The following is a 56,038-nucleotide window of genomic DNA, read 5'->3' on the forward strand; positions in this document are numbered from 1 at the left end:
TCATGACCAGGTAGCCGTCGGGCCCTGAATGTGAGGCATGACCAGGTATCTGCCGGGGCCGTTGTGATCCTTCCCGGCCTGCCGGGGCTGTCTCGTCGACCGATCGGTCGGCGGGGCAGCCCGTGCCACCGCCCTCGCGTGCCGGGCTGGCACCGCTGCCCCGGTCGGGCCATTCACATGCTGCCGCGTGAACGCGACGTACAGGAGGAATTGTCATGGATCATGACGTTCCAATCGTCACGGTTGCCGTTCCCAATGTGACCGTTGTCGTCCCCACGTACAACGAGCGGGACAACCTGGTAACAACCGTCGCCGCGCTGCGCGCGCTGCCGCTGCCGAACCTGCGCGTGCTCGTGGTCGACGACGACTCGCCGGACGGCACCGGTGAGCTGGCCGGCGAACTCGCCCGGCAGTCACCGCGGACCGTCGCCGTCCTGCATCGCACCACAAAGGACGGTCTCGGTCGGGCTTACGTCGCCGGCATCACCCGGGCCCTGGACGAGGGCGCCGACATCGTGATCCAGATGGACGCCGACCAGTCCCACCCCGCTGACGCGATCCCCGGAATGGTGGCGGTTCTCGCCGACACCGACGCGGCGGTCGTACTCGGCTCCCGGTACGTACGCGGCGGGTCCGTCGCGGGCGACTGGGGCTGGCGCCGCAAGGCCCTGTCCGTGTGGGCCAACGGGTACGTCAACGCGATCCTTCGACTGGGGGTCAGGGACGCCACCGCCGGATTCAAGGCCTGGCGCGCGGACGTGCTACGCGCGATCGACGTGTCGTCGATGCGCAGCAACGGCTACGCCTTCCAGGTCGAGATGAACTACCGGACGATCCGGCACGGCATGCGGATCGTCGAGGTCCCGATCCGATTCCGGAAACGGGCCGAAGGCGCCTCGAAGATGAGCCTGGCCGTCCAGTTCGAATCGGCGCTCATGCCGTGGAAGCTCCGGTTCGGCCGCAATCCCGTTCGGCCCCGTCACCGTATCGGGACGAAACGTCCGGAGAGGACACCCGCGTTGCCGAGGTGACCGGGCAGCCGGCCGACCATCCACAACGGAGTCAAAGGCCCGGCCGAGTCTCCTCACCCGAACGAGGCAAAGGCTTCGTCTGTCGCTGAAGTCGCACAGAAAGGCAGACGCATGGCCGTGGCGTCCAGACTGATGGCTTCCCGGGCCCAGGAACGGCCGGCGGAGCCGGCGTTCATCGTCGGTGCCGACGGTCGGTCGATGTCGTGGCGCGGGCTGGCCACGTACGCCGAGCGGCTGCGGACGCTGGCCGCCGGGCGCCGGCTGCCGCGCCGGGCCCGGCTCGGTCTGGTGATCGGCGACCCGCTCGCCTTCACGGCCGGGTACCTCGGGGCGTTGGCCGCCGGGTTCACCGTGGTGCCCGTCGATCCCCGGCTCTCGGCGTCCGAGCGCGACGCCGCCCTCGACCGGTTACGGGTGGACGTGGTCGTCACCGACGCGCCAGCGGAGCGCGGGGCGGCCGGCGTGGAGACCTGGCTGGCGGGGCGCGGCGGCCCGGTGCTCGCGTACCCGGCGACGACCGCCGCCTGGCCGAGCGCGAGTGCGGCGATGCGCCCGGCCGTGCTGCTGACCAGTTCGGGCACCACGGGGACGCCGAAGGGGATTCCGTTGTCGGAGTGGCAGTTGCTGCACGCGGCTCGCCGGGTGGCCGGGCACCACGGCTTCGGGCCGGGCCAGCGCGGTTACAGCCCGCTGCCGCTGTTCCACGTGAACGCGCAGGTGATGGGGCTGCTCGCGACTCTGGTCAGCGGCGGGTCGCTGGTGCTGGACCGGCGCTTCGAACCCGACGTGTACTGGTCGCGGGTGGCCGAGTGGTCGCCGACCTGGTTGAACACCGTCCCGGCGGTGCTGGCCGCCCTGGTGACACAGGCACCGCCGCCGGAGGCGCTGGCCGCCCGGCTGCGGTTCGCCCGGTCCGCGTCGGCGCCGCTGCCCGATGCGACGCGGCGCGCCTTCACCGCGCACACGGGCATCGGGGTGCTGGAGACGTACGGCATGACGGAGGCGGCCGGGCAGATCACCGCCAATCCCCTCGACGTGACGGCCCGCCGTGCCGGGTCCGTCGGGCTGCCGGTCGGCATCGGACTGACCGTCGTCGGTCCGGACGGACACCCGGCCCGGCCCGGATCACGCGGGATGATCATGCTGCGCGGGCGGCAGGTGATCGGCCGGTACCTGGAGCTGGCCGGGCACGGAGCCGAACGCAGCCGCGCGGCCCGCGACGCCGGCGGCTGGCTGCCCACCGGAGACCTGGGGTTCCGCGACGAGGACGGCTTCGTCTACCTGGTCGGCCGCGCCGACGACGTGATCAACCGGGGAGGGGAGAAGGTCTACCCGCAGGAGGTCGAGAACGTCCTGCTCGGGCACCCCGCGGTCGGCGCGGCCGCCGTGGTCGCCGCACCGCACGACCGTCTCGGCCAGGTACCGGTAGCGTTCGTCACGGTCCGCGCGCACCTCGCCGCCCCGGGCCTGGTCGAGGAGCTGTACCGGCGGTGCGACGACAGGTTGCCCCGGTACAAGCGGCCCGTCCGCATCGCGATCGCCGCCGCGCTACCGACCGGCCCCACCGGAAAGGTGCTGCGCCGTACGCTCCGCGACGACCTGCTCGCCCTGGACGGCAGTCGGTGAGCGCCCCGACGGGGTCGGACGTGGTCACCGAGCCGGCGTCGCGACCGGACGGCCGACCGCCGTCGCCGCGGTGCGCGCCCGCGCCGCCCGCCGCACGCCCGGCGGCGCCCGCCCACCTCGCCCCGGTGGACGTGGTGCGGGTGCTGACCGTCGCTCTGGTCATCGCCGTGCACACGGTCGCGCAGCAGCCCGGCGGCGTGCGGCTGGCGGGCGGCGCGCTGCTGACCGTGATGCACGTCAGCCGTGAGGTGTTCTTTCTGCTGACCGCGTTCGTGCTCGGCTACAGCCACCGGGACCGGGCGCCGTCGCGCTGGTGGAAGTTCTGGCGCCGGAGGTACCTGCTGGTGGGCGTGCCGTACCTCGTGTGGAGCGCGGTGTACTTCCTCGCCGACGGTGAGCCGCTGCGGCCGGCCGGTCGCGCGCTGGCCGGGTTCGCACACGATCTGCTCACCGGGGCGGCCCGCTACCACCTGTACTTCCTGCTCGTGTCCATGCAGATGTACCTGGTGTTCCCGGTGCTGCGCCGGGTGCTGGCGGCCACGCGGCGCCAGCATGGCTGGCTGCTGGCCGGCGCGGCGGTCTACCAGTTCGGCGTGTACGCCGCCGTGCAGCAGGCGTCGGCGCTCGGCCCGCTGCCGGGGTGGCTGCGCGATCCGGGCCCGTACCTGCCCAGCTACCTGGGGTTCGTGGTCGCCGGCGGGGTGGCGGCCTGGCACGCGGAGGAGTTTCTGCGCGTGACCGGCGACCGGACGCCGTGGATTCTTGCCGGCTGCGGCGCCGTCGTGGCGGCCGGCGTCGCCGTCTTCTTCGTGCGGGCCTGCTGGCTCGGACAGGCTCCGGTGGCGGCCAGCGCCGTGTTCCAGCCCGTCGTCGTGGCGGAGAGCGTGGGCATCGCCTGGGCGTTGCTGGCGCTCGGCCTTGCCTGGCAACGGCGGCGCGCCTTCGGCCGGCGGCTGGTGCGGTCGGCGTCGGACGCCTCGTTCGGGGTCTACCTGGCCCACCCCTTGCTGCTGCAGGGGCTGCTCGCGGCGAGCGCGGCCACCGGCCTGGCCACCGCGGCGGGGCGGCTACCCGACCCGGTGGTCACGGCGGTAGCGGTGACCGTCGTCGTTCCGTTGACCTACCTCATCTGTTGGTTGGGGGTCGCAGCGGGGCGGCGCACCCCGCTGAGCCTGGCGCTGACCGGCCGCCCCAGGCGCGGTGTGCCGTGAGTCCGGGCGGAGCGCGGTACCTGCCAGACCATGCGGTCCGACCCGGACCGTCCACAGTCCCCGCATCCGGCGAAGGAGAATGCGATGCGAACGTCAACCGGTACGACGATGGTGATCGACAGCGGCCTGCCCACCGGCGCGTTCACCGACCTCATCACCAGCCACGGCCAGTACATCGACCTGGTCAAGTTCGGCTGGGGCACCGCCCTGGTGACGCGTGACCTCGACCGCAAGGTCGCCGTCCTGCGTGATGCCGCGATCGGGTTCTACTTCGGCGGCACGCTGTTCGAGCACCACCTGTGGACCGGTCAGCTCGACGAGTACCTGCGCCTGGTCGACCGTACCGGCGCCACCCACATCGAGGTGTCCAACGGCACGATCCCCCTGGACCAGAGCAGCAAGGCCGAGTACGTGCGCAGGATGTCGCAGTACCGCCCGGTCCTGTCCGAGGTGGGTTACAAGGACGCCGAGCGCTCGGCGCTGCTCACCCCGGCGGACTGGGTGGAGGCGCTGCGCGAGGACCTCGAGGCCGGTGCCTACCTGGTCATCACCGAGGCGCGGGAGAGCGGGCGCAGCGGCATCGCCCGGGCCGACGGGCAGTTGCGCCGCGACGTCCTGGACGCGGTGCTCGACGGCGTCGACACCGACCGGGTGATGTTCGAGGCGCCGACCAAGGACCTGCAGGTGGGGCTGATCAACGCGGTGGGCCCCGACGTGAACCTCGGCAACGTCGCCGCGGCCGATGTCGTCGGGGTGGAGACGCTCCGCCGTGGGCTGCGCGGCGACACCCTGCTGCACCTCACCACCGGCGTGAACGCCACCGAACGCGCACACCCGCGCTTCCCGTCCGTCGCCTGACCCGTACCTGTTCGAGGAGTGACCATGCGATCCACCCACGACGCGTTCCACGTCGCCGTGCCCACCCACAACCTCGACGAGGCGGTACGGTTCTACGTCTTCGGGCTCGGCGCCAAGCTCGCCCGCCGCTACGACGACCGGGTCACCTTCGACTTCTTCGGCGATCAGCTCGTCTGCCACCTCGACGAGAGCGCGGTACCCGACGGCGAGCCGGCGGCCTACCCGCGTCACTTCGGGGTCACGTTCGCGCGCGCCGAGGACTTCGACCGGCTGCTCCGGCTGGTCGAACACCGCAAGCTGTCGGTGCTGTCCGGCCCGGACACCCGGTTCGAGGGCACCGCGGAGCAGCACCGCACCATCTTCCTCGCCGACCCGTCCAACAACGTGCTGGAGTTCAAGCACTACGAGGACCCCCGGCTCCAGTACTGACCACGAGCGGCCGCGAGATGACCGGCAACGTCCACGGGAGACAGCCGTTGCCGACCGCCGGGCGGGGGAACCGGCACCGCCGGCGGTACGGCCGCCGTACCGCCGGTATCCTCGCGCTCGTCTCCGCCGTCCTCCTGGCCCTGTCCGCCTCCGCGCGCGCCCCGGTCATCCGGGCTCCGGCGGTCGCGCCGCCGAACGCCGTCCCGCTGCCGGCCGGCTGGACCCAGACCACCGTCCCGGTCACGGCCGGCGACATGGCCCGCAGCTACCTCATGATCCGCCCGCGACGCACCGGCACGACCCGCCTCCCGGTACTGGTCGAGCTGCACGGCTGCTGCGTGACGCCGCAGTTCGAGGCGCGGCGAAGCCGCTTCATGGACGTGACGGGGCCGGCGATCCTGGTCTATCCCGCCGGGGTGGCGCAGTCCTGGAACGCCGGCTACTGCTGCCGGCAGGCGCAGGCGAACGACGTCGACGACGTCGCCTTCCTCACCGCCGTCGTCGCCCATGTGCTGGCCACCCAGCCCGACGCCGCCGCCGCGGAGGTGTACCTCGCCGGCTACAGCAACGGCGGGAAGATGGCGCTACGCATGGCGTGCGCGGCGCCACGGCTGTTCACGGCACTCGCGTCATACGGCGCCGTGAACGCCATGCCCTGCCAGGATCCCGCGCCCGTGTCGCTGCTGGAGGCCGCCTCCACCGGCGACCCCGAGCTGACCATCGGGCCGACCGGGACGGCGCACACCGTCAACGGGTACACCGAGCCGACCGTCACCGCGCAGGTCGACGAGTACCTGATGGCCGACGAGTGCCCGGACGACGCGGACGTCCGTACCGTGGGCAGGCTCACCGTCAGCACGTGGACCGGGTGCGGCTCGGGCCGGAGCGTGCAGCTGGCCGTCTACGAGGGCGGTAGTCACGTCTGGCCGCAGGGCGACGACGCCACGCCGTCGGCCGCGCAGGTGATCTGGAGCTTCTTCCGCGCCGTCCACGGCGCCGCCGCGAGAGGCACGAAATGAGCGCGAAGGGCGCGAAATGAGTACCCCACCGCGGCTCGTCGTGGTCAGACACGGGCGCACCGGGTGGAACGCCGAAGGGCGGTTCCAGGGCCAGGCCGACCCGCCGCTGGACCGGGTCGGGCACCGCCAGGCCGAGGCGGTCGCCGACGCGGTCGCCGCCCTGCGCCCGGGCCTCATCCTGGCCTCCGATCTGCGCCGCGCCCGGCAGACCGCGCAGCCGCTCGGCGCCCGGTGCGGGCTGCCCGTCATACCCGACGCGCGGCTGCGGGAGGTGGACCTCGGCGGCTGGGCCGGCCTGGACCGGGCCGAGGCCGCGCGCCGCTACCCCGACGAGTACGACCGGTGGAGCCGGGGCATCGATGTCCGCCGGGGCGGCGGCGAGACCCTCGCGGAAGCGGGTACCCGTGCGGCCGCGGCGCTGCTGGCCGCGCTCACCGGGACCGCGCCGGGATCCACCGTGGTCGCCGTTTCGCACGGCCTGGTGCTCCGGGCCGCGATCTCCCGCCTCGCCGGCCTCGGCATCGTCCGGCTGGCGGTCGACGCGCCGCACCTGGCCAACGGGGAGTGGAACTGCGTACCGCTCGTCTCGACGGACGTCACGCCGACCGCAACAGGACGACGCCGTCGATGACGCGCTCGACCCGGTACCGGTCGGCGAGGATCCGCCGCACCTCGCCGGTACGGTCCACCGTGTCCGGTTCCCGGTACAGCAGCACCAGCGTCGGCCGGCCAGGTCCGTCCAGGATGGATCGTAGGCGGGGCAGCGCGCCCGGGATCTTCTCGATCGGCCTTCCCCACAGGTACGGATACCTGGTCGTCCGCCGGGAGAGGAAGTAGATGTCCGCCTCGGAGACGAGTACGTAGATCTGATTGCCGGGCGCCGTCTCGGCGCGCACCGTCGCGGCGATGCGCTCGTCCCGCCGGGCCGCGGCGTAGTACGGAATCGCCCGCTGTCGCTGCGCGGGCGTGGCCGGCACCAGCACGGCGAACCAGATCAGCTGCGGTAGGAGGGTGCCCGCGACGGCGACGGCCCGCCACCCGGTTCGGTGGACCGCGGCTATCGCGACTCCGGCCAGCACCGCCAGCGGCGGGAGCAGTTGGACGTAGTAGTGCGGCCAGTACGAGCCGCCAAGGTTGATCCCGGCCGCGGCGCTCGCCAGCCAGGCCAGCAGGGTCCGCCGCGTGGGCCGCGACCCGCGCAGCAGCCACAGCCCGGCACCTGCCGCGACCGCGATCGCCGGCAGATCCAGCCCGACCGGTGCCAGGCCGCCGGTGAAGGAGTGCCAGCGCGCACCGATCCCGGAACCGGGCCGGCCGATCGCCGCCAACTGGTAGCCCGCGATCGCCGTCCAGTACGTGTGCCAGCCGAGCCGCCAGCCGTGGAGCGCGCACGCCGCGAGCGGCGCCGCGACGGCCGCGAGGAAGACCGTCGGCGCCACGACGGGCGCGCGGAAGACCGTCGGCGCCGCGACGGGCGCGCGGAAGATCGCGGTACGGGACCGGCCGGGCCGCCGGGGCACCGCGCCTGTGACGACCGCGAGGCCGGCGACGATGCCGTCCACGCCGGACGGCTTCATCGTCATGGCGCCGCCCGCCGCCAGCCCGGCCACCACCAGCCAGCCCGCCGATCCCGACCGGCGCCACAGCAGGGCGGCGGTCACCGCGGCCGTCGCGGGCCCGCTGGCCAGCAACTCACCGTTGAGAGTGAACCCTTCGAGGTGCGGCGCGACACCGACCACGGCGTAGCCGGCCGCTGCGGCGACGCCCGCTCGATGCCCCACGAGCAGCCAGCCGATCAGCCCGACGAGCACCGTGATCGCGGCTCCGGCGCACACCGCGGCGAGCCGGATCGTCCGGCCGCCGTCGCCCAGCCAGAGCAGGAACCGGTAGGTGAGCAGCAGACCCTGTGGCCGGTCCAGCCAGACCCCGCGGTAGGGCCGGTGGCCCTGCGACCACCGCCACGCGGCGTACGCGTACCCGCCCTCGTCCATGCCGATTCCCGTCCAGATGAACGGCGCCCGTAGCGCGGCGGCGACCAGCGCACAGCTCGTGATCGCCCATGCCGTGCGGCGGTCGGCCGCGGTGCGCAGCCGTGGGAGTCGGGTCGACCCGTCGTCCGGACTCATCCGCGCCCCGATCTGTACGGCCCGCCGGTGACCCGGCAGCGTGCCGGCAGTCCTGATGGTCGCCGGTGATCCGACGGGAGAGCCGTGGGCCGGGACGCCGGGAGCGGGGCGGTCAAGGAGTGATGAAGGCGCTGTCAACCAACCGTGGGGATACCCGGGCACCGTTTCCTCATGCGCCCGTGACGACCTGAGCCCGTCACGTCTCGCGATCTTGGACACCTGTGCCGGCTATGGGTGGCCCACGTGTCCAGGATCTGCGGGGTTCGGAGGGCGCCGCGTGTACCCCTGACAGGAGCGGGGAAAATCAGGAACATGGTCGACACGGCAACCGGCAGCTACGCGAACCCGGCCGGCGCGTACACCCGGGACTCGAACTACATCACCACCCGTATCACCGCCGACGGGCACGACGGTTACCCGGTGGAGCCCGGACGGTACCGCCTGGTGGTCAGCCGGGCCTGCCCGTGGGCGAACCGGGCCATCATCGTCCGCCGTCTCCTGGGCCTGGAGGAGGCGCTGTCGCTCGGGGTGTGCGGACCCACCCACGACAAGCGCAGCTGGACGTTCGACCTCGACCCCGGTGGCGTCGACCCCGTACTGGGCATCGAGCGGATCCAGGACGCCTACTTCGCCCGGTTCCCCGGCTACGACCGGGGCATCACCGTCCCGGCGATCGTCGACGTCCCCACCGGCCAGGTCGTCACCAACGACTACGCGCAGATCACCCTCGACCTGTCCACCGAGTGGCGGGCCTACCACCGCCCCGGCGCACCCGACCTGTACCCCGAACCGCTGCGCGCCGAGATCGACGCGGTCAACGAGGTCGTGTACGCCGACGTCAACAACGGCGTGTACAGGTGTGGCTTCGCCGGTACGCAGCAGGCGTACGAGGAGGCCTACCACCGGCTGTTCGACCGGCTCGACTGGTTGTCGGCGCGCCTGGCGGGCCAGCGGTACCTCGTCGGCGACACCATCACCGAAGCCGACGTCAGACTGTTCACCACGCTCGTGCGCTTCGACGCCGTCTACCACGGCCACTTCAAGTGCAACCGCCAGAAGCTCACCGAGATGCCGGTGCTGTGGGCGTACGCCCGCGACCTGTTCCAGACCCCCGGCTTCGGCGACACCGTGGATTTCGACCACATCAAGCGCCACTACTACCAGGTACACCGGGACATCAACCCGACCGGCGTCGTCCCCGTCGGCCCCGACCTCGCCGGGTGGCTGACCCCCCACGGCCGGGAAACGCTCGGTGGACGTCCCTTCGGCGACGGAACGCCGCCGCCTCCGCCGAGGCCGGACGAGACCGTACCCGCGGAGCACACCCCGCTCGGCCGGGTACCGAGGTAGGACGCGCTCTCCCTCTCCAGGTCATTCGCCCAACAGCCGCCTGCCCCAGAAGTCGTCGCGGGTGCGGACCCCGGGCGGGCACGCGAACAGCCCACTCGACACGTGGCGGACGTACTCGTTGAGCGCGTCGTTGCGGGCCAGCCGGGCCTGGATCGGCACGAACTGTCTGCGTGGGTCGCGCTGGTAGGCCATGAAGAACAGGCCGGCGTCCAGCCTGCCCAGGCCGTCGGAGCCGTCGACGAAGTTGTACCCGCGCCGCAGCAGCCTGGCTCCGCCGTTGGTGTCGGGGTGCGCGAGCCGGACATGCGCGTCCTCGGGCATGACCGGTTCCCCCTCGGCGCCGGTCGCGGCGAGGTCGACCGGGTCGAACTCGCCACGGCGACCGAGCGGCGCGCCGCTTCCCTTGGCGCGCCCGATGACCGCCTCCTGCTCGGCGAGCGACGTGCGGTCCCACGTCTCGATCGTCATGCGGATCTTGCGGGTCACCAGGTAGGTGCCGCCGGTCATCCAGTCCGGCCCGTCGCCGGGCTGTACCCACAGGTGCGCGCGCAGCGCGGCCCCGTCCTCCGCCTTGAGGTTGGCGGTGCCGTCCTTGAACCCGAACAGGTTGCGTGGCGTGGCCTGACTTCGGGACGTCGACGACGTGCGGCCGAACCCGAGCTGCGACCACCGCAGCGACACCGCGCCGAAGCCGAGCCGCGCCAGGTTGCGAATCGCGTGCACCGCCACCTGCGGGTCGTGCGCACACGCCTGTACGCACAGGTCGCCGCCGGAGATGGCGGGGTCCAGGGCGTCGCGGGGGAAGGGCGGCAGGTCGGCGAGCGCGGCGGGTCTGCGCTCGGCGATGCCGAACCGGTCCCGACCGGACGCGTCGCGAAAAAGCGACGGGCCGAAACCGACGGTGAGGGTCAGCCCGGACGGCGGCAGGTCGAGCGCCTCGCCGGTGTCGTCGGGTGGCGCCTCGGGCGGGCCGGCGACCGCGCCGACCGGTCCGGCGTCCCGGCCGGCGGTCAGTCGGGCCGCGGCGCGCGTCCACTCCCGCAGCAGGTCGACCAGGTCGGCCCGCCTCTCGGTCGTGACATCGAACGCGACGAAGTGCAGCCGGTCCTGGGCCGGGGTGGTGATGCCCGCCTGGTGCTGGCCGAAGAACGCGACGGCGCCGCGGGTGTCGGGCGCGGCCGACCGGTCGTCGATCGCTCCGCGCCCCCACGCACCGGCCACGCCGGCGGCGGTCGCGCCGGCAACCCCGGCCCCGCCGATGGCCAGCATCCGCCGCCGCGAGATCCCGCTCGTCATCGCCGCTCCTCTACCCGGTCGCCGTCTCGGTCCGGCTTGCTAGCTGGGTGCTACTTCTGGGCCGCCACAGCCGCGCCGACCTTGCTGATCGGCTCGGCCAGGCCGTTGATCAGGTCGGACAGCTCCTTGACCTCGGCCGTGGACAGTTCCGGGTACGACTTCCAACCGTTGCCGACCCGGTGCCGGTCAAGGGCGGACTGCACCGCCGCGAACCGGGTGTCCAGCTCGGCCACCAGCGCGCCGTTCCGGGCGGCGAGGCCGGCGCGCAGCGCGTCGACCGCCACCATCGCCCCCTCCAGGTTGGCGGCGAAGTCCCACAGGTCGGTGTGCGAGTACCGGTCCTCCTCGCCGGTGATCTTTCCGGTGGCGACCTCGTCGAGCAGTTCCTTCGCGCCGTTGGCCAGCTGCACCGGTGACAGGCTCACCGACTTGGCCCGGGCCGCCAGCTCCGTGACGTCGGCGACGAGCTTGTCCGCGACCGGTCCGTCGGCGCTGACGTCGCCGGTCGTCCAGAGGTCCTTTTCGATCCGGTGGTAGCCGGTCCACTCCTGGCCGGCCTCCAGGTCGTTCTCGCGGGCGTCGATGGCCGGATCCAGGTCGCCGAACGACTCCGCCACCGGTTCGATGCGCTCCCAATGGGTGCGGGCCACCGGGTACAGCGCCTTGGCCTTCGCCACGTCGCGCGCCTTGACGGCGGCGGCGAACTCGGTCGTCCTGGCCAGCAGGTCGTCGGCTTCACGGGAGACGTATGTCCGGTACGTGTCCACGGCGGCCTTCAGCTTCGGGTCGGTGGTGAGGGCCCGCGAGGTCCCGGTCACGGTCAGCTTGACCCGGATGCCGTCGCCCTTCTGGCCAGGCTTGCAGGCGCCCTGGTACTCGCCGGCAGCCAGCTCCACGGGCAGCTTCCGGGTGACGCCGGGCGCGATGTTCTCCACCTCGCCCTTGATGGCGCCGTCCTTGTCGTACACATAGAACTCGGTGATCTTGTCACCCTTGTTGGTCACCGCGAAGGTGTGCGTGCCGGCCGGCAGTTCGGTCCGGGCCACCTGACAGCCGGTTTCGGTGGCGGTGACGCCGATCGTGGTGCCGTGCGCGGTGCCGCGACCGTCGCAGGCGGACAGACCCGTGAGGGTGAGGACGCCGAGCGTGATCGAGGTGGCGTGACGGGGGATGGGCATGGTGGACCGGACTCCTCGCGGACGGGTGGGTGGGACGACGGGGGAGGTCGCGGTGCTAGCTCGCGGGGGCGCCCTCGGCCGGCGCCGCCGGCTTCGTGCGTGCCGTGCGGGCGCCGCGCAGGAACAGCAGCAGCACCGGTACCGCGTAGCCGACCCAGGCGCACACCTCGAACCAGCTCATGGTCGGCGTCAGGTTGAACATGCCGCTGAGCAGGGCCGAGTACCAGGCGCCCGGGTCGATCACGCCGGAGACGTCGAACGCGAGGTTGTCTCCGCCGGGCAGGACGCCGGCTTCGTGGAAGTCGTGTACGGCGTACTTGAGGATGCCCGCGGCGACCAGGACCAGCAGCAGTCCGGTCCACGTGAAGAACGTGCCCAGATTGATGCGTACCGCGCTGGCGTACAGGGCCCAGCCGAGCGCCACGGCGGTGGCCAGCCCCAATGCGATGCCGACGAGTGGACCGGCCGACGTGGTCGCCCCCTGCGCCGCGGCGTAGAACAGCATCGCGGTCTCCAGCCCTTCCCGGACGACGGCCAGGAAAGCCATGCCGACGACGGCCCAGGCGCCCATCGCGAGCGCGTCGGACAGCTTCGTGCGCAGCTCCCCGGACAGTCGGCGGGAGGTGCGCCGCATCCAGAAGACCATCCAGGTCACGAACACCACCGCGGCGACCGACGTGACGGCGTCGAACAGTTCCCGCTTGTCACCGGGCAGCAGATCCTGTGCCACGAACGTGAGCAGCGCGCCGAAGGCCACCGACAGCCCGATCGCCGCGGCCACCCCGCTCCAGACGTGGGGGAGGCGCTCCGTGCGGCCGGACTTGACCAGAGACGCGATCAGGATGGTCACGACGAGGGTCGCCTCGAGCCCCTCACGCAGGCCGATGAGGTAGTTACCGAGGACGGCGTTGGACACCCGGGCTCCTGACGCTCGGCACCGGCGTCGCCGGTGGTGGGGATTGGACGGTCTCCGTTCTAGTTAGGTAAGGCTTACCTACATAAGCGGGAGTGTCAAGGCAGGGCGATCTTCACCACGCCTGCGCCCGGACGCTCACCAACGGCCACTGCATGGTGCGGGCCGTCGCCACCGCCCGGTTGCTCCGTCGCCGACCTCCCCGTTGCCGCTGTGGCACCCGCGCGGGTTGACGGCGCACCGCACCCGCCCGTAGCGTCGGCAGCAACCGTTGTGACGGCGCGGGAAGCCGGTGAGAATCCGGCGCGGTCGCGCCACTGTGGTCGGTCCGCCCCCTGAGGGGGACCGGGAGCCAGACCCCACGCCGTCACTGACCCACTGAGCGGGACGCGTGATCCCGAGGAGGTCCATCACATGGCTGACGCCGCGCTGTCTACCCCTACCGCGACACCGACTCCGGCGCCGATCCCGCTGCGCCACCTACTGCCCTGGGCGGTCTTCGGGCTGTTGCTGGCTGCCCTGGCGATCTACTTCGTCGGTGCCGAACAGGGCGCCACTTCCCTGATCGGCGGCCACTGGGTGCACGAGTTCACCCACGACGGCCGGCACCTGCTCGGCTTCCCCTGCCACTGACGGCCGGCGATCGCAACCATGAGCGCACGTACATTGCTGGTGCGCGGCATGCTCGTCGGCGTGGCCGCCGGCCTGCTCGCGTACCTGTTCGCCACCGCCTTCGGCGAGTCCCCGGTCAACTCCGCGATCGCCTTCGAGGCCGCGCACACCCCACCCGGCGACCACGACCCCGAACTGGTCAGCCGCACCGTCCAGTCCACCCTAGGCCTGGCCGCCGCGGTCGTGGTCTACGGCGCCGCGCTCGGCGGCATCGTCGCCCTCGTCTTCGCGGTCGTCTACGGCCGGCTCGGCCGGCTGGCCGCCCGCCCCACCGCGCTGCTGGTCGCCGCGGCCGGGTTCGTCGCCGTCGAGCTGGTGCCGTTCCTGATCTACCCGGCCAACCCGCCCGCCGTCGGAAGCTCGGAGACCATCGGCCGGCGCACCGCCCTGTACTTCACGATGATCGGCATCACCGTCGCCGCCGGCATCGGTGCGACGCTGCTCGGCCGTAACCTGACCGCCAGGCTGGGCACCTGGAACGCGGCCCTCATCGCGGCCGCGACGTTCGTGGCCGTCGTCGCGGCCGGCGCGGCGTTGCTGCCGGCGGTGGACGAGGTGCCCGCCGACTTCCCCGCCACCGTGCTGTGGCGCTTCCGGCTCGCCTCGGTCGGCACCCAACTGGTGCTGTGGACGACGATCGGGTTGCTGTTCGGCGCGCTCACCGAACGCGGCGAACGTCGTCGTACCGGCGCGCTGCGTTCCGCTCCGCCCGGATGAGCGCACTCCTTCCTTCAGCGGACCTTGAGCCCGTGGCCGCCGCGGACATCGTCGCGGCGGTGCGCCGCGCCGGGCACGACAACCCGCTGCTCGGTATCGACGCCGCCCGCCAGCCGCCAGCCGGCACCCCTGCCGCCGAGCTGTGCGCCAACGCGGGCGATGCGGCGGCGGGGCTGGTCGACGCGGTAGGGGCCTGGCTCGGCATCAGGGAGCGGCGGGTGGCCGCCTCGCTGGTGGTGCTCGGCTACGCCGCCCGCCTTGTCGGCCCTGCCGTCGCGGTCCTGCTGCGCGACGGCATCCTGCTCGACGTGCGTCCAGCGCAGGTCAGATACACCTTCGTCCCGGGCGGCGGCTTCCGCCTCAGCCTGCCGCAGCCCGCCGGCTGGCGAGGCTCCGCACCCGTCCTCCACCGCCGCTGGCAGGAGCATGTCATCGACGAGCACCTGAGGCCCCTCATCGCCTCCGTTCGCGGCGTCGTCCCGGTCGCCGCCGGACTCCTGTGGGGAAACGTCGCCTCCGGCCTCACCGGCGCCCTGCGCGCTCTCGCCGGCACCGTCCCGGCCGACCTGTGCCACCGCACCGGACTGACCCTGCTCCGGCATCCCGCCCTCGCTGGCAGCGGCCGGCTCGCCCTTGACGCCGGCCAGCTCGCCTTCACCCGGCGCAGTTGCTGCCTGTACTACCGGATCGACGGCGGTGGCACCTGCGGCGACTGCCCGCTCAGCTCGCCGCGCCGCTCGACGACCGCCTGACAGCGACCCGGACGGCAAAGCCCCACGGACAGCAAACGCGTCGTCGCCGGGCTGTCGCCATATCGGCAGGTACCGGGGGCAGCCAGCCTTGAGTTCATCAACGCTGATGCGCCCTGCATCACTCCGGCTCTGGTCGCCGGTTGTACCGCTCCAGCGTGGCTCGATCAGTGGAGCCCTCCTGGAAGATCAGCTCCCAGGGGCCGGTGTTCACGTCCATCTCCTTGCCGAAACCCACCCACTTGCCAGCCATACGTCGCCCCGTGGGCTCGGCGAGCAGCTGCCAGTCGGTCCGCCCAAACCGGCAGTGCGTCACAGAGCCGTTGTCGGCCGGCCCGGCCAACCCGGAGGCGCTTCACGCAGACGTTGACCGGGCACCCTACCCTGACGCTGTGTTATCGAATGACAGCACAGCGTCCGCCGAGTACGGGCAGCAGAAGGTCATTCAACGATCGCGACTGTTCGTCGTGCTTCCCGCGGCGGCGCTTGTCGTGCTCGCGGTCGGCCTGGTCTGGGAAATCGTGCGGACCAATATGGACGGTTCCGTGGTTCACCGGTGGCCATGGGGCTTCTCGTTGTTGCCGATCGACACCGCCGCCACGCTGGTGACGGCGGTAGGCGGACTGATGCTCGCACGTGCGCAGTACGCGCGGACCCAACGGCCATCGCTCGGCTTCAGCGTAGATGCCAAAGGAGCGAATCCTGAGGACGCTGTCGGGGCCGAGTGGTGGCAGCTCCACATATTCAACGGCGGCCCGGGCCTGGGGGTGGTCAGCCTGGTCGAGTACCGTGCGCAGTTCCGTGACGGCGGTCGCGGTCACGAGGGGCGCGGTTCTTGGTGCTCGCTGAGCGACGTCAGGACTGTTCTGCGCGATCACGGCCTCGAAGACCAGCGCGACTACTACCTGGTGTGGCTCGGGAAAGGCGCTCCTCTCACCCCTGTCCAGCGGGCACGAGACGGATGTCTGCTCGCAACGTTCAACAGGCGCGCCCTCGGTGCGCTGGCGGTGTTCGACATCAGGCTGCGGGTGCGGGACAGCGTCGGGGACGAGCACGAAAGGGTCCTGCAACTGGTTCACCATCTGCCGAATGCCGTCGCGGAAGCTCTCGGCAAGCAGCGGCAACGTACGGGGGACGACGGCTCGCGCCGGTCGTGATGCGTGGGTCGTCCAGTGGGTGATACTGGCATCGTGATCGACGAGGACGAGACCTTCGACCGGCTGGTAGCGGCCGCGCGCGCCCAGCTGGCCGCGGGAGTTTCCCTCGAGGAGATCATGGCATTCCTGCGCCGCGAGGGCCTGTGGCAGCTCCAGTCCATCAAAGTCTTGAGGTGGGCCACAGGCGTGGGTCTGGCGGAGGCGAAGCACCTCATCCACACGAGCGCTACGTGGGCCGATCAACGACGGGCCGCCGACGAGTTGCACGAGGTGTTGACCCAGGCGATCACGGACCTGGTGGATTCCATCGACGCCGACGGCTGCGTCGACTTGACCGATTACCAGACAGGCCCCGACCTGGTGGGCAGCTAGGCGGCGCCGGCCTTGCCCGCGCGGGTGAGCGCGTCGAGAACACCGGTCACCGTCAGTGCCCGGAGCACGTAACCGCGCGGCCGGGTGAGGACGAACTCCAGGCCGTGCTGACGTGCCGCGTGGGACGCGACGACCAGCGCGCCGATGCCCACCGAGTCGATGAACGCCAGGCCGCCGACGTCGACGACGATGCGGGCGGGACGTCCCGCGACGGCACCGGTCAGCGCCGCGCGGAGCTGATCGACCGTGGTCAAGTCAGCGTCACCGACAAGGGTGATCACGAACTCGTCGCCGTTCGAGCGCGTGGCGCAGGTCAGTTTCACGGGGCCTATCGTTCCTTACCGTCGGCCTGCTGTGGGCCCGGCTCCCCGCCCTTGAACCGGAAAGAGGGTTCCATGAACGGTCACGCCGGAGGGTGGGCCAGGTACGTGAGTACCGCGCCGACCCGCCGGTGCATCGTTGGTTCGTCGGTCAGTCCGAGCTTGCTGAAGATCGAGTTCACGTTCTTCTCGACGGCCGAGACGCTCAGATGAAGGTGTGCGGCGATCGCGGCGTTGGTGCGCCCTGCCGCCATGCCCTCGAGCACGTCCCGTTCCCGGTCGGTGAGCCGGCTGAGCGGCGAGGTTTCCTGACGCGCGCGGCGGTGCACGAGTCCTTCGACGACAACGGGGTCGATCACGCTGTCTCCGGCTGCGACGGCCCGGACCGCGGCCAGTAGCTGGCTGCGGTCGCCGACGCGGTCCTTGAGCAGGTACGCGAAGCCGGTCATGCCGTCCTTGAACAGTTCGAGCGCGTAGTCGGGGTCGGCGTGGTTGGACAGCACCACGATGCCGAGGTCGGAACGCTTCTCCCGCAGTCGGTGCGCTGCCGCGACGCCCTCGAGCGTGTGCGTCGGCGGCATCCGGATGTCGGTGATGACGACGTCGGGGTGGTGTTCGTCCACCGCCGTCATGAGCTGCTCGGCATCCTCGACCGAGGCGACGACGAGGACCTGCCCGTCGAGTTCCAGTAGTTGCCGGGTGCCCTCGCGGACGAGGTAGTGGTCGTCTGCGAGGACCACCCGGAGCGGCGTATCAGGCATTTGCGACATTGGCCATCTCCGAGATCGGGAATCGTGCCACGACAGTAGTGCCGACGCCGACGGTGGAGCTGATCTCGAGCCGCCCTCCGATCGCTTCCACGCGGTCACGCAGCCCTGCCAGGCCCGATCCGGTGGCGGTCACCGCGAAACCGCTGCCGTCGTCGGTGACCGCCACCTGGAGCCCGTCGGCGGCGAGCGGTCGGACGACGACCCGGGCGCGCCCGGCGCCGGAATGCTTGATCACGTTGGTGGTGGCTTCGCAGACGACGTAGTACGCGGCGGTTTCGACCGCCGGCGGGAATCGCGCGTCCGTCAACCGGGGATCCACGTCGACCGAGACGGGGATCGGCAACTGGTCGGCCTGCGCTTCGATCGCTGCGACGAGACCGCGGTCGCTGAGCAGCGGGGGGTGGATGCCCCGGACGAGGTTGCGCAGGTCGGCGAGCGACCGCTGCGCCTGTGCGTGCGACTGCGCCGCGATCTGTCCCTCGGTCGTCTCGGCATCGAGCGTCGAACGGAGCAGTTCCAGCCGGGCGAGCAGGACGACGAGCTGTTGCTGAATCCCGTCGTGCAGGTCGCGCTCGAGCTGCCGACGCGCGCGGTCCTCGGCCCGTACCAACCTTTCGCGGGAGGCTGCCAGCTCGTCGACCCGACGCGCGAGAGCGCTGGCCAGATCGGCGCCTCGCAGGGCGAGCGCGGCATGCCGGGCGAGGACCGTCAGCAGGCGGATGTCCTCGTCCGACCACCCTCCCCGCCGTGGTCCGCACTCGATCGCGCCGATCTCTTCCCCGGCTGCCGTGAGCGGCACGACGAGCCGCGCGTCGCCGGTGCGGGCTGACCCCGCGTGCACCTGAAGGTCGGGCTGGCACCTGATGTCGATCCAGGCGACATCCATGCCGGTCGCGATCGTGTCGGCGGTACGCGTGGCCAGGGCGCGCGGGTCGCTGCCCTCCAGCGACTCGGCGAGATGGCGCACGAGGGCGTGGCCACGAATCCGGCCCCCGCTCACGAAACGGTCGACGCGGGCCTCCAGCCAGACGCGCAGCGGGTGACCGGTCACCGCCGCGGCGGCTGCGACCAGTACGGCCGGCAGGGCGCCGTGGTGGCCGGCGGCTGCCGCGGCCGCGGTGTAGATGGTCAGGACGAGAGCCAGGACGACCCCGTAGGCGAGGGTGCGGGCGGCGTACAGCTCGACCTGCAGCAACCGGTACCGGCGTACACCGGCGAGCAGGGCGATCGGCAGCACGCCGACGACCGGTACGAACACCACCGCCCACCCACGGCCGAGCGCGTGGGTGCCGACGGGCGTCGCGACGAGCATCAGCGCGAGCACCGCCGCGATCGTGAGCGGCCAGAGCAGCTGTTGACGGCGCTCGCCGGTCGCGCCCCGCACGCGTACCACGAGGATCGCGAGCCCGACGAGTACGAGCAACGGCAGCACACCGGACACGTCCACCGGTCCCGAACCCCAGGGGAGCGGGGCCGGCGCCGGCAGCGCGGTCCGGTGGAAGTGGAGCGCGAGGTCGGTCTGGCGTGAGGTGACCGCCGCGACGACCGGGACGACGACCACGGCGAGGACACCCACCGTCACCATGCCCCACGAGGTACGGCCCCGTACCCGTTCGTCGGGGAACACGGCGAGGAGGATCGCGAGAGCGGCGAAGCCCGACCAATAGATCACATTTGCCGCCACGGCGGCTGCCCAGGGCAGCCATGCTGCGCTGTCCCCGCTGGTCACGCCGAGGACGCTCGCGATCGCGAACGCGGCGAGGTGGCACGTGCCGACGGCGGTGAGAAGACGCGCGCTCGCGTGCTCCGGACGCGCTCGCAGCGCGACGAGTCCGGCCAGCCACCACACCACCGCCAACGCGACGGGGAGCAGAACCTGCGGGACCGACGCGGTGAGCGCCGCCCCGACGCATACCGCGGCGCCGACGGCGCCCGTCGCCGCCAGCACCCCGGCCACCACCCGACTCGTCATCAGCCCATTCTGGGGCCTCGATCCGGTGGTGACACGGTGGCTGGCCACCGACCCCTCCTGTGGTGGACCTCCGCTCACCGCTGCGGCACGCCTGCCGGAACACGGTGGTCGGCAGGGCGGCACGCGACGGGTGGGCGCTCGTAGCGTCCTCGGCATTCATCAGCCACGTCTGTGAGGAGCTGAAATGGCCGTACGTAAGAGCAAGGCCTGGATCGCGTTCGTCGTCATCAACGCCCTTGTGACATTCTTCGGGCTCAGCTACATCTTCTTCCCGGGCAGGGACGTCGTGAAGGCCGGCTACAAGACCGAAGGCGTGCTCGCGCTGCCGGCGGTGGTGTGGGGAACCTACGTTGTGCTGTCCGCGCTGGCCATGCTCGTGGTCGCGACCACCGGACTCCGTCGGGGGGAGCGGTGGGCACGACGCGCCGCCCTCTACGAGTTCGCGTTTCTGGCAGCAGTCGTCGTGATCGAGCCGGACCCGGTCGTACCCACGATCTTCGCCGCCATTCTCGCGGTAGCGCTCTGGCGGTCCGCCCGCACGTCGAAGCGTGGGACGGCGCCCGGTGAACTCGCCGCTCCGGCCAAGCCGGCCTGACGGCGGGTGACCCTGCTGGTTCATCGACGCCGGTCGGCTGATTACGGGCCAAGACGGGAGGTTCTTCCGTCGGCCAGCGCCAATCCGATGCCGCGCATAGCATCGGTGCGCGGCCGTAGCGCCGTGAAGAATCCATACCGCTCCGTGCGAAATCCATGCGCTGTGGAAGGCCGGTCCATGCCCCGATTGCAGAGACACCGATACGCGCCGTGCACCGCGCGAAGCGCGCGACTGCGGTACCGTGGCCTCGCGCCGCTGGTGGCCCTTCTGACGCTGGCCGCGTGCACTCCACTGCGGATCACCCCTCCGCCGTCGGCGTCTCCTTCCGCGTCACCGAGCGGGCCACCGGCGCTCACCGGCTGGGTCTACCAGCTCCAGAGCTACCCGGACGGCAAGCTCGACGCGCTGGCGAAGGCGCCACAGCACCTCGCCGTCATCGATCTGGCCCGGGACGGCGGGAGCGAGTACTTCACCGCCACGGAGGTGGCCGCGCTGCGCGCGTCGGGCAAGAAGGTGCTGGCGTACTTCCAGATCGGAGCGGTCGAGGACTCCCGGCCCGAGTACGCGCTCCTGCGCCAGGACGCCAACGACGTGGTGCTCAACCACGTGACCGACTGGCCCGAGGACTACTACGTACGCTACTGGGACGAGCGCTGGTGGAAGCGGGTCATCGCGCCCCGGGTCGACCAGGCGCTCAAGGCCGGCTTCGACGGCGTGTATCTGGACACCCCGACCGCGTACGAGGCGATCGACCTGTCGGGCGTGCGGGAACAGACCCGCGAGGGGCTGGGCCGGGCGATGGTGGAGCTGGTCCGGCGGATCAGCGAGTACGCCAAGCGCCAGCGCGCCGGCTTCTGGGTCGTGCCGCAGAACTCTCCCGAGCTGCAGAGCTACCCCGGCTACACCGCCGCGATCGATGGCATCGGCGTGCAGGAGCTGTTCTTCCTCGACACCGACAAGCCGTGCGACCAGGGCTGGTGCGGTGGCAACCTCCAGCAGGTGCGCGCGCTGCAGAAAGCCGGAAAGGTCGTGCTCGCCGTCGACTACGCCACCCGCGCCGAAAACGTCAGGGCGGCCTGCGACCACTACCGGCGCGAGCGCTTCGCCGGCTACGTCACCGGACGGGACCTGGACCGGGCCAGCCCGCCGTGCCCGTGACCGGCGGGGGAGGCGCGGCGGTCCCGGCCACGACCGGGGCCGCCGCGGCGACCGTCAGCGACGCTTCAGCGCGAAGACGCCCCAGCCGAGGTACGGCCGCTGGTACCGGACGTACGTCAGTGGGGCGCTGTCGAGCTCGGCCCGGAACCGGCCGGCCAGCTCATCGTCGGGGTTGGCGTCCAGCCAGGTCCGAATGTTGATCCATTGTGCGGCCACGTACCGGTCCCAACTGTCCTCGTCGGCGAGGACCATCTCGACCAGGTCCCAGCCGAGCTTCCCGAACAGGGCGACCAGCCCGGGCAGGTCGTGGTAGTCCGCCTTGGCGGAGGCGTGGCAGCCTTCGACGGTCGCCTGGTCGGGCGGGTCCATTCGCCAGAAGGGCTCGCCGACGAGCAGCAGCCCGCCCGGTCGCAGGCTGCGTTCGAGCAGGTCGAGGCTGCCCGCGACGCCGTTTCCGATCCAGGTGGCGCCGATTCTCGTCGGTGAACGGGTTGTGAATGTGGTGACCGCTCTCACGGATGGTGAAGGTACGTGGAAGATCCACTTCTGGGGTTCCTACCGTCAGGAGGACCGCGCGACAAGAAGGTCGAACGTGACTGACGCGACGAACACCCGCATACCACCACCCCCAAGAATTGAAGATCGGCAACCTAGCATTCCGCCCGGTCGCCGTCGATCGCGTTTTGCCGTCACCGTCGGATGGCGGCTGTCCGATCCGGGACAGCCTTCGGGTACGCGGCCCGCCCGTCCGCTTGCCGAGTTACCTCACGCGGCGCCGCACCGTTCCAGCCAGGCTGGGGCCGCGGCCCTTCCGACGGCAGAGAAGTACCGCAACACCAGCGACTGACGCGCACCGGGCGGGTGCGCATCGGGAGCGGGTGTGCACGGTCGAGGAGAGCGTCAGCCGAACCGGGCGAACCGAGGGCACCACCGACGGCGTCCGGACCGAGTCCGGCCGTTCCGCTGCAGCTCAGGGCGCACATCCATCAGTGGATGTGCCATTTTGCCCGTGTCTGGGTAACCAGGTCCTGAATGCCTGGAGTGTGGCCGACGCGGACGCCTCTCGGCCGCACAGCCAGAACGTACAAGGGGAACCATGGCCTTCAAGACACCCGACCAGATCGCGACGGCGGCGGTTAACGCCGGCGTCGCCAAGGCAAACCTCACTCCCGACCGCATGGTCGCCGGCGCGATCCTCGCCGGCGGCTACATCGCCTTCGCCGGGATGCTCAGCGTCGTCGTCACGGCCGGGCTGAAGGCCGACACCTGGGGCAACCTGCCGACGCTCATCTTCGGTGCGGTCTTCGCCGCCGGCCTCATCATGGTCGTCATCGCCGGCTCCGAGCTGGTCACCGGCAACATGGCGCTCCTGCCGCTGGCGCTCACCTCGCGCCGGGCGACTCCCGGGCGGGTCGCGATGAGCCTTGTGCTCGTCACCTTCGGCAATCTGATTGGGGCGCTGCTGGTCGCGTACTTTTTCGCGGTGAAGACCGGCGTCATCGGATCCGCGCACTCCGCGGCCGGCTCCGCGGGCGCGCTCACCTTCGCCAAGCTGGCCGCGGTCGCCAAGGGCAAGGCGGTGACCGAGACCGGCCTGCAGATCTTCCTGCGCGCGGTCGGCTGCAACTGGCTGGTCTGTCTCGCCGTCTGGATGGCGTACGCCGCCGAGGACGTCGCGGGCAAGATCCTGGCGATCTTCTTTCCGATCATGGCGTTCGTCGCGCTCGGGTTCGACCACGTCGTCGCCAACATGTTCTTCCTTCCGGCGGCGATGTTCGCCCACGTGCCGGGTATCGGCATCGGTGACGTCGTGCACAACCTGGTCTTCGCCTTCGTGGGCAACGCGGTGGGCGGCGGACTGTTCGTCGCCGGCTTCTACTGGTTCCTGTACCTGCGCGGCCGGCCGCAGCTAACCACGCCCGAGGGCATCGAGGTCACGCCGGCGTCGGACGTGCGCAGCAAGGCCGGGGCGCACGCCGCCGGCCCGCGCTGACCCGCCGGCCGGCAGGGCTGATCAACAGGTCACGTCGACGGTGATTTTCGCGCCGGGAGCGTCGGACAGGGGGTGGCTCGTACCCTCGATGTGCGCGCTCTTCCCGCCCGGGGCCACGGTCATCGCGGCGTCGCCGAGGTTGTAGTAGTGCCTGCCGCTCAACACCGCCTGGACGGTGCCCTTGCCCGCGGTGTCGGTGTTGTTGACGACGATGCTGTCGACGGGCGGCCCGGTGTAGGTGCCGTGTGCCCCGGTCGAGTCGATGACGACGCCGGCCGCCGCGCTCCACACGTCGCCGACCGACTGGCACGCACCGCCGTGGAAGTCCTTGGTGACCTCGCCGGCCCGGACGTGGATCGTCGCGGAGCCGTCGCAGGTGATCCGGACGACTCCGGGCGCGTTGGCGGCCAGCCCGCCCGTGCAGTCCTGTCTGGCCGGGTCGGCGGCGGTCGTGGAGGAGCCCGGGTGCGCCGACGACGGTCCGCCCGATCGGGCGGGCTGCGCGGCGGACTGCGGGGAGGCACCGGAGTTGGAGCAGCCGGTCAGTGCGAACGCGCAGGCCAGCGCCGCGGTCGCCGCGAGTCGTGACGGGTTCATGCGCGTGAATGTAGAGCGCCTGCGCAAGGCGTATCAGGGGGACGGTCGCTCGGCAGCAGCACGCCGTACACCTCGCCGCGAGCTGTCCAGCCGTTGACGAAGCCGTTGTCGCCGGCGATGCGTACCCGTTCCGGCTCCTCGTCGACGACGCGGTGCAGCCAGAAGCGGCCGGTCACCCGGGTCAGCACGATCTGGCCGAGCAGTCGCTCGCCGCGACCTACCGGCCGCAGGTCGACCCGCTGCACGACCTTGATGGCAGGCGACATCGAGGTGCCGAGCGCGGTGAACCAGTCATCGTGGCCGTCGGCGAGTCGGGCGGCCACCCGTGCCATCACCCGTTGGTTCGCCAGTCGCAGTCGGAGCACGTGCGCATTCTGCCGCGCGTCTCGGGGGATCGTCAGCCGAACCCCAGGTGGAGGGTCAACCAGGCGAGGAAGACGAGCAGGATGGAGCGCAGGACCCAGGTCAGCGCAGTGGGCCGGGAGTCCTTCACCCGAAACCAGGCCCAGATGTGTTCGGAGAGGGTGGCTCCGGGCTGTCTGCTGACCAGTGCCTTGCCTTCGATCAGTGCGAAGGCGGCGATCCAGGCGAGCCACGCGATCGTGTACCACATGCCGCATCCCTCCCAGCGGCTGCGCGGTCAGCGAATGGAGTACGTCTATCCCAAGTTGAGCAGTTCCATGGCGATTCGGATACAGACAGTGCGGAAGATGCGCTCAACCTGCGCTAACGGGCATCACCGGGGGTGCGCACAGCGCTGACGGCGTCCCGGCGGCCGAGGTGGCGCACTACGACAGGATCTGATGAAGTAGCTGTTGGTAACGAGATCAACGTTTGGGAGAGCTTTATGAGCTTGGACCGACCGGTCGCACCCGACCCGTATCAGCTTCTGCCGGCCGTCGGGTCGTTCACGGTGACGAGCACGGACGTGACCGACGGCCAGCAGATGGGGCAGATGTTCGCGCATCCCGGCGTGGGCGGCCGTAACGTCTCGCCGCAGCTGTCCTGGTCCGGGTTCCCGGCCGAGACTCGCAGCTTCACGGTGACCTGCTTCGACCCCGACGCGCCGACGCCGTCGGGCTTCTGGCACTGGATCCTGGCCAACCTGCCGGTCTCGGTCACCGAACTCGCGCAGGGCGCGGGCGGGCAGGACCCGGCCGGTGGCGCGTTCTCGCTGCGCAACGACTACAGCGAGACCGGCTACGGCGGCCCGTACCCGCCCGAGGGCGACCGCCCGCACCGGTACTTCTTCGTGGTGCACGCGGTGGACGTCGACGCGCTGGAGCTGACCCCCGAGTCGTCGGCCGCGTACGCGAGCTTCAACCTCGCGTTCCACACGCTTGCGCGGGCCATCATCACCCCGACGTACAAGGTCTGAACCCCGTGCGGAGCTGACGCGGCGGCCGGGTGAACCCGGCCGCCGCTGTCGGAGCGGCTAATCGGCGACCGGCGCGGAGAGGTCCTTCGCCATGACGGGGATCTCTGCGTACGCCGTCGAGCGTCAGTGTGGAGTCGTGCTCGGGCCCGTGCTGGCCGGGTGCAGGGTGAGCCGCAGGATCCGATCGTCGTCGGGGGTGACGTGGTTGCGGCCGTCCCGGTTCGAGGTCGTGATCCAGACGCTGCCGTCGGGCGCTCTGATGGCCGCTCGGAGCCGCCCGTACCGGCCGGTCAGCGCTTCGATGGGGCGGCTTGCGACGCCGGCGCCGGGCCGCCAGCGGATGCTCGCCGTCCCGATGCCCACGCCCTCGACCTGCCGGCTGCTGAGACCCGTGGTGACCATCTGGTTCAGGCTCACGAGGTAGATGCGCTGGCCGCGCAGGCAGGTGACGACCGCGACCCGGCCGACGATCACGACGCCGTCCGAGACGCCCACCTCCGGCCGCCACGTCACGATCGGGTCGACGTACCCCGGCTCGAGGCCGATCCCTTCCACCTCCGGCCAGCCGTAGTTGCGGCCCGGCAGGATGACGTTCAGCTCGTCCCACACCGCTTCACCGATCTCGGCGGCGTACATGTGCCCTTCGCCGTCCCAGGCCAGCCCCTCCGGGTTGCGGTGGCCGTACGACCAGACCAGCGAGTGCGGGAACGGGTTGCCGGGCGGCGGCTTGCCGTCGGTGGTCATCCGCAGAATTTTTCCGCCGAGGTCGTTGAGGTCCTGGGAAAATCCGGCCCGCGACGCGTCGCCGGTGGTCGCGTAGAGGTACCCGTCCGGGCCGAACATGAGCCGGCCACCATTGTGGACACCGGCGTGGGGGATGCCGGTGAGGATCGGCACGGGCCGCCCGCCCAGCCGGAGCCGGGCGATCCGGTTGTCGTCCCGCGTGGTGTAGAAGATGAAGACCGTGTTGTCGCGGGCGAATTGCGGCGAGGCGGCGATCCCGAGCAGGCCGCCCTCGTTGTTGGAGTACGCCTCGGTGATCGTGGCCACCGTGCTGACGGTGAGCTCACCGTTCGGTCTCCGCTGGGGTCCGACCTTGAGAATCCGCAGGTTCTGGCGTTCGGTCACGAGCGCGCCGCCGTCGGGTACGAAGGTCACACCCCAAGGGACGTCGAGGTGTCGCACCAGGGTCGTGGCCGACACCAGACTGTCGCCGGGGGAGGACCGGTCGGCCGGGCCCAGCGAGAAGTCGGTGGGGTTGGCGCTTTCCGGCAGCCGCGAGCGCGAACTGCGGGAGGACGACGTCAGGACAGCCAGCAGGCACAACACCAGCACCAGGACGAATGCGCCAGCCGCCGATCGGGCCAGCGGCCGCGCCCGCTCAGCGCGCACGCACCGAACGCTAGCGTCCCGACCCGGCGGGCGCACCTCGTGCCGGTGTCCACACCGGTGGGACCGGCGAAGAGCGGGCGGTCAGCGTTCGCTGGCCAGCCGTACCCCCAGCCCGATGAACAGGCCTCCCGTGGCGAGGTCGAGGCGACGGCGGGCCGCGCGGCGTCGACGCAGCCATCCTCCGATCCGTCCGGCGAGCACGCCGACCGCGCCGTCGACGAGAAACTCGAGCCCGATCAGGATGGCGCCGAGGACTGCGAACTGCATCCCGACCCGGCCCAGGCCCGGGTTGATGAACTGCGGGAGGAAGGCGATCGTGAAGGTGACCATCTTCGGGTTCAGCAGGTTGGTCAGCAAGCCGCGCAGGTACGCCCGCCGACCCGAGATCTTCTCACCGACCGCGGTGCCCTCGTCCGGAGAGTCGTTGCGGTGCCGGATCATCCCGACGCCAAGGTAGATCAGGTAAGCCGCGCCGGCGATTCGTACGACCGTGAACGCGATCGGCACGGCGGTGAAGAGCGCGGCCAGTCCGGCGGCTGCGACCGCGACGTGGATCGCCTCGCTGGTTGCCACCCCGGCCGTCGCGAGCAGGCCGGCGCGCGGCCCACCCCGCATGCCACAGCCCAGGATGAACAGCATGTCCGGCCCGGGAGCGGCCATCGCGACGAAAGTCGTCACCGTGAACAGCGCCAGCAGGTGTGCGTCGATCGACATGGTTCGACCATGTCACACGGCGCCGGCGCTGTCGCTCTCGCCGGTGACCTGACCCGCGCGCCGGTGATGGTGGTCGTCGAGCGTGACCACGCGGCGGTCGGCGTCCATCACCGCCAGCGAGACCGTGGCGGCGTGCGGCGCCAGCAGCGCGGCGAGGGCCTCCTGGGCCTGCGCCATCCGGTCATCGGGCACGGCCGCGGCTGACACCCGCTCCAACATGAACACCGCCGCCGTGGTGGATCCGGTCACCTTCGTCTGGTCGCAGTCCCGGTGGTTCCAGTGACGGGTCAGGACGCGGTTGCCGTCGGCGTAGACGACCTCGCCCGCTGCGGGCTCCTCGACGTCGTCGGGCTGGCCGAGCGGGGTGAACCGGTCGCCGGGACGGGCGAAGCGGATGACGACCTCGCGGTCCTCGCCGTCGAGCCGGTCGAGGTCGAACGCGCCGGCCGGCGTGCCGTAGCTGACCGAGATCAGGTTGTACGCGTCGACGGCCGGGTGTACCCGCGGCAGCGTCCCGCTCTTGGCCAGGCGTCGGCTGAGCGCGTCGAGGCTGCAGCGCGAGCGGCGCGGATTGGTGCCGAACAGCCGATACGCCTCGTGCCAGGAGGCGACGGCCGGATCGGCCTCGCCGAGAGGCCGCCACTCGCCCGCGACCAGCCGCTCCTCCAGGTCGCGGAGCGCCGCCGTCACGCCCGGCCAGTCCGTGCCGATGTGCAGCCCCCGCGTCGTCACGAACCGGACCTGGGCCTGCGGGAACCGTTCGACGATCTCGTCCGTGATGCGGAATCTCACCGCCGCAACCTACCCGCTCATGATCGTGAAGGGTCCGTGGGGCTACAACCCCGCGGATCCTTCACGATCATGTTTCCGGACCTACGCGGACGGATCGAGGATGACTGACCGGGTCAGCGCGCGCGGGTTGTCCGGGTCGAGGCCGCGCGCCTGCGCCAGGGCGACGGCGAGCCGCTGCGCCACCACGAGGTGGGCCAGCGGGTCGAGCTGCGACGTGACGACCGTGGCGCCGCGCGCCCGTACGTCGTCGACGAGGCCGGCCGGGGGCTCGCCGAACATCCAGACCAGCGAGCGGCTGTCCGCGACCGCGATCGGCCCGTGGCGGTACTCCATCGCGGGGTACGACTCCGACCACGCCTGCGCGGCCTCGCGGATCTTCAGCGCTGCCTCGTCCGCCAGGCCGACCGTCCAGTCGGTACCGAGGAAGACGAAGTGGTGGAACTGCGAAGGGTCGACGGGGAGCGGCTGCGCGACCGCCTCCCGGCAGGCGGCGAGCATCGCGTCGGTGTCCTCGCCGAGCGCGGCCCGGATCAGGGCGAGCAGCGTCGTGGGGAACCGGGTCTGCACGACGCTGGACTCGTCGGCGAAGTCGAGCACCAGTCGCTGATCCACCAGGCCGTCGAGGCCGACCCCGGTGACGGCGGTGACGCCGACGGTCCGCTCGGCGATGCGCGGACCGCGCAGTGCCTGGAGGATCTCCGTGGTGGTGCCGGACCGGGTGATGGCGACGAGCCGGTCGAAGCGGCGGGCCGGTGGAAGCTCGCTCGCGTACGCCGCGTCGGTCGGGCCGGCGCCCGCGGCCGCCCGCAGCCGGGCGTAGGACGCGGCCATGTACGCGGAGGTGCCGCAGCCGATCGCGAGCACGTGCTCTCCGGTCGCGACCAGCAGTTCGCGGGCCTGATCGGTGAGGTCGAAGGCGCGGGCCCACACCTCAGGCTGGCTGAGGATCTCCTGCTCGGTCCGGTTCACCGGGCGCCACCACCCGTCCGTCCTCGGCGGAACGCTTCTACTCCGCGCGAACGGACGGATAACGCGGGGCGCACGACGTGCACGATGTTTCCCTCTCTCGCGGTGGAGAACCGCGATCGGCGACGCGGCCGGCTTCAGGATATCGAGGACGCTGCCCATGCGGGCCGCCAGCTGAGCACCGCCGCCGGGCCCCGGCCATGGGCTGATCACGCGGGTATCTACTACCAGTTGGAGCGCACCTCGGATACGGAGTACCCGGAATGTTGGAGAGCATCGCCCGGCACATCCTCGGGTTGACCGGCTGGGCCGCGCTCGCGATCGTGTTCACGTTGCCCATGCTGGAGTCGTCGGCGTTCGTCGGCGTCGTGGTCCCCGGCGAGCTCGGGGTCCTGCTCGGTGGGGTACTCGCCTACGAGCACCGGGTCAGCCTGCCGGCGGTGCTCGCCGCGGCGGTGTCCGGCGCCATCGTCGGCGACTCGGTCGGGTACTGGGTGGGCCGCCGCTACGGACGGCGGCTGCTGGAGAGCAGGCTGGGGCGCGTCGTCAAACGCGAGCACCGCGAGCGCGCCGAGCGGTACCTGGCCGAGCGCGGCGGCAAGGCCGTGTTCCTCGGCCGGTTCACCGCCGCGCTGCGGGCGTTGATTCCCGGCATGGCGGGGATGGCGGGCATGCCGTACGGCACGTTCGTCGTCTACAACGTCGCCGGCGGCGCGGTCTGGGCGAGCGCGATGGTGATGGTCGGTTACCTGGGCGGCGCGAGTTGGCGGCGCGCTGAGCGCTGGGCCAGCGGCATCGGTCTGGCCATCCTCGCCCTCGTCGTGATCGGCCTCGCGCTGAAGATGGCGGGGCGCCTGACCCGCCGGCACGCCGGCCGGCTCCGCGCGGTCGGTGACCGGCTGGCGGCCACCGCGCCGGCGGCCTTCGTGCGGCGCCGGTTCCCGGCGCAGGTGGCCTGGCTGCGCCGCCGGCTGGACGCGACCACGCCCGACGGGCTTCCGCTGTCCGCGGCCCTCGCCGCGGCGGCGCTGTTGGCGTGGACCTTCGCCGGTCTCACCGAGGACGTGATCGTCCACGGCGGCGTCACCCGGATCGATCCGCGCGCGCACGCCATCGTGGTCGCGCACCGGACCGGCTGGTTGACATTCATCATGGGTAACGTCACCTGGCTCGGCTCCAGTTACCTCCTGGTACAGGTGCTCGTCGTCGCCACCGTGGCGCTGGCGCGCGGACCGCGCCGTCGCGCCGTCGGATGGCTGTGGGTGGCGTACGGCGGCGCGGTGGCGCTCTACACGCTCGCCAAGCCGCTCGTGCACCGGCCCCGACCGTCCGCCGCCGAGCTGATCGGCCACGCCACCGGCCTGGCCTTTCCATCCGGGCACGCCACCGCGTCCATCGCCACCTGGGGAATGCTCGCGATCGTGCTCGCGACCGGTCGCCCGCGCGGCGCCCGGGTCGGGCTGTTCACCGCGGCCGTCGTCATCGTGCTGCTGGTCGGGGCCTCCCGGATCTATCTCGGCGCGCACTGGCCCACCGACGTGCTCGGCGGCTACGCCCTCGGCGGGACCTGGCTGTCGCTGCTCATCGCGTGCCGGCTGCGCCGTCGCGGCCGCCACCAGCCGACTGTGGGAGACCAGGCGGGGTTGACCGCCACCGGCACGGTCACCGGGGCCAGATCGCCACGAGGAGAAACACCGCAAGCGCCACCGCGATCAAAATGAGGACGGTCCTGACGACGAGGGTCGACCGGTCCGGCGTCTGTCGTGGATCATTCACCCGTCCAGACAACCAGGTCGCACGGCGGGTTCGAGCAGGGACACCCGGCCGTGTGACGCGACCCGGGGCACCGGTGACGGTTGCTCGTGATCAGTCCTCCCGGCGAGGGGAGCGCAGCAGGGCCAGCACGCTGCCGGACACCCCGATAATGATGAGTGCGACGGCCACGCTGATCGCTCCCTGCGTCTGCCAGTACACGTCCCGTAGGTCGATCAGCAGCGCCGCTTCGTCGACGACCAGCGCGAGCCCGATGCCGAAGAACAGGCCCATCGCGGCGTGCCAGGACGGTGAGCGTTCGACCAGGCCGGCCGCGGCGACGGCGATCAGCAGCAGGATGCCCCAGACATAGTGGTGGATGTGCACGCCGCCGGCGTCGACGTTGCCCAGGCCGCGGACGTGGATGTGGATCAACCACGTGAGCAGCCGCAGGCCGGCGAAGGTCAGCGTGAATGCCCACCAGGCCAGCACGAGGCCGCGGCGCGTGGGATGGACGTCCCGCAGCCGCAGCGGCGGCCGGGTCGGTACCGCGCCGGCCCCGGCGTTCTGCGATCCGGATGCCATCCCAGGTGCCTACCACGGTTCGGGCCTCCGGGCATCAGCTCTGGTAGTCCGCCGGAATCGGCGGCAGCCCGAGCCTGGCCACCGCCGTGCTCCAGTCGGTGGCCATCGCGCGCTCGACCGCGGACGCGGTGACCTTGTGCTGGCAGATGGCGTGGAAGGTGTAGCTCTCCACGACGTCCTTGTCGTTGTGGACCGCCGTGCCGGGGTGGAAGAGCGTGAACGTGTTCGGCTCGGGCCACAGGTTGCGCACGTCGCTGGCCCCGCCGGCGGCCAGGTCGACCAGGTGGTCCAGTTCGTAGTCCCGGATGCGGGAGGCCGGAATACCGTAGGCGGCCAGCAGTTTGCGCTTGGCCGGCTCGGTGAGCGACACGGGAGGCCGCACGGTCGAGGTGTAGCCGCCCTTGCGGCACACCGTGGTGTCGATGTTCGTGTCCGTGACCGCGGTGTCGATCGCGCCGGGCGTGCAGGCGGGGTCGGGGAGCGGCTCACCGTCCGCCGCCTGCCGGGCGTGGCACGTGCCGGGGGCGGGCATCCGGCCTTCCAGGCCGGCGCTGGTCCAGCCGTGACCGGTCGCGATGATGATCCCCGGGGTAACGTCCGAGGCTGGCGGCGGGGCCGCTGTCCCACCGCCGTTCACGGCCGGCGTACACCCACTGAGCAGCACCGTCAGGATCGCCGCCAGCCCCAGGCCAACCCGTTGCCCGCCCATCACCGCTCCCTTCCGCTCGTGCCGGTGTCCGGGTGGTACCCGGTGTCGTCCGACTTTCGCCCCACGGCCACATTCTCCAGCCGGCCGCCGGCGCGATTCGGGACACAGTTGCGGTACAGCGGGTGAACGACAAGCTAGAGTCCGGCGCTCGTGGAGCAGATCATCCTGCGGAGCGGCCCGGGGCTTGACACGGTGAGGAGCAAGCGGGCCGTGGCGCGCTGGTGGGGCTCGCTCACGACCCGGCAGGCGGTGGGGATCTCGTCGTTCGTGGCCGTGCTGACCTGCCTGACGGGGCTGGGTTACCAGCCGCTGTCCTGGGACGAGGCGGTGACCGCGCTGGCCGCCGACCGGGAACCACTCCGGCTGGCGAGCCTGCTCAGCCGCACGGATGCGCCGCTCGGCGCGTACTACGCGGCGATCCACCTGTGGACGATGCTGCTGGCCGCCGTCGGGCTGACCCCGACGGAGGCGCTGCTGCGGTTACCGACCGCCGTCGCGGCCGTGGCGGCGGTGACCGTGACCGCCGCGTGCGCGGCGTCCTGGTTCGGGCCGAGGCGCGGACCCCGGGTAGCGGTCATCGCGGGAGTGCTGCTGGCGACCCACCCGCTGTTCGTGTTCTACGCCCACGACGCCCGCCCGTACACCATCGCGGTCCTCCTGACCGTCGTCGCCAGCGGGGCGCTGATCTCCGCCCTGAGCCGCCCGAGCCCGCTCCGCCTGGCCGCCTACGCCCTCGCCGCCGTCCTCGCGATCTACGCCCACATGTTCGCCGGCCTCGTCGTGGCGGCCCACGCGCTCGTGGTCGTGCGGCACGGCGTTGACCGCCGCCGCTGGCTGGTGACCGGCGCGGCCGTCGCCGCCGCGGTCGCACCCCTGGCCTGGATCGGCTCCCACCAGACCGGTGAGCTGGGCTGGATCCCGAAGCCCACGCCGGCGGCCGTCGTCAGCGTGCTGGGCAAGCTGGCGGGCGGCGCCGAGGCGGTGCCGCTGGCCGCCCTGGCGGTGCTCGTCGTCGCGACCCTCCGCGCACGCCGCCGTCCGTGGCCGGCCGGTGTCCGGGGCACGCTCCTGATCGGATGGGCGGTACTGCCACCGGCGCTGCTGGTGCTCGCCGATTTCGGGTACCCGGTGCTGGTGGCGCGGTACGCGCTGGTAGCCGTGCCGGCCATGGCGGTCGCCGCCGCTGGCGCGGCGGTCTGGCTGAACAACCGGGCGGCCGCGGCACTGCTGGCCCTCACCGTCGCGAGCGCCGTCGCCACGACGGTCTACCAGCAGGCGCAGCCGTTCAAGTACGAGGACTTCCGGGCCGCCACCGACGCGATCGAGGACAGCAGCCGGCCGGGCGACGCGATCGTCTTCCTGCCGTCGGCCATGCGGGTCGGTTACGACCAGTACTCCCGGTCCGGGTTCGACGACGGGCGCGGTCCGGTGGACGTGGCGCTGGCCCCCGGCGACGGTCCGCTCATCGCCGACCTCATCGGCGGCGTCGAGCTTGCGCCCGATCGGGTACGGCGCGCCGTGGCCGACCACCAGCGCGTCTTCGTGGTCGGCGACGGTCCGCCGCAGACGATGGCCCGGCACCGGGCGCCCCAGGACAGGGCCAAGGTGGCCGCGCTGCGCGACGGGTACGTCCTGGCGTGGGCCCGACGCTTCGGCGTCGTCACGGTGAGCCTGTTCACCCGGCCCGGTGCCACCCTCGGCGCCGGCTAGGTAGGGACCGGCGCGAAGAGCCGCGGCGGTACGTGGTGCGGCGACCCCGAGAAATTCACGTCCAGTTAGGACGCCGGACGGGGCGCCGGTCCGGCCGGTGGCGTGAGAGCATCGCGGAGGGTCCGACCTCCCGGCCAGGAGTGAGACATGGCGCTGCCGTCCAGCCCAGATGACCATCACTACCACGGCGAGCATCCCCTGCGTACCCTCGCGTACCTGCTGCGCGGCGACCGCGCCCGGCTGGCGCTCGGCACGGTCGCCTTCTTCGTCAAGCACAGCCCGACCTGGCTGCTGCCGCTGGTGACCGCCAACGTGATCGACATCGTCGTCACGCACCAGCCGATCGTGCGCCTGTGGCTCAACTGCGGGCTGCTGCTCGGCCTGCTGTTGCTGAACTTCCCGGGCCACCTGCTGTACGTGCGCTGTGTGAGCCGTGCGGTACGCCGGATGAGCACCACCATGCGCTCCGCCCTGTGCCGCCGGCTGCAGGAGTTGTCGATCGGCTACCACGCGCGGGTCAGCTCCGGAGCGCTGCAGGCGAAGGTGATCCGCGACGTCGAAACCGTCGAGCAGGCGCTGCAGCAGTCCGCCGACAACGGGTTGGCCGCGCTGGCCAGCCTGAGCGGCGGGCTCGTCGTCATCGCGGTGCGCGCACCGCTCTTTCTGCCCGCGTTCCTGATCGTGGTGCCCGCCGCGGCGGTGCTGGTGATGCGGCTGCGCGGCCGGCTGCGCAGCAACAACGAGTCGTTCCGGCGCGAGGTCGAGCAGTTGTCGTCGCGGGTCGTCGAGATGACCGCCCTGATCCCGATCACGCGCGCCCACGGGCTGGAGCAGGACGCCATCAGACGCGTGGATACGACGCTGCGCCGGGTGCTCCACGCCGGTCTGCGGCTGGACCTGCTCAACGGCCGGTTCGGCGCGCTGTCCTGGATCACCCTGAACACGCTCGGGGTCGGGTGCCTCGCCACCGCCGCCTGGATCGCGTACACCGGCGCGTTCGGTGTCACCGCCGGCGACGTGGTGATGCTCAGCGCGTTCTTCGCGACCCTCACCGGCTCCATGACCGCGCTGATGAGCCTCGCACCGGTCATCAGCAAGGGGCTGGAGTCGCTGCGCTCGGTCGGCGAGGTGCTGCGGGCGCCGGACATCGAGGACAACGCCGGCAAGGCCGAGGTGACGCGGGTCCGGGGTTGCTTCGAGTTCCAGGCGGTGGCGTACGGCTATCCCGACGCGGCGCAGACCGCGGTGGAGGAGCTGACCTTCGCGGTGGCGCCCGGCGAGACGGTCGCGCTGGTGGGCTCCTCCGGGGCCGGCAAGTCGACCGTGCTCAACCTGGTCGTCGGCTTCCTGCGCCCGTCGGCCGGGCGGATCCTGCTCGACGGCGTCGACATGCAGACCCTGGACCTGCGCTCGTACCGGCGGTTCATCTCGATCGTGCCGCAGGAGTCGATCCTGTTCGACGGCACGGTCCGGGAGAACGTCGCCTACGGGCTGGACACCGCGTCCGAGCGGGACATCCTGGACGCCCTGCGGCAGGCGCACGCCCTGGAGTTCATCGAGCGGCTGCCCCACGGGCTGGACACGGTCGTCGGCGAGCGCGGGGCGCGCCTGTCGGGTGGGCAGAAGCAGCGACTGGCCATCGCCCGCGCGCTGATCCGCGACCCGCGCGTGCTGATCCTCGACGAGGCGACCTCGGCGCTGGACACCCGCTCCGAGACCCTCGTGCAGGACGCGCTGTCCCGGCTGATGCGCGGCCGGACCACGTTCGTCGTCGCGCACCGGCTCTCGACGATCCGCGGCGCGGACCGCATCCTCGTCCTCGACAACGGGCGCGTCGTGGAGGCGGGCACGCACGAGGAACTGCTGCGCGCCGGCGGAGCGTACGCCGGACTCCAGGGCGTACGGGCCAGCTGACCAGGGCTGCGGAGCGCCGTCGCCGCGAATCCTGTGGCCGCGGGTCCGGATGCCGGACACCTGCCGGGCCCTGGCCTGCACGAAATATTGCTCTGGTAAATACTTGCTCTATGCATCGTACTGGTACCCGGCAACCGTCGTACCGGCCGACGCCGGCGCAGGTCACCTGGCCGGTGACGGCATGAGCGCGAAGGTGTCACCCGCCGGCCGGCACCTCGGCGACTTCGCGGTCACCCCGCGCATGCTCCTCATCACCGCCTGGGCGCTGCCGGTCGGCGTGGTGTCCGCGCTTGCCGCGTGGGGTCTGCTGCACCTGATCGGCCTGGTCACGAACCTGGTGTTCTACCGGCGCGCCGCGACCGGCCTGGTCGCCCCGGGCCTGGTCCACCACGATCCGCTGCTCGTCCTGACCGCGCCGGTCGCCGGTGGCCTGGTGATCGGAATGATGGCCCGGTTCGGATCGGAGAAGATCCGTGGGCACGGCATGCCCGAGGCGATCGAGGCGATCCTCACCGGAGGCAGCAAGGTCTCGCCCCGGGTGGCGCTCCTCAAGCCGGTTTCGGCGGCGATCAGCATCGGCACCGGCGGACCGTTCGGCGCCGAAGGCCCGATCATCATGACCGGCGGTGCGATCGGATCCATTCTCGCCCAGGCGCTGCGGTTGTCCGCCGACGAGCGCAAGACGCTGCTGGTCGCCGGTGCGGCCGGCGGGATGGCCGCGACCTTCAACTCACCGCTGGCGGCCGTCCTGCTCGCCGTCGAACTGCTGCTTTTCGAGTGGCGGCCGCGCAGCTTCGTGCCGGTCGTGGCCTCGGTGTCCACCGCAACCGTCGCGCGGTGGGTGCTGCTGGGCGGCGCCGCCATCTTCCCGGTACCGGTGACCCAGCCCCATCTGTCCGGCTGGGTGGACGCGTTGTGCGTACTGTCCGGTGTGACCGGAGGCCTGTTGGCCGTGGCCGCCACCGCGCTGGTCTACCTCGCCGAGGACGCGTTCGCCCGGTTGCCGATCCACTGGATGTGGTGGCCCGCGATCGGCGGCCTGGCGATCGGCCTCGGTGGCCTGGTGGAGCCCCGCGCGCTGGGCGTCGGGTACGACGTCATCGACGAACTGCTGACCGGCCGTGCCGGGCTGGCACTGATCATCGGCATCCTCGTGGTCAAGACGCTGATGTGGTCGCTGTCGCTGGGCTCGGGTACCTCCGGCGGCGTCCTCGCGCCCATCTTCATGATCGGCGGTGCGCTCGGGGCGCTGGAGGGCCGGTGGCTGCCCACGGTCGCGCCTGGCTTCTGGGCCATGGCCGGCCTGGCCGCGGTCGTCGGCGGCGTCATGCGGTCGCCGCTGACCGGGGTGGTGTTCACCCTGGAGCTCACCCACGCCTGGGCCACCGCACCAGCCCTGCTCGTGGCGTCCACCACCGCGTACGCCCTGTCCGCGGTCATGCTGAAGCGGTCGATGCTGACCGAGAAGATCGCCCGTCGCGGCCTGCACCTGACGCGGGACTACACCACCGACCCGCTCGAGACGTTCTTCGTCGACGACGTGATGGCGACGAACGTACCGGTTCTCAACGGCCAGGACCACGTCGGCGACGTGGTGGCACGCCTGTCCCGTGCCGAGGAGGTCCATCCGCTGTACCCGGTCGCCGGGCCCGACGGTGGCCTCGTCGGCGTCGTGACGCACGGCGACCTCACCCGGCCCGCCGTCGCAGGGGAGCGCGCCGGCACGGTCGCCGATCTCATGTGCCCGGTCGGTGTGATGGCGCACCCCGACGACACGCTGCGCCACGTCGCCTACCTGTTCGCCGAGCACGGCACCACCCACGCTCCGGTGGTCGAGCGCGCCGCGCCACACCGCCCGACCGGCCTGGTATCGCTTCCGCACCTGCTGCGGGCCCGGTTGCACGACCTCACCGAGGAGCGCCACCGCCAACGGGTGCTGCCCGCCCCGCGCCACCCCGTCAGACGGTCGCGTGCGGGCGGTCGCGGCCCGGGTCGCCGCCCGTCGGAGCGCACGAACGCGGGCCGTTGACAGCGGCACGATGAGTGGTGATCGCGTGCGGTACCGTGCCGGGGTGGAGCAACGTATCAGCCTGGTCACCCTCGGGGTCACCGACATCGCGCGGGCCCGGACCTTCTACGAGCGGCTCGGCTGGCGCGGCCAGGAGGTCGAGGAGACGGTGTTCTTCCAGACCGGGGGCATCGGGTTCGTGCTGTGGGGACGGGACAAGCTCGCCGCCGACGCGGGCGTCGAAGCCGGTGACAGCGGCGGATTCGGCGGCGTCAGCCTGGCCCACAATGTCCGGTCGCAGAGCGAGGTCGACGAGGTGCTGGCCGCCGCGGCGGACGCCGGAGCGCGGATAACCCGGCCCGTGCGGGTGACGTTCTACGGCGGTTACGCCGGCTGTTTCGCCGATCCGGACGGCCACGTCTGGGAGATCGCCTACAACCCCGGCTTCCCGCTCGGCCGGGACGGTTCGATCACGATTCCCGACTTCGGCGCGGCCTAGCGCCACCGGGGGGCGTGACGACAGGGCTCACTCCTCGATGGCGCCGCCGACCCGCCGCAGGTGCTGCCGGAAGGTGTACGACGGGTCGGTGGCGCGCCGCGCCAGATAGTCGTCGAACGCCGTCTGCGCGCGCAGCGTCCGGCCCGCCCGGATCCGGCTGGCCTGCTCGCGCTCGGTCTGCCAGATCTCGTGCGCCGTCGCGAGCACCCGTTCGGCGTGCCCGGCGGCGACGAACAGCACGCCGTCGTCGTCGCCGAAGACGACATCGTCGCCGCTGACGAGATGTGGGCCGAACCGCGCGGTGGAGAGGGCGTCGGGTTCCCGCTCGTCGAGCCGTACCGGGCCGGGCGGGTAGCTGCCGTAGCTGAACACCGGCAGTCCGATCTCGACCAGTTCCGGGGTGTCCCGGTGCAGCCCCCACACCACCAGCCCGGCCAGCCCCGCCGCCACGGCCTCGAGTACGGCCAGATCTCCGACGCACGCCTCGTCGGAGCGCCCGCCGTTGTCGATGACCAGCACGTCACCGGGTGCGGCCCGGTGGAACGCCTCGAGGAACACGTCGACGCTGCCGTAGTGCCGTACGGGAAGCGCACGCCCCGCGATCCGCTGTCCGGAGACGACGGCGCCGATGCCGGGCGGCGCGGCGCGCAGCGGCACGGCGCAGCGCAGACAGGCGTCGGCCACGAGCGGCGTGGACAGGTCGGTGAAAGCCTTCAGCACGGCATTCTCCCTTCGCGGGGCCGGCGCCGGTGCCGGCGGCGCGCAGGCGCGGCGGTGCCGTGATCCTACCGACGGCGGCGGCCCGTACCAGGGGTTCGCGCGGGATGACCGGTGGCTCAGCCGGTGGGCAGCGCCTGGGTGACCAGGGGCGCCAACCACTGGCACGGGCCGGGCGGGTCGCCGGAGACGCGGCGTACCTCCTGGGCGTAGCTGGCGTCGTAGTGGCCGCTCCCGTCGCCGTCGAAGTAGGCGTGCGACTCGTAGGCGACCCTGCCCAACGGGTCGTCGACCCAGGCGCGCGGATGCATCTGACCCCACGCGCCGGGGCCCATCGGCAGGTACCCGCTGATGGTGACGGTCGTGGTGGCGCCGGTGCGGCGGATCGCGTCGACCGACTGCTGTGCCGCCCGCTCCCAGATCAGCGCGCCCGCGCGCCCGCTCGCCGCCAGGTGGGTCGGTTCGTTGAGGATGCCGAGCGCGGCGACGGCCGGCGCGTCGGCGACGGCCCGCGCCATCCGCCGCCAGAAGTCGGCCAGGGCGGTGGTGGGTAGCTGGCGCGAGCCGAGCACCAGGTGACGGACCTGGCCGTACCGGCCGCCGCCCTCGGCGAACTCCCCGTAGCCGTGCAGGTCGACGACCACGTCCAGACCCGCCTGGTGGGCGTACCCGAGCGCCGCCCGTAACCGGGTGACCTCGTCGGTCGACAGCGGCCCGAACGGCCTCGGCTGCAGACGTTCCCAGGTCACGGCCAGGCGTACCAGTCGGACCCCGCGGGCGGCGAGATCCGCGTAGGTCGGTGCGGTCTCGTAGCCGTAGTCCAGACCGTACCGTCCGGGGTTGCCCCCGCCGTATGCGGAGTTGAAGTCGGCGGCGGCGAAGGACCCCGCCGCGAGGTTGACACCGCGCAGATACCGGCTGGTGCTGGGGTGTCGCTCCAGGACGGCCGCCTGCGGGCCGGGGACGTTCACCTCGTGCGGGCCGGGGCCCGACCGGTAGATCGCCATCGGATAGTCCGGCGGCCACGAACCGGCTGCCCAGGCCGTCACCGGCAGGCCGATGCGGTCGGCGGCGGTGTACCAGGTGTCGGCGAGCGCGTTCCACTCCGCGCTGTCCCGGCTGGACGGCCACCCGACCTCGCCGATGAAGCCGGACGCGTTGTTGCGCCGCAGCCACCCGGCGAAGTTCGCCAGGCCGGCCACGGCTTTCGCCTGCAGCGCGTCGCTCGTGCACACCACCCGGTCGGGCGGCAGGGGCACCAGCGCGACGATGACCAGCACGGCCAGCACCGTGAGCGCGATCGCCACGTGCGCGATCGCCACGTGTACGACCGACCCGGCCAGGCGCCGTCCACGTTCGCCGCGCAGGCCGCGGGGCGCCCGCACGTACCGTCGCACCGCCGGACGGACCCGGCCGGACCACCGTCGTGGCACGTCGCCGCTACGCCGCCGGTCCGGTCGTCGGCCGGCCTGTCGTCCCTGCCAATGCCTGCCCCTCCGGTCGCGGCCCGAGAGCGGTGCGGCTACCCGGCGTCGCGTCGGGCAAACGCCGCCGGCCGGCCGGGAGCGTCAGTCGTCGCCGGTGACCTGTGCCGCCGCGCCCGACTCGACCAGGCCGGCGACGTCGGCGACGCCCCACTCACGCAGGACCTCGTACGTGTGCTGGCCCGGTACCGGCGGGGGCGTGCCGAGCGCGGTGGGGGTCGCGGAGAACCGCGGCGCCGGCGCGGGCTGCGGCAGCCCGTCGCGTTCCAGGATGGAGCCACGGGCTGTGACGTGCGGATGGCGCGCGGCCTCGTGCAGGCTCAGCACCGGCGCCACGCAGGCGTCGGAGTCGGCGAACACCTGGGCCCACTCGGCCTGGGTCCGGCCGGCGAAGGCGGCCGCGATCCGCGCGCGCAGCGCGGGCCAGCCGCTCCGGTCGTACTGTTTGCGGGGGTCCTCGTCGAGCCCGAGCGCGGCGAGGAGTTCGGCGTAGAACTTCGGCTCGAGCGCGCCGACCGCCATGTACCGGCCGTCGGCGGTTTCGTACACGGAGTAGAAGGGCGCGCCGCCGTCCAGCAGGTTGACGCCGCGCTCGTCCGCCCAGGCGCCGGTGGCGAGCAGCGTGTGCGTGCCGGCCAGGAGGTGCGACACGCCGTCGACGATCGCGGCGTCGACGACCTGGCCGCGTCCGGTGCGGTCGGCCTCCCGCAGCGCGGCGAGCACCCCGATCACGAGGTACGTGCCGCCCCCGCCGAAGTCTCCGAGCAGGTTCAGCGGGATCTGTGGCGGCCCGCCGGCCGCGCCGATCGCGTGCAGCGCGCCGGTCAGCGCGATGAAGTCGACGTCGTGGCCGGCCCGCTGGGCCAGGGGCCCGTCCTGGCCCCATCCGGTCATCCGGCCGTACACCAGCCGGGGATTGCGGGCCTGACACGCCTCAGGCCCCAGCCCCAGCCGCTCGGCCACACCCGGGCGGTACCCCTCGATCAGCACGTCGGCCCGGGCCACCATGGTCAGGACGGCCTCCACCGCCGCCGGGTACTTCAGGTCGAGCAGGACCGACCGCTTGCCCCGGTTGAGCACGTCGAGGTGCTCGACCCCGGTGAAGAACCCGCTGCCTCCCGGCCGGTCGACCCGTACGACCTCGGCACCCAGGTCAGCCAGCATCATCCCGGCGAACGGGCCCGGCCCGATCCCGGCGAGCTCCAGCACCCTGACTCCGGACAGTGGACCGCTGTTCATCGGGGAATTATCCAATCGCCGATCGGCTCACCGACCGCCGGCCACGTCCAGGATGGTGCCGGTCGTGTACGAGGCCGCCTCGGACAGCAGCCACACGACGGCTTCGGCGACCTCCTCGGGGCGCCCGCCGCGCCCCAGCGGAAGCTGGCCGGCGAGCCGGGCCACCCGCCCGGGCTCGCCGCCGCTGGCGTGGATCTCGGTGTCGATGAAGCCCGGACGCACCGCGTTCACCCGGATCCCCTCCGCGGCGACCTCCAGGGCCAGGCCACGGGTGAGGGTGTCGACGGCGCCCTTCGAAGCCGCGTAGTCGATGTACTCGCCCGGCGAGCCGATCCGGGCGGCGGCCGAGGAGACGTTGACGATGGCGCCGCCCGCGCCGCCGTACCGGGTGGACATCCGCAGGACGGCCTGCCTCGCGGTCAGAAAGCAGCCGACGACGTTGGTCTGGAGGACCCGCAGCAGGCGATGCTCGTCCATCTCGTCGAGCCGGCACTGTCGTTCCAGCACTCCGGCGTTGTTCACCAGGGCGGTGACGCCGCCGAGCTCGGTGTCCACCGTGGCGAACAGCCGCTCGACGTCCTCGGCGCGGCCGACGTCAGCCGGTACGGCGATCGCGGTGCCACCGTCGTCCGTGATCGCTTCCACCACCCGCTCCGCGGCGCCCGCGTCGCGGTGGTAGTTCACGCAGACGCGGTAGCCGCGCCGGGCGGCCAGCCGGGCCGTCGCCGCGCCGATACCCCGACCACCGCCCGTGATGACAACGACCCTGTCCATGCACGGTTGTCTACCGGATCTTCGGGAGTTTGGCACCGTATCCGATGTCATACTCCCCGGGATCGGAGATTCGTTCACTTCTTGAGGGCGACGTTACCGAAGACCAGGTCGCACCTGCCGTGACCGCCCACGGCGTGCATCTGCAGGCGTATGCGCAGCTTTCCGGTCACTTTCTGGGTGAAGGGGTACTGGTCGCCGAATGCGAACTGCTTGCCGAACACTTCATCGTTGTCGATGAGAACCTGACCGTAGAGCTGGCAGTCGCTGGAGGAGTTCGAAGACATGCCGATGGTCGCGGTCAGGGTCGTATAGTGCGGGTCGATGTTGTATTCGACCCATGTCTCGTGTCCGAAATTGGCGCAGCGGTTTGCCGCGAGTGGGCCGTCGGCGCACAGGCTGACCGAGTTCTTGTAGGGCTGGTTCCGAATGCTCGCGTCACCCATGACCATCGTGTCTCCGCTGGAGTTGACGTAGTCAATCGTGGATAGGTATTCGGGGTTGGGGGGCGCGTGCGAAATTTGTGGCCCCAGGCCCGGATCGTCGGTGACCTGGATAGCGACGGAGGAGCGCTGGCCCTGCTCCGGTCGCGGTGACGGGGTGCGGGACGGAGTGGCGGGCGGGGCCGGATCCGGTGCGGTCATCGGGGTTTGCGCCGTGCTGCCCTCGCCGCTGCCTTCGCCGCTCGGAGGTGAAGATGTTTTGTCCGAGTACTCCTTGTACGCCGTTCCGACGACATAGAGCACGAGCGAGATGGCGAATATCGCCGCCAGCCCTCTTGTGGTGACCTTGGCCGGCTGGGGAAGCAGGCCTCCGACGAAACCGAGCAGTACGCTCAAGAGGGCGAGCCCGGCGGCAATAAGGACGCTTTGCGTCACTAACTCCTCCTTGGCCCGCTGGGTGAGCACGGTGGCGTCTGGGAGCCGCGTCGGTTGGCCGGCTGCGATGGAGCGAATGTCAGGGTAGCGGCTCGTGTCGATCTCTGTACATGCCGTTGGGGAGCGCGGGCGGTCGAGGTAGCCGGATCGCAGGCCGAGGCTGGGCAGCGTGCCGCCGGCCGTCCCGGGAGATCTGTACCGCCCGCCGTTTGAGTCCAGACCACCGGGGCAGCCGGACGGCATGGACCGTATGGACCGTATGGACCATGCAGACCATGGGGCATCCGGCGCCGACGGCCCGGCGTGCGCCGCGGACCTGACACACCGCATCCTCGCGCGGGTCCCGGTCGGGATGGGGCCGGAGGCGGTCGTGGTCGACCCGGTCGGCGGGTGCGCGTTCGTGGCGTGTTCGCGCAGCAACGGGGTCACCGCCGTGGACCTGGAGCGCGCCATGGTGCGGTGGCGGGCGGAGACCGGCCGCGAGCCCATCCCACTGATCCACGACGCGCCGACCGGGCGGCTGTTCAGCGCCGACGCGCGGTCGGACACCGTGACGGTCCTGCGCGCCGACACCGGTGAGCGGCTCGCCCAGGTACGGGTGGGGGAGTACCCGTCCGGGCTCGGCTACCACCCGGGGCTGCGGCGGGTGTACTCGGGCGACACCGCCGCCGGCACGGTCAGCGTGCTCGATGTGGACCGGATGGAGCTGGTCGGCACGGTCCCGGCGGAGCTCGGCGCGGGGAGCATCGCCGTCGACGTGACGCGCGGCCGCGCCTACGTCGCCAACTTCATGTCGGCGTCGGTCACCGTCTTCGACGCGCAGACGCTGCAGCCACTGGGCCTGCTGCCGGCGGGCAACGGTCCGTGCAAGGTGGTGGTCAACCCGGTGGCCGACCACCTGTACGTGGCGAACTCGTTGCAGGGCACCGTCATGCGGATCTCCCTGGCTACCGGGGAGGCCATCGACGAGCTGCCGGTGGAGCGGGCCCCGGTCGGGCTGTGCGTGTCGCCGGACGGCCGCTGGATCTACGTCTGCAATCGGGGCGCCGGCACGGTGAGTGTGCTCGACGCGGCCAGCGGCCGGGAGTCGCACCGCATCCAGGTGGAGCAGGCACCCGGGGACTGCGCGGTCGATCCGCGTACCGGCCGGCTGCTCGTGTCGAACGCCGGCGCGGGGACGCTGACCATCGTGGACCGGCCGTGGCTGTCGGGACCGGCCCCGGCAGCCACGCACCCCCTGGTCGGCCGGCCGCTGCCCGCGTTCGCACTGCCCGACGCGCACACCGGGCAGGTGCGTACGACCCGGGAGTGGGCCGAGAAGAAGTACGTCATCAACTTCTTCGCCAGTTGGTGAGGACCGTGCAACGCGGAGGCGCCGGTCATCGAGGGGCTGCGCCTGCGTACCGCCCGGTCCGGGCTGGACATCATCAGCATCAACGTGTGGGAGAGCGTGGACGCGGCGACCGAGGCCCGCAACTTCGCCGGGATCTGGGGCATCGACGGGCCGGTCCTGCTCGACGAGACCGGCGAGTACGCGGCGGCGCTGGGGATCCGGGGCGTGCCGACGAACGTGCTCGTCGACGCGCACGGCATCGTACGGGGCGTGGGGCTGACCGCGCCGCAGGAGCTTGACGAGGCGGTGGACGCGCTGCTGGCCGAGGAGTGAGGTGTCCGCGGCGACCCCGCCCGCGCCGCCGCGCGACCGGGCGGGGCCGGCGACGGTTCACGACCGCGCGGCCGTGTGCGGCGGCGCCGAGCAGTTGAGGTTGCTGAGGTTCTTGTGAGCCAGTTGCAGGTGCTGGCGGAGCACCGGCACCTGGCTGGCGGCGAACTGGCGCACCTGGGCGTTGCTCGCCCGCTTCGCCACGATCGCGTACATGTGCAGGTCGAGCACGTGCATCGGGTACATGGCCGGCGCGTACGAGCAGTCGAACGGCCCGCCGCGCACGCTCGACCAGATCTTGAGCAGGTTCTGCTCATCGGCGCCGGGCGCCGACGGTGCGGTGATTCCGAAGGAGCTGTCGAGGTGCTGCAGCGCCTGGGCCTGCTTGGTGTGGTCGGTGACCATCCGCTGGCCGAACGACCGCACCGCGGCACTGGCGGCCCGGTTGGCGGCGAGGTGGCCGGCCGCGATCTCGAACTGTGCGTCGCGGCTGGCCTCGGTCAGGAACATCCGCTCATGGCTGTTCAGCGGGCCGCTCGGCGACGGTCCGCCGGGCGACGGCGTCTGCGCGGGTGCGGCGAGGGCGGCGGCCGGTAACGACGTCACCGCCGCGCACACCGCGGCCACCATGCCGGTGGCGAGTCGTACTCGCATGGCAAACCTCCGGTGGATCTGTTGTTCTACCCGAGGTCGGCACTACCCGGTAAACCCGCCGGTGACCGTACTCGCGCGATTTGCTTGACGGCTTCGCGTGAGGTGTCCGTCGCGAATGGAGCCGCGTTTGCCGGATCCGGCACGGGGTAGCGCCGTTGGCGGCGACGGACGGGGCGATTGAGATCATGAGCGGGGTTCAGACCGGTACCGTACGCACGAACGTCCCCGCCCGCCTCGATCGGCTGCCCTGGTCGAGATGGCACTGGCTGATCGTGATCGGCCTGGGTACGGTGTGGATCCTCGACGGCCTCGAGGTCACGATCGTCGGCAACCTGTCGGGCCAGCTTGCCAGGCCGGGTAGCGGCCTGCCCATCACCCAGAGCCAGGTGACCGGGCTGGGCGCCGCGGTGTACGTGCTCGGCGCGTGCGTCGGTGCGCTGTTCTTCGGCTGGCTGACCGACCGGTACGGCCGCAAGAAACTATTCATGATCACGCTGGGCGTGTACCTGTTCGCGACGGCGATGACCGCCGCGTCGTTCGCCCCGTGGTGGTTCCTGCTGTTCCGGCTCCTGACCGGCTTCGGTATCGGCGGGGAGTACGCCGCCATCAACTCCGCCATCGACGAGCTGATCCCGGCGCGCCACCGGGGCCGGATCGACATCGTCATCAACGGCACCTTCTGGCTGGGCGCGGCGCTCGGCGCGCTGATCACCATCCCGCTGCTGACGCTGCTGCCCACCGGCATCGGCTGGCGCCTCGCCTTCGCCCTCGGCGTCGTCCTCGGGGTGGCGATCCTGCTGGTCCGCCGCAACGTGCCGGAGAGCCCGCGCTGGCTGTTCATCCACGGCCGCGGTCGCGAGGCCGAGGCGCTGGTCGCCGGGATCGAGGCCGAGGTGGAAAGGGACACCGGCGCGCCGCTGGGCGGCGCCGAGCACTACCTGACGATCCGCCAGCGCCGCAGCATCGGGTTCGCCACCATAGCCAGGACGCTCGTCCGCAGGTATCCGCGGCGCACCGTGCTGGGCCTGGCGCTGTTCGTCGGGCAGGCGTTCCTGTACAACGCGGTCACCTTCGGGTACGCCCAGATCCTCCAGACGTTCTTCGGCGTGCCGCCGGGGCGCACCGGCTACTTCTACGTCGCCATCGCGGTCGGCAACCTGCTCGGACCGCTGCTGCTGGGGCGGTTCTTCGACACCGTCGGCCGCAAGCCGATGATCACCGGCACGTATCTGACCTCGGGGATCCTCCTGCTGGTCACGGCCTACCTGTTCCACGCGGGCCGGCTCGACGCGGTGACCATGACCGCCTGCTGGTGCGCGGTGCTGTTCGCCGCGTCCGCCGGCGCCAGCTCGGCCTACCTGACCGTGAGCGAGGTGTTCCCGATGGAGACCCGGGCGCTGGCGATCGCGTTCTTCTACGCCATCGGCACCGCAGCGGGAGGCATCAGTGGGCCGCTGGTCTTCGCCCGCCTGGTGGGCTCCGGCCGGGTCGACGACGCCGTCGTCGCGTTCGTCATCGGCGCGTCGCTGATGATCGTGGCGGGCATCGTCGAGGCGTTCCTGGGCGTCCGGGCCGAGCGCAAGGGGCTGGAGAGCATCGCGACGCCGTTGACCGCCGAGGAGGCCGAGCGGCACGGTCCGGGTTCGGCGCGGCCGGCGACGGCCTGACCCGCGAAGCGCCTCAAGCGGGGAGGTCCTCCCGGCGGGCGGCCGGCTCACGGCGCTGGAAGAGCGCGATCAGGTACCCGAGCGAGGGGAAGAGGATGACGGCGCCGGCCGCGATGACGATCAGGACCGGGTCGAGCACGGTGCTCGGCGCGGCGACCCGCGCGTAGTACGCGTCGGGCGGCAGCATGTACGGGTACTGCGCGACCGCCCAGCCCCACATCACGGCGGCGACGGCGACGGCGGCGCCGACCCGGACCAGGACGTACCGGCGGACCACGAGCAGCCCCATCGACGCCAGCCCGGCCACCGCGGACACGATCGCCACCGGCAGGGCCCGGTGGGTGAGCCCGTGGAACAGCCCCGGGGCGTCGAAGTACAGCACCGGGATCCCGGCCAGGACGACCACGCCGACAACCGCCCCGGTGATCATGGCCCGGTGCCGGAACACCTCGGCCAGCTCCGGGCGGCCGAGCCGCACGGCGTCGTGGCACAGGTACATCGCGGCCAGGTAGGCGCAGGTGCCGATGGCCAGGATGCCACCGAGGAACGAGGTCGGGTTGACCCAACTGGTGACGACGTCGCCGCGGGCCAGCCCGAGCGGCACCCGGCCGGACGCGATGCCGCCCGCGACGGTGCCCAGGAAGAACGGAGTGAGCACCGACGACAGCGCGAAGACCCCGCCGAACAGCCGCTGCTGCCACAGCGCCATGACCGCCTTGCGGAAGGCGAACGCCGCGCCGCGGCCGATGATGCCGATGGCCGCCAGGGTCAGCGGGATGTAGAGCGTGGACATCACGGAGGCGAACACCGGCGGGAAGGTGGTCCACAGCAGCGTCACCACGAAGATCAGCCAGACGTGGTTGGCCTCCCAGATCGGACCGATCACCTCTTCGATCAGTTCCCGCTGCGGGAGGCCGCGGCGGGGATTGCCGGCGAGCAGGTCCCAGACCCCGGCACCGAAGTCGGCGCCGGCCATCAGCGCGTAGAGGGTCAGCCCGATCCACAGGATGGCCAGTGTGCCCTGGGCGGCGTTCATCGCCGGGCCGCGCCCCGCTCGGACGGCACACCGTGCTCCTGCGGCGCGACGTCGGCGCCGCGGCGGGCCAGTCGGCGCAGCACGTACACCGACGCGATGGTCAGCACCACGTACACGACACCGACGATGATCAGCCCGCCGTACAGCCCGGGGGCGGGGTTGGCAGCGTCGCTCGTGCGCAGGTACCCGTAGACCACCCAGGGCTGGCGGCCGACCTCGGTCACCACCCAGCCGGCCTCCAGCGCGACCACCGCGGCGGCACCCGCGATCGAGGCCAGCCACAGGAACCACCGCACCCTGGGCAGGTCCCGCAGCCGCCACCACGAGATGAGCAGCCACAGCCCGAGCAGCAGCAGCCCGGTCCCGATCCCGACCATGGTGTCGAAGGCCAGGTGCACGATCGTGACGGGCGGGCGGTCGGCCGGCGGGAACCGGTCCAGGCCGATGACGACCGTGTCCGGGCTCTCGCCAACCAGGATCGACAGCATGTTGGGGATCGCGACCGCGTACAGCATCTCCCCGTTGTGGTAGACCCCGCCGACGTGCAGCGGCACATGCGAGCCGGTCCGGTACAGCCCTTCCAGCGCGGCGAGCTTGGCCGGCTGGTAGTGGGCCAGGAACCGGGCGGCCCAGTCGCCGACGACGAGCTGGAACGGGGTGACGATCGCCGCGAACGTGAACGGCACCAGGAAGCCCAGCCGGTGGTAGCGGTCGCCGCGACCGCGGACCAGGCCGACCGCGTACACCGACGCGGTGAGGAACCCGGCCACCATGAACGCCGCCAGGATCATGTGGACGGTCTGCGGCGGCGTGGCCGGGTTGAACATGGCCCGCCACGGGTCGACGTGGGTGATCCGGCCGTTCACCAGGTCGAACCCGCGCGGCTGGTTCATCCACGCGTTCGCGCAGACCACGAAGAACGCCGAGGCCACGCCGGACACAAAGACGGGTACGGCGGTCAGGAGGTGCGCCCGCGGCGACAGCCGGTCCCAGCCGTACAGGTAGATACCGACGAAGATCGCCTCGGTGAAGAAGGCGAACCCCTCCAGCGCGAACGGCAGCCCGAACACGTGCCCCCAGCTACCCATCAGCCGCGGCCACAGCAGCCCCATCTCGAAGCTGAGGATCGTGCCGGAGACCGCCCCGATGGCGAACAGCACGCCCATCGCCTTCGCCCAGCGGTGGGCCAGCTCGGTGTAGGTGCCGTCGCCGGTGCGGATGCCGCGCCACTCCATGAACGCGGTCAGGCCGGGCAGCCCGACCCCCAGACAGGCGAGGATGATGTGCCACCCCAACGACAGGGCCATCTGCGACCGGGCGGCGACCACGTCCAGCGGGCTCGCCGGGCCCGACAACCAGAGGCCGGGCAGCGGCGCGCCGGCCGTTGGCGCCGTCATGGGGATTGACCTCCCCCGCGACGGCCGCACCAAACGCCGGGCGGCGCTGACGGCCGCCAAGTGGTTTTCCGGCCGGTCCACGGGTAAGGGCCGCCGGGGCGGCCGGGAACCGGGTACCCGCCGGCCGCGAAGCGAAGGGACCGTCATGATCGACCACTCCGTCCTCGATCTGTCGGTCCGTCGCGGTGACGGTCCGCCCCCGGAGCGGGTGCTCGTGGTGTCGGCCGACATCGGGGGCGGGCACGACGCGACCGGGCGGGCGCTGGTCGAGCAGGTCGAGCAGGCGTGGCCGGCGGCCCGGCTGCGGTGGGTGGACACCCTCGACGTGGTGGGTCCGCGCCTGGGCGAGGTGTGCCGCCGCACGTACGTGTTCAACGTCGAGCGCACCCCGTGGCTGTACGACTTCTTCTTCGCGTCGCTGTGGCGGCACCGCTGGTTCGCGAGCGCCTCGAAGCGCCTCGTCGGCGCGTTCGTCGGCCGCCGGCTCGCGCCGCTGGTCGTCGGGTACCGGCCCGACCTGATCCTGTCGACGTTCCCGCCCGGCACCGCCGGCCTGGCCTGGCTGCGCCGCAAGGGCCGGCTGTCCGCGCCGATCGGCGCCTGGGTGTCGGACTTCTCGCCACACCCCTTCTGGATCTATCCGGAGATCGACCGGAACTTCGTCGCCGACCCGCGCGCGGTACCGGTGGCGCTCGCCGCGTCACCCGGTGCGCCGGTCGCCGCGTGCGCCCTGCCGGTGGCGGCGCGGTTCCACCCGGGCGACCGCGCCGCGGCGCGCGGCGTCACCGGACTGGCGCACGACCGGCTGGTCGTCCTGGTCGCCTGCGGTTCGTACGGGTTCGGCGCCGTCGAGGAAGCCGTGCGGGCGGTGCTGACGGCCGGCGACGCCGTGCAGGTCGTGGCGGCGTGCGGGCGCAACGAGGAGCTACGGCGGCGGCTGGCCGCGCTGGGCGAGCCGCCCCGACGGCTGCTGCGGCTCGGCTGGGTCGACACCATGCCGTCGCTGCTGCGCGCCGCCGATCTCGTCGTCACCAACGCCGGCGGCGCCACCGCGCTGGAGGCGGTGGCGACCCGCCGGGAGGTCGTGATGTACCGGCCGATCGCGGGGCACGGCGCGGCGAACGCGGCGCTGATGACGATGGCCGGCCTGGCCGAGACCTGCGACAGCCCCGCTCAGCTCGCGGCGCTCGTACGATCGATGCTTCCCGACTCCGACCGGGAGAACAGCCGGCCGCGGTGAACGGCGCCACCCTCACCTTCGTCATCGGAGTGCCGACCGCGCTCATGTCGGCCGCCAGCTTCGCGGCCTCCGGGTTTCTCCAGCACCGCGCCACGCACGAGGTACCCGCCCGGGCCACCGGTAGCCCGCGGCTGCTGCTGGATCTGCTCGGCCATCCGCTGTGGCGCTGGTCGATCGGGCTGGCGATCCTGGGCTTCGCGCTCCAGGTGATCGCCCTTCGGTACGCGCCGCTCATCCTGGTCCAGCCGCTGCTGGTGACCGGGGTGCTCTGGTTCGTGGTGTTCGCGGCGGCCAGCTACCGCGTACGGCCCGACCGGACGCTCGTCACCGGCATCCTGCTGTGCCTGTCGGGGCTGTCCGCCTTCCTGGTGCTGGCCCACCCGTCGCGGGCGAGCGGGCGGCGGGGGTTCGGCGGTCTCTGGTCGGCGCTGCCGCTGGCGCTCGGGCTGGCCGTCACCGTCGCGATCTGTCTGACGCTGGCCGCCACCGTCGCGCGCCGGTGGCGCGCGCTGCCGCTGTCGCTGGCGACCGGCGTCTGCTACGGGGTCACCGCGAGCCTCGTCCGTAGCCTGCAGAACGACGCGGGCGGCGGTCCGGCCGGCGTGTTCGCGCGCTGGCAGCTGTACGCGCTGATCCTGCTCGGTCCGGTGGGTGTCCTGCTCAACCAGAACTCGTACCAGGCCGGCCGGATCGGCGCACCGGCCCTGACCGTCATCACCGTCACCGACCCGCTGGTGTCGCTGGCCGCCGGCGTCGTGTGGCTGGGGGAGTCGATCCGTACGGGCGTCTGGTACGTGACCGGCGAGGCGCTCGCCCTGTTCGCGGTGACCGGCGGGGTGCTGTTGCTGGCCTGGCGCGCCTCGTCCGGCCGGGTTAACCCGTTGGCGGTGCCCGCACCGCCCGACGGGCGAGGTGTCCAACGTCGTGCCGCCGGGTAGCCGGCACACATGGTCTACGCCATGGCCGTCTGCGCCGCGGCGCTCATCGGCATCGGTACCGCGATCCAGCAGCGCGCGGCCGCCCGCGCCCCGTCGGGGACGGAGCTGCACTGGCGGCTGCTGGGGTACCTGGTCCACCAACGGCTGTGGCTGTCCGGCATCGGCGTCGCGGTGTGCGGAAACGTCCTCGCCGGTATCGCGCTCGGCTTCGGCGGCGTCGCCCTGGTGGAGCCGCTCACGGTCACCGGGCTGCTGTTCGCGCTGCCCGTCGCGGCCGCCTGGAGCCGCTACCGGATCGGCCGGCGCGAATGGTCGGGCGCGCTGGCCGTGGTCTTCGGGTTGATCGCGTTCCTGCTCGCGGGAGAGCCGAGTCCGGGCCGCCGGCCGGACGCGCCCGCGTGGCAGTGGGCGCTCGCCGCGGCGGCGATCGGGACGATCACGGCGAGCCTGGTCCATCTGGCCCGGCGGCTGCGCCCGCAGCACGAGGCGGCGGTCCTCGGCCTCGGCGCCGGCATGCTCTTCGGCCTGCAGGCCGCACTGACCAGTACCGCCATGCGACGGCTGTTCAACCACGGGCTGCTGGCGCTGCTGGTGTCCTGGACGCCGTACGCGCTCGTGGCGGTCGCCGTGGTCGGCATGCTACTGGCACAGAGCGCGTACAAGCTCGCCCCGCTGCCGGTGTCCTACCCGCCGGTCGCGGCCGCCGAGCCGATCGCCGGCATCGCCATCGGGATCGGGGTGCTGGAAGGTTCCCTGCGGATCGCGCCGCTGGCGCTCGCCGTCGAGATCCTGGCGTTGGCGGTGATGACCGCCGGCGTCTACATCCTCGCCGCCACCCGCCTGGTCGAGGCGCACCACCGTCCGCACCACGTACCCCGCCCTCATCTCCGCTCCCACCTACCACCAGCGGGCCGGTGACGACCTTCGCCAGCCGGGCCGGTGACGGCGCGGGCCGGACCGTCATGAGAGTCGGCGGTCACTCCGGATCCGGTGCGGCGGTCGGGGCGCGGTCGGCGGTCGCGGCCCGCTCCGCGGCCTGCTTGTCGGGCAGGTAGCTGCGCCGCGCCCGGAGCATGATCAGGCCGTTGGCGACGAGCGGCAGCAGCATGATCAGAAAAGTGTCGCGCAGGCCGGCGGCCTTGCTGGTCCCGCCCGGTCCGGCCAGCCAGTCGGCGATCAGCCCGAAGCACACCGGGGCGACCGCCTCCGCGGCCAGCCGCAGCACCGTACGCGCGCTCTCGGCGCGCCCCCACAGCCACGGCGTGACGATGTCGAGCCGGGCCGCGTCCAGCGGCGGGTTCGCCGCGCCCAGCATCGCCGCCCCCACCACGAAGAACGGCAGCGCCACCGGCACCGACGTGGTCAGCAGACCGGGCGCGAACAGCACCGCCGTCAGCGTGTACGTCACGGCCGGCACCGTGACCCTCGCCTTGGGGCGGCCGTGCCTCAGCATGCGGTCGGCGAACCGGCCGCCGAGCACCGCACCGACGATCGCACCCGCTCCCACCGCCACGACCAGGGCGGTCATCTGGTGCGTGGAGACGCCGAACCACCCCTCGACGAAGACCACGACGAACGTACGCAGGCCGGCGAAGAAGAAGTAGCCGATCGACGAGGCGACGATGAGGATCCGGATCGTACGGATGCGCAGGATGTAGGCGAAGGCCCGCCAGATCGACCGCCACCCCTGCAGCACCGCGCCGGGGCCGCCCTCGCCCGCCAGGGCGAACGGGTTGCCGCGTAGCCGCACGGGCGTCGCGTGCGGGATCTCGGCGGCGCCGGGCGGTACCCGGCTCGCCCCGCCGCGGGCGGGCTCGGGCAGCCACCGGTGCACGGCGGCGGCCAGCGCGATGCCCAGCAGTCCCAGCAGCCAGAATCCGTACCGCCACCCCAGCGCGACGCCGATGTTCCCGCCGGCGATCAGCCCGATGCCGGCGCCGATCATCTCGCCGGTCAGGATCCAGCCGTACACCTTGGCCCGCTCGCCGACCGGGATGAGGTCGCCGATCAGCGAGGCGAGCAGCGGGCCGCCGGCCGCGATGACGGCGCCGAGCGCCAGCCGCGACAGCAGCAGCCACAGGTACGACTGCGCCGCCCCGCCGACCAGCAGCGCGGCGCTCCACAACACGATCGTGTAGATCAGCAGCCGTACCCGCGCGACCTGGTCGGCCAGCGCGCCCATCGGGATGGTGGCGAGCGCCCCGATCCCGGACGACACCGTGGCGAGCAGGCCCAGCCCGGCCTGGCTGATGCGGAACGCCGACTCCAGCTCCCGGGCGAGCGCGCCGACCATGCCCGTGTCGGCCGTGCCCAGGGCCAGGACGGCGGCCAGGATCAGGACGACCCGGGTCCGCGCCGGTCCGTTGAAGACCGACTCCGCCCGGCGGCGCAGGGCTGACAGCAAGCTCATCCGTGGTGACCCGGTGTGCGCAAACCTGTGCCCGCCGGGTACCCCCGCCTGCCCGGACGTAACGCGCCGGGGTTTGTCCACGGTTTCGCCCGGGTAGGCCGGCGCAGCCGATGGGAGGGCCATGCACGGCACAGCGGGCTTGACCCGGACGGCGACCCGGTCCGGGCCGCGCACCGGCACGGGGTACGGTCGCCGCGCCGGCGCCTGGCCGTTGCGCGCGGCCGACGCGTTCTTCCTGCACGTACAGACCCCGGCGGTGGCACAGCAGATCGGCGTGGTCCTGGAGTTGGGGCCGCCCGCCGGGCGTGGCCCGCTGTCGGTGGCCGACCTGACCGCGCTGCTGGCGCGGCGGCTCGGCGGGGTGCCCATGCTGCGCCGCCGGTTCGTCGCGCGTGGCCGGCTACGCCGCCCCGGCTGGATGCTCGAGCCGGAGGTCGACCCGGCGGCGCAGGTCCGTGGGCATCGCCTGCCCGCCGGCGCGACGGCCGCCGAGGCGGCCGTCGTGATCGACGAGTTCTGGTCGCAGCCGCTGCCGCCCGACCGGCCGCCCTGGCAGATCATGCTCGTCAGCGGCCTGCCCGCCAGCCGGGTGCTTCTCGCGATCAAACTGCACCACGCCCTGGGCGACGGGCTGTCCGCGATCGGGGCGCTGCGGCGGCTGCTCGACGACCGCCCGCCCGCACGGCTCGACGCGCGCCCGCGTGCCCGGCTGGACGCGTGCCCGCCCGCGAGGCGCGGCCGGGGCGGGTCGCTGGCGCGCGGGCTCATCCGGCTGGCGCGAGTCGGCCGGGCGCCGCGGCTGCCGATCAACCGCCCGATCGTCGACGCCCGGCGACGGGTGCTGTTCACCACGCTGGCCAGCGCCGACGTCACCCGCGTCGCGGCGGCGCTCGGGGTACGCGCCAGCGAGCTGATCCTGGGGCTGGTGGCGGAAGCGCTGCACCGGACAGTCCCGCCCGAAGGCGCGCCCGGTACGGCACGCGCGATCGTGCCGGTGTCGGTCCGCCCCCGGCGACAGGGGAGCACCCACGGCAACTGGACCGGAGCCGTGGCGCTGGACCTGCCGATCGGGCGGATGCCGGTCGCGGCGCGCGTACGGGCCGCCCGCGAAGCGCTCCGCCAGAACGTGGCGGCGGGTGAGCCCGACGCCGCGTCGCTCGTGATGCGTCTCATGGGCGCGCTGCCCGCGCCGGCGCACCGGCGGCTGGCGCGAACCGTGTACACGAGCCGGTTCTTCAACATCATCGTCTCGCACCTGCCGGGGACGGGCCGGGCGAGCACGCTCGCCGGTGCGCCGATCCTCGCCGCGTACCCGGTCGTCGCGCTCGCCGACGGCGTGGGTATCGGGGTCGGCGCCATGCGCTGGGCGGACCGGACCGGGGTCGGTGTCATCGTCGACCGGTCGCTCGCCGGCAC

Annotated in this window: 54 protein-coding genes and 2 pseudogenes (1 of these 56 cut by a window edge); 29 read left to right on the forward strand and 27 right to left on the reverse strand. The window is 72.1% G+C overall.

What is annotated here, in order from left to right; genetic code table 11:
• Positions 1–215 precede the first annotated feature (215 nt).
• The 7 genes from HC031_RS15625 to HC031_RS15655 all read left to right on the forward strand — a co-directional run bounded on the left by HC031_RS15625 (position 216) and on the right by HC031_RS15655 (position 6,805).
• Entirely contained in the window at positions 216–1,031 is an 816-nt protein-coding gene (locus HC031_RS15625; RefSeq protein ID WP_167926047.1) for a polyprenol monophosphomannose synthase, read from the forward strand.
• 111 nt (positions 1,032–1,142) lie between these two features.
• On the forward strand, positions 1,143–2,657 hold the full coding sequence (locus HC031_RS15630; RefSeq protein WP_205862804.1) for a class I adenylate-forming enzyme family protein: 1,515 nt from the start codon (positions 1,143–1,145) through the stop codon (positions 2,655–2,657).
• Complete coding sequence (locus tag HC031_RS15635) at positions 2,654–3,868, forward strand: acyltransferase family protein (protein ID WP_167926049.1); 1,215 nt, start codon at positions 2,654–2,656, stop codon at positions 3,866–3,868. Before HC031_RS15630 ends, HC031_RS15635 begins: the two co-directional genes overlap by 4 nt.
• Before the next feature lie 84 nt (positions 3,869–3,952).
• Positions 3,953–4,726: a phosphosulfolactate synthase gene (locus HC031_RS15640; protein ID WP_167926050.1), complete on the forward strand. Its 774-nt coding sequence runs from the start codon at positions 3,953–3,955 to the stop codon at positions 4,724–4,726.
• Positions 4,727–4,750: 24 nt separating this feature from the next.
• A complete protein-coding gene (locus tag HC031_RS15645) occupies positions 4,751–5,155 on the forward strand; it encodes a VOC family protein (RefSeq protein ID WP_167926051.1) in 405 nt (134 codons plus the stop codon).
• A gap of 17 nt (positions 5,156–5,172) precedes the next feature.
• Positions 5,173–6,174, forward strand: a complete 1,002-nt coding sequence (locus tag HC031_RS15650) for a CE1 family esterase (RefSeq protein WP_167926052.1) — start codon at positions 5,173–5,175, stop codon at positions 6,172–6,174.
• Between the two features lie 16 nt (positions 6,175–6,190).
• Positions 6,191–6,805 carry a histidine phosphatase family protein gene (locus tag HC031_RS15655; RefSeq protein WP_167926053.1) on the forward strand — a complete coding sequence of 205 codons (615 nt, stop codon included), beginning with the start codon at positions 6,191–6,193 and terminating at the stop codon, positions 6,803–6,805.
• Here the strand turns inward: HC031_RS15655 and HC031_RS15660 are convergent.
• Positions 6,771–8,300 carry a hypothetical protein gene (locus HC031_RS15660; RefSeq protein WP_167926054.1) on the reverse strand — a complete coding sequence of 510 codons (1,530 nt, stop codon included), beginning with the start codon at positions 8,298–8,300 and terminating at the stop codon, positions 6,771–6,773. The two genes, HC031_RS15655 and HC031_RS15660, sit on opposite strands and share 35 nt — an antisense overlap.
• A gap of 312 nt (positions 8,301–8,612) precedes the next feature.
• Between HC031_RS15660 and HC031_RS15665 the strand changes: the two genes are divergently transcribed.
• The gene (locus HC031_RS15665; protein ID WP_167926055.1) at positions 8,613–9,650 is read left to right on the forward strand and encodes a glutathione S-transferase family protein; all 1,038 of its coding nucleotides are present in this window, start codon (positions 8,613–8,615) and stop codon (positions 9,648–9,650) included.
• Positions 9,651–9,671: 21 nt separating this feature from the next.
• Here HC031_RS15665 and efeB read toward each other — a convergent pair whose 3' ends face one another.
• Genes efeB through efeU form a run of 3 tightly spaced genes read right to left on the reverse strand, consistent with a single transcriptional unit; the run spans position 9,672 to position 13,040 of the window.
• Positions 9,672–10,946 carry an iron uptake transporter deferrochelatase/peroxidase subunit gene (gene efeB / locus HC031_RS15670; protein WP_167926056.1) on the reverse strand — a complete coding sequence of 425 codons (1,275 nt, stop codon included), beginning with the start codon at positions 10,944–10,946 and terminating at the stop codon, positions 9,672–9,674.
• A 50-nt stretch (positions 10,947–10,996) separates the two neighbouring features.
• The gene (efeO, locus tag HC031_RS15675) at positions 10,997–12,124 is read right to left on the reverse strand and encodes an iron uptake system protein EfeO (protein WP_167926057.1); all 1,128 of its coding nucleotides are present in this window, start codon (positions 12,122–12,124) and stop codon (positions 10,997–10,999) included.
• Positions 12,125–12,179: 55 nt separating this feature from the next.
• On the reverse strand, positions 12,180–13,040 hold the full coding sequence (efeU, locus tag HC031_RS15680) for an iron uptake transporter permease EfeU (protein WP_167926058.1): 861 nt from the start codon (positions 13,038–13,040) through the stop codon (positions 12,180–12,182).
• Between the two features lie 411 nt (positions 13,041–13,451).
• Between efeU and HC031_RS15685 the strand changes: the two genes are divergently transcribed.
• Genes HC031_RS15685 through HC031_RS15695 form a run of 3 tightly spaced genes read left to right on the forward strand, consistent with a single transcriptional unit; the run spans position 13,452 to position 15,178 of the window.
• Positions 13,452–13,670, forward strand: coding sequence for a CbtB domain-containing protein (locus HC031_RS15685; protein ID WP_167926059.1), 219 nt, complete (start codon positions 13,452–13,454; stop codon positions 13,668–13,670).
• Positions 13,671–13,688: 18 nt separating this feature from the next.
• The gene (locus HC031_RS15690; RefSeq protein WP_167926060.1) at positions 13,689–14,426 is read left to right on the forward strand and encodes a CbtA family protein; all 738 of its coding nucleotides are present in this window, start codon (positions 13,689–13,691) and stop codon (positions 14,424–14,426) included.
• 32 nt (positions 14,427–14,458) lie between these two features.
• Positions 14,459–15,178 carry a (2Fe-2S)-binding protein gene (locus HC031_RS15695; RefSeq protein ID WP_167926061.1) on the forward strand — a complete coding sequence of 240 codons (720 nt, stop codon included), beginning with the start codon at positions 14,459–14,461 and terminating at the stop codon, positions 15,176–15,178.
• Between the two features lie 118 nt (positions 15,179–15,296).
• Here the strand turns inward: HC031_RS15695 and HC031_RS15700 are convergent.
• Positions 15,297–15,458, reverse strand: a pseudogene (locus HC031_RS15700) (XRE family transcriptional regulator); the annotation flags it as partial.
• A gap of 109 nt (positions 15,459–15,567) precedes the next feature.
• On the opposite strand from HC031_RS15700, the gene HC031_RS15705 reads away from it, so the two are divergent.
• Complete coding sequence (locus tag HC031_RS15705; protein ID WP_167926062.1) at positions 15,568–16,332, forward strand: hypothetical protein; 765 nt, start codon at positions 15,568–15,570, stop codon at positions 16,330–16,332.
• A gap of 33 nt (positions 16,333–16,365) precedes the next feature.
• A complete protein-coding gene (locus tag HC031_RS15710) occupies positions 16,366–16,704 on the forward strand; it encodes a hypothetical protein (protein WP_167926063.1) in 339 nt (112 codons plus the stop codon).
• Here the strand turns inward: HC031_RS15710 and HC031_RS15715 are convergent.
• The 3 genes from HC031_RS15715 to HC031_RS15725 all read right to left on the reverse strand — a co-directional run bounded on the left by HC031_RS15715 (position 16,701) and on the right by HC031_RS15725 (position 19,766).
• Positions 16,701–17,027 carry an anti-sigma factor antagonist gene (locus tag HC031_RS15715; protein ID WP_167926064.1) on the reverse strand — a complete coding sequence of 109 codons (327 nt, stop codon included), beginning with the start codon at positions 17,025–17,027 and terminating at the stop codon, positions 16,701–16,703. The two genes, HC031_RS15710 and HC031_RS15715, sit on opposite strands and share 4 nt — an antisense overlap.
• A gap of 80 nt (positions 17,028–17,107) precedes the next feature.
• The gene (locus HC031_RS15720; protein WP_167926065.1) at positions 17,108–17,785 is read right to left on the reverse strand and encodes a response regulator transcription factor; all 678 of its coding nucleotides are present in this window, start codon (positions 17,783–17,785) and stop codon (positions 17,108–17,110) included.
• Positions 17,778–19,766 (reverse strand): sensor histidine kinase, encoded by a 1,989-nt coding sequence (locus tag HC031_RS15725; protein WP_167926066.1) that lies wholly within the window; start codon positions 19,764–19,766, stop codon positions 17,778–17,780. Before HC031_RS15725 ends, HC031_RS15720 begins: the two co-directional genes overlap by 8 nt.
• Before the next feature lie 184 nt (positions 19,767–19,950).
• On the opposite strand from HC031_RS15725, the gene HC031_RS15730 reads away from it, so the two are divergent.
• Both HC031_RS15730 and HC031_RS15735 read left to right on the forward strand, forming a co-directional pair.
• Entirely contained in the window at positions 19,951–20,361 is a 411-nt protein-coding gene (locus HC031_RS15730) for a hypothetical protein (protein ID WP_167926067.1), read from the forward strand.
• A gap of 258 nt (positions 20,362–20,619) precedes the next feature.
• Positions 20,620–21,519, forward strand: coding sequence for a glycoside hydrolase family 191 protein (locus tag HC031_RS15735; RefSeq protein ID WP_338090682.1), 900 nt, complete (start codon positions 20,620–20,622; stop codon positions 21,517–21,519).
• A 54-nt stretch (positions 21,520–21,573) separates the two neighbouring features.
• Here HC031_RS15735 and HC031_RS33155 read toward each other — a convergent pair whose 3' ends face one another.
• Entirely contained in the window at positions 21,574–22,035 is a 462-nt protein-coding gene (locus HC031_RS33155; RefSeq protein ID WP_240942569.1) for a hypothetical protein, read from the reverse strand.
• A gap of 580 nt (positions 22,036–22,615) precedes the next feature.
• Here HC031_RS33155 and HC031_RS15745 point away from each other — a divergent pair.
• Positions 22,616–23,512, forward strand: a complete 897-nt coding sequence (locus HC031_RS15745) for a formate/nitrite transporter family protein (protein ID WP_167926069.1) — start codon at positions 22,616–22,618, stop codon at positions 23,510–23,512.
• Between the two features lie 21 nt (positions 23,513–23,533).
• Here the strand turns inward: HC031_RS15745 and HC031_RS15750 are convergent, their stop codons facing one another.
• The 3 genes from HC031_RS15750 to HC031_RS15760 are packed head-to-tail and all read right to left on the reverse strand — an operon-like array spanning position 23,534 to position 24,722.
• Positions 23,534–24,109 carry a hypothetical protein gene (locus HC031_RS15750; protein ID WP_167926070.1) on the reverse strand — a complete coding sequence of 192 codons (576 nt, stop codon included), beginning with the start codon at positions 24,107–24,109 and terminating at the stop codon, positions 23,534–23,536.
• Entirely contained in the window at positions 24,106–24,474 is a 369-nt protein-coding gene (locus HC031_RS15755; RefSeq protein WP_167926071.1) for a S24/S26 family peptidase, read from the reverse strand. The genes HC031_RS15750 and HC031_RS15755 overlap by 4 nt, the downstream gene beginning before the upstream one ends.
• A gap of 32 nt (positions 24,475–24,506) precedes the next feature.
• The gene (locus HC031_RS15760; RefSeq protein ID WP_167926072.1) at positions 24,507–24,722 is read right to left on the reverse strand and encodes a hypothetical protein; all 216 of its coding nucleotides are present in this window, start codon (positions 24,720–24,722) and stop codon (positions 24,507–24,509) included.
• A gap of 234 nt (positions 24,723–24,956) precedes the next feature.
• Here HC031_RS15760 and HC031_RS15765 point away from each other — a divergent pair, with 234 nt between their 5' ends.
• On the forward strand, positions 24,957–25,487 hold the full coding sequence (locus tag HC031_RS15765) for a YbhB/YbcL family Raf kinase inhibitor-like protein (RefSeq protein WP_167926073.1): 531 nt from the start codon (positions 24,957–24,959) through the stop codon (positions 25,485–25,487).
• Between the two features lie 123 nt (positions 25,488–25,610).
• On the opposite strand, the gene HC031_RS15770 is transcribed toward HC031_RS15765, so the two are convergent.
• From HC031_RS15770 to HC031_RS15785, 4 genes are all read right to left on the reverse strand, one after another.
• Positions 25,611–26,879: a PQQ-dependent sugar dehydrogenase gene (locus tag HC031_RS15770; protein ID WP_167926074.1), complete on the reverse strand. Its 1,269-nt coding sequence runs from the start codon at positions 26,877–26,879 to the stop codon at positions 25,611–25,613.
• A gap of 81 nt (positions 26,880–26,960) precedes the next feature.
• Positions 26,961–27,593 carry a LysE family translocator gene (locus tag HC031_RS15775; RefSeq protein WP_167926075.1) on the reverse strand — a complete coding sequence of 211 codons (633 nt, stop codon included), beginning with the start codon at positions 27,591–27,593 and terminating at the stop codon, positions 26,961–26,963.
• A gap of 12 nt (positions 27,594–27,605) precedes the next feature.
• Positions 27,606–28,385, reverse strand: a complete 780-nt coding sequence (locus HC031_RS15780; protein ID WP_167926076.1) for a phenylalanine--tRNA ligase beta subunit-related protein — start codon at positions 28,383–28,385, stop codon at positions 27,606–27,608.
• A gap of 81 nt (positions 28,386–28,466) precedes the next feature.
• Entirely contained in the window at positions 28,467–29,354 is an 888-nt protein-coding gene (locus tag HC031_RS15785; protein ID WP_167926077.1) for a sugar isomerase, read from the reverse strand.
• A gap of 260 nt (positions 29,355–29,614) precedes the next feature.
• Here HC031_RS15785 and HC031_RS15790 point away from each other — a divergent pair, with 260 nt between their 5' ends.
• Positions 29,615–31,072: a bifunctional DedA family/phosphatase PAP2 family protein gene (locus HC031_RS15790; protein ID WP_167926078.1), complete on the forward strand. Its 1,458-nt coding sequence runs from the start codon at positions 29,615–29,617 to the stop codon at positions 31,070–31,072.
• 145 nt (positions 31,073–31,217) lie between these two features.
• Here the strand turns inward: HC031_RS15790 and HC031_RS15795 are convergent, their stop codons facing one another.
• Positions 31,218–31,688 carry a hypothetical protein gene (locus HC031_RS15795; protein ID WP_167926079.1) on the reverse strand — a complete coding sequence of 157 codons (471 nt, stop codon included), beginning with the start codon at positions 31,686–31,688 and terminating at the stop codon, positions 31,218–31,220.
• A gap of 34 nt (positions 31,689–31,722) precedes the next feature.
• Positions 31,723–32,397 carry a hypothetical protein gene (locus HC031_RS15800; protein ID WP_167926080.1) on the reverse strand — a complete coding sequence of 225 codons (675 nt, stop codon included), beginning with the start codon at positions 32,395–32,397 and terminating at the stop codon, positions 31,723–31,725.
• Positions 32,398–32,547: 150 nt separating this feature from the next.
• Here HC031_RS15800 and HC031_RS15805 point away from each other — a divergent pair, with 150 nt between their 5' ends.
• The 4 genes from HC031_RS15805 (at position 32,548) to HC031_RS15820 (ending at position 38,528) form a co-directional block, all read left to right on the forward strand.
• Positions 32,548–34,107, forward strand: a complete 1,560-nt coding sequence (locus HC031_RS15805; protein ID WP_167926081.1) for a glycosyltransferase family 39 protein — start codon at positions 32,548–32,550, stop codon at positions 34,105–34,107.
• A gap of 147 nt (positions 34,108–34,254) precedes the next feature.
• Positions 34,255–36,021, forward strand: coding sequence for an ABC transporter ATP-binding protein (locus tag HC031_RS15810; protein WP_167926082.1), 1,767 nt, complete (start codon positions 34,255–34,257; stop codon positions 36,019–36,021).
• Positions 36,022–36,124: 103 nt separating this feature from the next.
• Entirely contained in the window at positions 36,125–38,050 is a 1,926-nt protein-coding gene (locus HC031_RS15815) for a chloride channel protein (RefSeq protein WP_205862805.1), read from the forward strand.
• A 43-nt stretch (positions 38,051–38,093) separates the two neighbouring features.
• On the forward strand, positions 38,094–38,528 hold the full coding sequence (locus tag HC031_RS15820) for a VOC family protein (protein WP_167926083.1): 435 nt from the start codon (positions 38,094–38,096) through the stop codon (positions 38,526–38,528).
• Between the two features lie 27 nt (positions 38,529–38,555).
• On the opposite strand, the gene HC031_RS15825 is transcribed toward HC031_RS15820, so the two are convergent.
• The 5 genes from HC031_RS15825 to HC031_RS15845 all read right to left on the reverse strand — a co-directional run bounded on the left by HC031_RS15825 (position 38,556) and on the right by HC031_RS15845 (position 43,617).
• A complete protein-coding gene (locus tag HC031_RS15825; protein WP_167926084.1) occupies positions 38,556–39,248 on the reverse strand; it encodes an RraA family protein in 693 nt (230 codons plus the stop codon).
• A 116-nt stretch (positions 39,249–39,364) separates the two neighbouring features.
• Positions 39,365–40,642, reverse strand: coding sequence for a cellulase family glycosylhydrolase (locus HC031_RS15830; RefSeq protein ID WP_167926085.1), 1,278 nt, complete (start codon positions 40,640–40,642; stop codon positions 39,365–39,367).
• Positions 40,643–40,813: 171 nt separating this feature from the next.
• Positions 40,814–41,968 carry a CaiB/BaiF CoA transferase family protein gene (locus HC031_RS15835; RefSeq protein ID WP_167926086.1) on the reverse strand — a complete coding sequence of 385 codons (1,155 nt, stop codon included), beginning with the start codon at positions 41,966–41,968 and terminating at the stop codon, positions 40,814–40,816.
• Between the two features lie 27 nt (positions 41,969–41,995).
• The gene (locus HC031_RS15840; protein ID WP_167926087.1) at positions 41,996–42,742 is read right to left on the reverse strand and encodes an SDR family oxidoreductase; all 747 of its coding nucleotides are present in this window, start codon (positions 42,740–42,742) and stop codon (positions 41,996–41,998) included.
• 74 nt (positions 42,743–42,816) lie between these two features.
• Positions 42,817–43,617, reverse strand: coding sequence for an NPCBM/NEW2 domain-containing protein (locus tag HC031_RS15845; RefSeq protein WP_167926088.1), 801 nt, complete (start codon positions 43,615–43,617; stop codon positions 42,817–42,819).
• Positions 43,618–43,876: 259 nt separating this feature from the next.
• On the opposite strand from HC031_RS15845, the gene HC031_RS15850 reads away from it, so the two are divergent.
• Entirely contained in the window at positions 43,877–44,971 is a 1,095-nt protein-coding gene (locus HC031_RS15850) for a beta-propeller fold lactonase family protein (protein ID WP_167926089.1), read from the forward strand.
• A gap of 12 nt (positions 44,972–44,983) precedes the next feature.
• Positions 44,984–45,283, forward strand: a pseudogene (locus HC031_RS15855) (TlpA family protein disulfide reductase); the annotation flags it as partial.
• Positions 45,284–45,340: 57 nt separating this feature from the next.
• Here HC031_RS15855 and HC031_RS15860 read toward each other — a convergent pair.
• Complete coding sequence (locus HC031_RS15860; protein WP_167926090.1) at positions 45,341–45,934, reverse strand: DUF4142 domain-containing protein; 594 nt, start codon at positions 45,932–45,934, stop codon at positions 45,341–45,343.
• 185 nt (positions 45,935–46,119) lie between these two features.
• Between HC031_RS15860 and HC031_RS15865 the strand changes: the two genes are divergently transcribed.
• Positions 46,120–47,601 carry an MFS transporter gene (locus HC031_RS15865; RefSeq protein WP_167926091.1) on the forward strand — a complete coding sequence of 494 codons (1,482 nt, stop codon included), beginning with the start codon at positions 46,120–46,122 and terminating at the stop codon, positions 47,599–47,601.
• A 13-nt stretch (positions 47,602–47,614) separates the two neighbouring features.
• On the opposite strand, the gene HC031_RS15870 is transcribed toward HC031_RS15865, so the two are convergent.
• Together HC031_RS15870 and HC031_RS15875 are read right to left on the reverse strand one after the other, a co-directional pair.
• Entirely contained in the window at positions 47,615–48,637 is a 1,023-nt protein-coding gene (locus HC031_RS15870; RefSeq protein ID WP_167926092.1) for a cytochrome d ubiquinol oxidase subunit II, read from the reverse strand.
• The gene (locus HC031_RS15875; protein WP_167926093.1) at positions 48,634–50,034 is read right to left on the reverse strand and encodes a cytochrome ubiquinol oxidase subunit I; all 1,401 of its coding nucleotides are present in this window, start codon (positions 50,032–50,034) and stop codon (positions 48,634–48,636) included. Before HC031_RS15875 ends, HC031_RS15870 begins: the two co-directional genes overlap by 4 nt.
• Here HC031_RS15875 and HC031_RS15880 point away from each other — a divergent pair.
• The 3 genes from HC031_RS15880 to HC031_RS15890 are packed head-to-tail and all read left to right on the forward strand — an operon-like array spanning position 50,033 to position 53,130.
• Complete coding sequence (locus HC031_RS15880; RefSeq protein ID WP_167926094.1) at positions 50,033–51,274, forward strand: MGDG synthase family glycosyltransferase; 1,242 nt, start codon at positions 50,033–50,035, stop codon at positions 51,272–51,274. The genes HC031_RS15875 and HC031_RS15880 overlap by 2 nt on opposite strands.
• Positions 51,271–52,212, forward strand: coding sequence for a DMT family transporter (locus tag HC031_RS15885; RefSeq protein ID WP_167926095.1), 942 nt, complete (start codon positions 51,271–51,273; stop codon positions 52,210–52,212). Before HC031_RS15880 ends, HC031_RS15885 begins: the two co-directional genes overlap by 4 nt.
• 9 nt (positions 52,213–52,221) lie before the next feature.
• Positions 52,222–53,130, forward strand: a complete 909-nt coding sequence (locus tag HC031_RS15890) for a DMT family transporter (protein WP_167926096.1) — start codon at positions 52,222–52,224, stop codon at positions 53,128–53,130.
• Positions 53,131–53,188: 58 nt separating this feature from the next.
• On the opposite strand, the gene HC031_RS15895 is transcribed toward HC031_RS15890, so the two are convergent.
• The gene (locus HC031_RS15895) at positions 53,189–54,622 is read right to left on the reverse strand and encodes an MFS transporter (protein ID WP_167926097.1); all 1,434 of its coding nucleotides are present in this window, start codon (positions 54,620–54,622) and stop codon (positions 53,189–53,191) included.
• Between the two features lie 121 nt (positions 54,623–54,743).
• On the opposite strand from HC031_RS15895, the gene HC031_RS15900 reads away from it, so the two are divergent.
• Positions 54,744–56,038 carry the 5' portion of a wax ester/triacylglycerol synthase domain-containing protein gene (locus HC031_RS15900; RefSeq protein WP_167926098.1) on the forward strand. The gene runs 70 nt beyond the window's last position, so 1,295 of the gene's 1,365 nt are visible here — the first part of the coding sequence; it begins with the start codon at positions 54,744–54,746; its stop codon lies off the right edge, out of view.

The sequence above is a fragment of the Planosporangium thailandense genome, from assembly GCF_011947195.1.
Classification (GTDB): domain Bacteria; phylum Actinomycetota; class Actinomycetes; order Mycobacteriales; family Micromonosporaceae; genus Planosporangium; species Planosporangium thailandense.

What these genes read in the sequence shown, in the direction of transcription:
- HC031_RS15625 (WP_167926047.1), top strand. Translation starts at nt 216, where the DNA reads ATGGATCATGACGTTCCAATCGTCACGGTTGCCGTTCCCAATGTGACC.
- HC031_RS15630 (WP_205862804.1), top strand. Translation starts at nt 1,143, where the DNA reads ATGGCCGTGGCGTCCAGACTGATGGCTTCCCGGGCCCAGGAACGGCCG.
- HC031_RS15640 (WP_167926050.1), top strand. Translation starts at nt 3,953, where the DNA reads ATGCGAACGTCAACCGGTACGACGATGGTGATCGACAGCGGCCTGCCC.
- HC031_RS15645 (WP_167926051.1), top strand. Translation starts at nt 4,751, where the DNA reads ATGCGATCCACCCACGACGCGTTCCACGTCGCCGTGCCCACCCACAAC.
- HC031_RS15650 (WP_167926052.1), top strand. Translation starts at nt 5,173, where the DNA reads ATGACCGGCAACGTCCACGGGAGACAGCCGTTGCCGACCGCCGGGCGG.
- HC031_RS15655 (WP_167926053.1), top strand. Translation starts at nt 6,191, where the DNA reads ATGAGTACCCCACCGCGGCTCGTCGTGGTCAGACACGGGCGCACCGGG.
- HC031_RS15660 (WP_167926054.1), bottom strand. Translation starts at nt 8,300, where the DNA reads ATGAGTCCGGACGACGGGTCGACCCGACTCCCACGGCTGCGCACCGCG.
- HC031_RS15665 (WP_167926055.1), top strand. Translation starts at nt 8,613, where the DNA reads ATGGTCGACACGGCAACCGGCAGCTACGCGAACCCGGCCGGCGCGTAC.
- efeB (WP_167926056.1), bottom strand. Translation starts at nt 10,946, where the DNA reads ATGACGAGCGGGATCTCGCGGCGGCGGATGCTGGCCATCGGCGGGGCC.
- efeO (WP_167926057.1), bottom strand. Translation starts at nt 12,124, where the DNA reads ATGCCCATCCCCCGTCACGCCACCTCGATCACGCTCGGCGTCCTCACC.
- HC031_RS15685 (WP_167926059.1), top strand. Translation starts at nt 13,452, where the DNA reads ATGGCTGACGCCGCGCTGTCTACCCCTACCGCGACACCGACTCCGGCG.
- HC031_RS15690 (WP_167926060.1), top strand. Translation starts at nt 13,689, where the DNA reads ATGAGCGCACGTACATTGCTGGTGCGCGGCATGCTCGTCGGCGTGGCC.
- HC031_RS15720 (WP_167926065.1), bottom strand. Translation starts at nt 17,785, where the DNA reads ATGCCTGATACGCCGCTCCGGGTGGTCCTCGCAGACGACCACTACCTC.
- HC031_RS15725 (WP_167926066.1), bottom strand. Translation starts at nt 19,766, where the DNA reads ATGACGAGTCGGGTGGTGGCCGGGGTGCTGGCGGCGACGGGCGCCGTC.
- HC031_RS15730 (WP_167926067.1), top strand. Translation starts at nt 19,951, where the DNA reads ATGGCCGTACGTAAGAGCAAGGCCTGGATCGCGTTCGTCGTCATCAAC.
- HC031_RS15745 (WP_167926069.1), top strand. Translation starts at nt 22,616, where the DNA reads ATGGCCTTCAAGACACCCGACCAGATCGCGACGGCGGCGGTTAACGCC.
- HC031_RS15750 (WP_167926070.1), bottom strand. Translation starts at nt 24,109, where the DNA reads ATGAACCCGTCACGACTCGCGGCGACCGCGGCGCTGGCCTGCGCGTTC.
- HC031_RS15760 (WP_167926072.1), bottom strand. Translation starts at nt 24,722, where the DNA reads ATGTGGTACACGATCGCGTGGCTCGCCTGGATCGCCGCCTTCGCACTG.
- HC031_RS15765 (WP_167926073.1), top strand. Translation starts at nt 24,957, where the DNA reads ATGAGCTTGGACCGACCGGTCGCACCCGACCCGTATCAGCTTCTGCCG.
- HC031_RS15775 (WP_167926075.1), bottom strand. Translation starts at nt 27,593, where the DNA reads ATGTCGATCGACGCACACCTGCTGGCGCTGTTCACGGTGACGACTTTC.
- HC031_RS15790 (WP_167926078.1), top strand. Translation starts at nt 29,615, where the DNA reads ATGTTGGAGAGCATCGCCCGGCACATCCTCGGGTTGACCGGCTGGGCC.
- HC031_RS15795 (WP_167926079.1), bottom strand. Translation starts at nt 31,688, where the DNA reads ATGGCATCCGGATCGCAGAACGCCGGGGCCGGCGCGGTACCGACCCGG.
- HC031_RS15800 (WP_167926080.1), bottom strand. Translation starts at nt 32,397, where the DNA reads ATGGGCGGGCAACGGGTTGGCCTGGGGCTGGCGGCGATCCTGACGGTG.
- HC031_RS15810 (WP_167926082.1), top strand. Translation starts at nt 34,255, where the DNA reads ATGGCGCTGCCGTCCAGCCCAGATGACCATCACTACCACGGCGAGCAT.
- HC031_RS15835 (WP_167926086.1), bottom strand. Translation starts at nt 41,968, where the DNA reads ATGAACAGCGGTCCACTGTCCGGAGTCAGGGTGCTGGAGCTCGCCGGG.
- HC031_RS15840 (WP_167926087.1), bottom strand. Translation starts at nt 42,742, where the DNA reads ATGGACAGGGTCGTTGTCATCACGGGCGGTGGTCGGGGTATCGGCGCG.
- HC031_RS15850 (WP_167926089.1), top strand. Translation starts at nt 43,877, where the DNA reads ATGGACCATGCAGACCATGGGGCATCCGGCGCCGACGGCCCGGCGTGC.
- HC031_RS15860 (WP_167926090.1), bottom strand. Translation starts at nt 45,934, where the DNA reads ATGCGAGTACGACTCGCCACCGGCATGGTGGCCGCGGTGTGCGCGGCG.
- HC031_RS15865 (WP_167926091.1), top strand. Translation starts at nt 46,120, where the DNA reads ATGAGCGGGGTTCAGACCGGTACCGTACGCACGAACGTCCCCGCCCGC.
- HC031_RS15870 (WP_167926092.1), bottom strand. Translation starts at nt 48,637, where the DNA reads ATGAACGCCGCCCAGGGCACACTGGCCATCCTGTGGATCGGGCTGACC.
- HC031_RS15880 (WP_167926094.1), top strand. Translation starts at nt 50,033, where the DNA reads ATGGGGATTGACCTCCCCCGCGACGGCCGCACCAAACGCCGGGCGGCG.
- HC031_RS15875 (WP_167926093.1), bottom strand. Translation starts at nt 50,034, where the DNA reads ATGACGGCGCCAACGGCCGGCGCGCCGCTGCCCGGCCTCTGGTTGTCG.
- HC031_RS15890 (WP_167926096.1), top strand. Translation starts at nt 52,222, where the DNA reads ATGGTCTACGCCATGGCCGTCTGCGCCGCGGCGCTCATCGGCATCGGT.
- HC031_RS15895 (WP_167926097.1), bottom strand. Translation starts at nt 54,622, where the DNA reads ATGAGCTTGCTGTCAGCCCTGCGCCGCCGGGCGGAGTCGGTCTTCAAC.